Below are 54,685 nucleotides of genomic sequence, written 5' to 3'. Positions count from 1 at the left end.
GCCGCTCGCCGCGGCGGAGGTGACGCCGAGCCGCTGCGCCAGCTCGGTGGGGCCTACCGGCTCGTCCATGACGTGCTCGAGCACGGACAGCTCGGTATGCGTGAGGCCGGCCCGGCGGGCGAGGGCCGGCGTGGCGCGGCGGCCGGAGTCGAGGAGCCGGCGCAGGGCGTCGAGGACCGGCCCCGGCTCCCAACCGTCGACCCACTCGCTCTGCGGGCCGCGACTTCCGTCCGGCACCGGCCGCGTGCTACGTTCTGTCACGAAATATCTCACTTAGTTAGGTATCTACCTGACGACTCTGCCCACACTAGTCCCGGAGGTCAAGCCCGACATGTCCCGACTGATCGCCACGCTGACCGGTCGGCGGTCCTGGATCGTCGCCCTCGTCGGCCTGCTCCTCGGGGTCGCGCTCATCGGTGGCGTCGGCCAGGCCGAGCGCGACGCCTCGGCGCTCGACACGCTGCCGGCCGGTTTCGACAGCACCCAGGGTCAGGCGCTGCTGGACGAGCTGCCGGACGAGGGCAGCAAGGCGGCGATCGTGCTCTTCACCGCCGAGGAGGGCATCGAGGAGTCGCTGCCCGACCTCGCGACGTTGCTGGAGGACGTCGCGCCCGAGGGGACGCAGGCCCCCTCCGGGGGCGCGGGGCAGCCCGAGGGCGGGTCCGGCGGTCAGGCACCCGAGGGCGCGGAGGGCGAGGCCGGCGGTCAGGCACCCGAGGGCGCGGAGGGCGAGGCCGGCGACCAGCCCGGCGGGGAGGCGGGTGCCGAGAGCGGCCCGCCGCCAGGCCTGACCGGCGAGTTCCCGGTCATCCCCGCCGAGGACGGCACGGCGGCGATCAGCGTGCTCGACCTCGACGCACCCACCGCCACCGAGACGGCCGAGGTCGTCTCCACGCTCCGGGCGGACCTCGCCGACGGCGTGCCCGAGGGGGTGACCGCCCAGGTCACCGGCCCAGCCGCGATCGAGGCCGACCTGGCCTCGGTCTTCGACGGCGCCAACGTGACGCTCCTCGCCGTGACCGCCGGCGTGGTCGCCCTGCTGCTCATCGTAACCTACCGCAGCCCGATCCTCTGGGTCGTCCCGCTGCTGGTCGTGGGGGTCGCGGACCAGGCCGCAGCCAGCGCCGCCACCCACGTGCTGAAGGCGGTCGGCATCCCCTGGGACGAGTCGACCATCGGCATCCTCTCGGTGCTCGTCTTCGGCGCCGGCACCAACTACGCGCTGCTGCTCATCAGCCGCTACCGCGACGAGCTGCGCACCCACTCCTCGCGGCACGAGGCGATGGCGCTGGCGCTGCGGCGGGCGTCCGAGGCGATCCTCGCCAGCGCCAGCACCGTCGTCGTCGGCGTGCTGTGCCTGCTGCTCTCGGCCTTCCCGTCCACCCGCGGCCTCGGGCTCGCCTGCGCCGTCGGGGTGCTCGTCGCGATGGCCTTCGTCCTGCTCGTGCTACCCGGTGCGCTGGTCCTCTTCGGTCGCTGGATCTTCTGGCCGCAGGTGCCGCGCGAGGGCCAGGCGGTGCTCGCGGACTCCCGGTCGCTGTGGCGACGCATCGGCGACGCGGTCGCCGCCGCGCCGGCGGCATACATCGCCGGGACGCTCGTGCTCTTGGCGGCGATGGCCTTCGGGCTCACCCAGCTGCGCAGCGGGCTGGCGCCGGAGGACCAGTTCCTCGAGACCCCGGAGGCGATCACCGCCGCCGAGCGGCTCGGCGAGTCCTTCCCCGCCGGCACCTCCGACCCGCTCGTCGTCGTCACCCGGGGCGACCAGGCGCAGGTCGACGAGCTGGCCACCGCGGTCGAGGACGTCGACGGCGTCACCCAGGTCACCCCGGTCGCCCCCGCGGACGGCATCGGCCAGGTGCAGGTCGTCCTCGAGGCCGAGCCGGGCAGCGACGAGGCGCAGGCGGCGGTCGGCGAGGTCCGCGCCGCGGTCGAGGGGTATGCCGACACCCACGTGACCGGCGGCGACGCCACCGCGCTCGACGAGGAGGAGGGCAACGTGCGGGACCGTCTGGTGGTCATGCCGTTGGTCCTGGCGCTGGTGCTGCTCACCCTCGTCGGGCTGCTGCGCTCGGTGCTCGCGCCGGTCATCCTCGTGACCTCGGTCGTGGCGACGTTCTGCGCTGCCCTGGGTGTCTCGTGGTGGCTGTTCACCGGCGTCCTCGGCTTCGGTGCCATCGATGCCGGTATGCCGTTGCTGGCCTTCCTCTTCCTCGTCGCGCTGGGCGTGGACTACAACATCTTCCTCATCACCCGCACGCTGGAGGAGGCGGGCGAGCACGGCACCCGCGACGGGGTGCTGCGGGCGCTGGGCGCGACCGGTGGCGTCATCACCAGCGCCGGCATCCTGCTCGCCGCGGTCTTCGCGGTGCTCGGGGTGCTGCCCCTCGTCGTGCTCGCGCAGATCGGTGTGGTCATCTGCATCGGCGTGCTGCTCGACACCCTGGTGGTGCGCACGGTCCTGGTGCCGGCGATCGTGCGGGTGCTCGGCGAGCGGTTCTGGTGGCCGCGGCGGGTCGACCACGCTGGCCGGCACCGGGAGGGCGAGCCCGAGCCCGCGACGGTCTGAGCGGTCGCGCTCAGGGGCGGCCGGTGAAGAGCTGGTCGACCGGCGCGTGGTCGTCGGTGAGCACCTCGGCCCCCTCCGCCAGCTCGTCGACCCGCTCCGGGGTGAGCGCGCGCATACCTCCGCCGTGCTCGGCCGTCGCCGCCTCGACCGCCGCCGGGTCGATCGGGGCGTCCGAGGCGAGCACGACGAAGTTGCCGCCCGGTTCCGGGCGGTCGTCGTGGGTGAGGACGGCGACGTGCTCGAAGAGCGTGCGCAGGGTGACGACCTCGGCGGCCAGGAAGTCCAGGCCCTCGTAATCGATGATGTTGAGCGCGACGAGCCCGTCCGGCCGCAGCACGCGGTCGACATCGGCGAAGGTCTCGGCCGTCGCGAGGTGCCACGGCGCGGCGACCCCGCCGAAGGCGTCGCCGACATAGACGTCGTAGCTGTCGGTCTCGAGCCCGGCGACCGCGACCCGGCCGTCCTGGACGTCGACGGTGAGGCGATCGGAGTCCGGCAGCGGCAGCCGCTCGCGCACCAGCTCGACGACGCCCGGGTCGATCTCGACGACCGAGTTGGCCCCGGCCTCGCGGTAGGCCACCTGGTAGCGCGGCAGCGTCATCGCGCCGCCGCCGACGTGCAGCACGTCGAGCCGCTCGTCCGCGGGCGCCCAGGTGTCGAGCGCGCCCGCGAGCGTGCGGACATACGCGAACTCGAGGTATGCCGGGTCGTCCAGGTCGACGTAGCTGTGCCGCAGCGTGTCGAGCACCAGGGTGCGGCCGCCCTCGCGGTCGGGATCGGCGACGACCGAGGCGCAGTGGTAGCGGGTCTCGACCTGGCACGGGTCCGGCGCGATGAGCCCCAGCCCGGCGCCGGCGATCGCGACCGTGAGCGCGCCAGCTGTGCCGACGCCGGGCTCGACCCCGCCGCGCCGGGCGGTGACGACGAGAGCGAAGCCGGCGGCCATGAGCACCAGACCGGTGGCCAGCAGGATGACGCTCGTGCGCAGCAGCGCGACGAGGACGAATCCGGTGACGAAGGTGGCCGCGATCGCACCGAGGGTGCCGATGGCGGAGAGGCGGCCGACGACCGAGCCGGTCTCGGTGAGCGCGCCGAGCTGCAGCTTCACCACCATCGGCGGGATCGCCGAGAGCACCGCGGCGGGGGCGAAGACGGTGACCGCCGCGAGCAGGATGGCCATGCTCGCCGACTGCTCGGGCGGGGTGAAGGCGGTGACCCAGCGGATCGCGGGGCTGATCGTCAGCGTCAGCGCGCCGCCGAGGACGAGCAGCGGGCCGATGAGACCGCGCGGCGAGGTGCGGTCGGCGGTGGCCCCGCCGGCCCAGGCGCGAAGGCGATCGCCGCCAGCGCCAGGCCGATGACCGCGGTGTTGGTCTCCAGGGTGACGCCGACGTAGGGCGCGATGAGCCGCAGCGCCGTGATCTCCAGGACCAGGACGGCCGCCGAGGACCCGAAGGTGACGACGGCCGCGACCCACGGGGCCAGGGCGGCGGGGGTGGCGCCGCTCGGGGTGTCGGCTCGGGGGGTGGCGCGCGGGGTGGCGTCCCCGCGGGGGTCCTGCGGTTGGGGTCGGGGACTCACCCGGTCGAGCCTACGGGCCGGTCGGGCAGGGCCGGCGACTCGCCGGTCGCGACCGGCTCAGTCGTTCAGGTGAACGCCTGAGCCGTTCTCGTCGGGCGCGTCGCCGGGACGGGCCTGTTCGAGAGCGGCGCGGTGCCAGGTATGCAGCTGCCCGACCTCGTCCTGGGTGGGCATCTGACCCTCGAAGATCGTCCGGCTGCTCGCGCCACGGATGACGAGGCGCTCGGGGTTCCCCGGGGCGGGCCGAATCTCGGTGACGTCGGTCCACGCGACGTGCCCGCTGCCGTGGAAGAGGCTCCGGTGCAGGCCATCTGCACTGGCGCTGATGTCGTCCACCCCACGGAGCAGCGCCACCAGGAGCGCCACCGTCAACAGGCCCACGACCACGGCCAGGAGGCGCCACCGGGCAGAGTGGTCCGTCCATCCGAGTGCCTGGGGGATCCACATGAGGCCTTGCAGCGCCAGAACGGCGACGAAGAGCCAGTGCTGGGTGCGGGGAGCGCGGATGCGGACCGACGGCATACCTGAGTCTGTCACCGTATGACGCACACCGCCGCCGGACCGGGCAGTCGCGTCAACCGAGCACGCCGGCGGCGGCGTGGTGGCGGCCGATGGGCAGCACCATGGGCTTGCCGGAGACCGGGTCAGGGACGACCTGGCTGCGCAGGCCGAAGACCTGCTCGACCGTCGGCGCGGTGAGCACCTCCTCGGGGGTGCCGCCGGCCAGCAGCCGCCCGCCGCACATGGCGACGAGGTGGTCGGCATACCGGGCGGCGAGGTTGAGGTCGTGCAGCACCATGACGATCGTCGTGCCGCGGGTGCGGTTGAGGTCGGTGAGCAGGTCGAGGACCTCGATCTGGTGGCAGATGTCGAGGTAGGTCGTGGGCTCGTCCAGGAGCAGGATGTCGGTCTGCTGGGCCAGCGCCATGGCGATCCAGACGCGCTGGCGCTGCCCGCCGGAGAGCTCGTCGACGGCGCGGTCCACGAGGTCGGTGGTGCCGGTGAGCTCCAGGGCCTCCTCGACCGCCTGCTCGTCGGCGGCCGACCAGCGTGTGAGCATCCGCTGGTGCGGGCTGCGGCCTCGCGCGACGAGGTCGGCGACGGCGATGCCCTCCGGCGCGATGGGGCTCTGCGGCAGCAACCCCATGATGCGCGCGACCGCCTTGGTCGGCTGGGTGTGCACCGCCTTGCCGTCGAGCACCACCTGACCCTCGCTCGGCGCGAGCAGCCGGGACAGTGCGCGCAGCAGCGTCGACTTGCCGCACGCGTTGGCGCCGACGATCGTCGTGATCTGCCCCGGCGGGACGGTGAGGTCCAGTCCGTCGACGACGGTGCGGTCGCCGTAGCCGAGGTGGACGTGCTCGGCGACGAGCGTGTGCGAGGCGGTCATAGCGAACCTCCGGCGCGGTTGGTGCGGACGAGCAGGTAGACGAGGTAGGGCGCCCCGAGGACGCCGGTGATGACCCCGACGGGGTAGCGGGTGCCGAAGAGGTGCTGCCCGGCGAGGTCGGCGGCCAGCACGAGCAGCGCACCGGTGAGCGCGGCGGGCACCATGAGCGAGCCACCGGCCCCCACGATGCGGGCGGCGATCGGTCCGGCGAGGAAGGCCACGAAGGCGATGGGGCCGGCCGCTGCGGTCGCGAAGGCGATGAGGGCCACGGCGGCGACGATGACGGTGAGCCGGGTCCGCTCCACCCGCACGCCCAGCGCGCTGGCGGTGTCGTCGCCGTGCTGCAGCAGGTCGAGCTGCCGCGACTGGGCGAGCAAGGCGGGCATGAGGACCGCGGACGCCACGACGAGCGGCAGCACGACCCCCCAGGTCGCGCCGTTGAGGCTGCCGGTCAGCCAGCGCATCGCGACCTGCAGGTCCCACGCCGCGGCGCGGACGATGACGTAGGCGACGACCGAGTCCAGCATCGCGGCGATGCCGATGCCGATGAGGATGAGCCGGGTCCCGAGCACCCCATCGCGGTAGGCGAGCAGGTAGATGACCAGGGCCGTCACGAGGGCGGCCACGATAGCCAGCACGGAGACGAGGGCCTCGTCCACGCGGAGCACGACGATCCCGATCACCGCCGCGGCGCTGGCCCCCGCGCTGATCCCGATGATGTCCGGCGAGGCCAGCGGGTTGCGCAGCATGGTCTGGAAGGTGACGCCGGCCATACCCAGGGCGGCCCCGGCCACCAGACCCAGCACGGCGCGCGGCAGCCGCAGCGTCCCGACGGTGAAGGTCGCGCCTGGCACGTCCTGGCCCAGGACCACCCGCCAGACCTCGCCGGGCCCGTAGAACGTCTGGCCCACCATCAGGCTGACGGCGAAGAGCGCGACGACGAGCAGCCCGAGCAGGCCGACGGCGCGGCGCCGGCTCGCGGCACGGCGGCGGCGACCCAGCCGCAGCGCGGACGGGGCCGGACGGGCGTCGGTGGCGTCACCGGTGCGCGTGCTCACAGCGCCCTCGCCCGCATCCGCCGCACGATGATGATGAAGACCGGCGCTCCGATGAGCGCGGTGATGATGCCGACGTCGACCTCCGCGGGTCGGGCGACGACGCGGCCGACCACGTCGGCCAGGGTGAGCAGCACCGCGCCCACGAGCATCGACAGCGGCAGCAGCCACCGGTGGTCGGTCCCGACGACGAGCCGGCAGGCGTGCGGCACGACGAGCCCGACGAAGCCGATGGGCCCGGCGACCGCGGTCGCGGCGCCGCAGAGCGTGACCGCGCCGACGGCGGCGAGCGCCCGGGTCAGCGCCACCCGCTCGCCGAGGCCGGCTGCCAGGTCGTCGCCGAGCGCCAGCGAGTTGAGGCCACGCGCCACGGCGGCGGACATGAGCGTGCCTGCGGCGAGGAAGGGCAGCGCCGTGAGGATCTTCTCCGGCGTCGCGCCGCCGACGCCGCCGATCTGCCAGAACCGGAAGGAGTCCATCACCTGGATGCGCGGCAGCAGGATGGCGCTCACCAGGGAGGAGAACGCCGCGGACATGGCCGCCCCGGCCAGCGCCAGCTTGAGCGGGGTGGCGCCGCCGCGGCCCATCGAGCCGATGGCGTAGACGACAGCAGCAGCGACCGCGGCCCCGACGATGGCCACCCAGATGTAGCCGCCGGAGGTGCTGAGGCCGAAGAAGGCGATGCCGACGACCACCGCGAGCGAGGCGCCAGAGGTGACCCCGAGGATGCCGGGGTCGGCGAGCGGGTTGCGGGTGACGCCCTGCATCACCGCGCCGGCCAGCCCGAGGGCAGCGCCCACCAGCATCGCCAGGAAGGTGCGCGGCACGCGCTGGGCGACCGCCGCTTGGGAGATGTTGTCCTGCGCTCCGCCGAGGGCGGCGATGAGATCGGCATACCCGATCTCGCGGGCGCGAAGGTGACCGACAGGACGCCGGCGAGCACCAGGCGCCTAGCGCACGAGCAGCGTCGTGGCGCGGTATGCCCTCGTGTCACCCCGCCGCCGCGCTGCGCGTGCAGGCGCGTCCGGCGGGGCGGAGGTGAGGGTGTCCGTCACCGGCTCTTCTCGGCGGCGGCGGAGACCAGGTCGAGGAAGTCGGTCAGGCCCCACTCGATGGCGAGCGGCGAGGGGTTGGCAGCCGCGGCGAGCGGGGTGTCGTTCTCCAGCATGACGACGGCACCGTCGGCGACGGCCGGGATCTCCGAGACCAGCGCGTTGTCCTGCAGCTCGGTGAGCAGGGCGTCGTCGCCGTAGGTGACGAGCACGTCGACGTCCGCGAGCAGGTCGGCGTTCTCGGCACTGACCGTCTCGTAGAACGTCTCGCTCTCCGCGGAGCGCTCGCTGACCAGCTCGGGCGTGGTCATCCCGATCTCCTCGAAGAAGAGAGCGCGCGGGTCGTGCGTGGTGTAGAAGCCGACCTGGCTGAGGTCGTCGGTGCTGTGCGAGCTGAACATCGCGCTCTTGCCCTCGAGCGCCGGGTAGTCGGCGACGGTGTCCGAGACGTAGCCTTCGATCTCCTCGACCAGCGCATCGCCCTCCTCGGCGAGGCCCAGGGCCTGGCTGTTGAGCTCGACCATCTGCTGCCAGGTGGTGCCCCACGCCAGCTCGGGGTAGGCGACGACCGGTGCGATCTGGCTGAGCGTGTCGTACTCCTCCTGCGTCAGGCCGGAGTAGGCGGCGAGGATGACGTCGGGCTCGGTGTCGGCGACCGCCTCGAAGTCGATGCCGTCGGTCTCGTCGAAGAGCACCGGGGTCTCGGCGTCGAGCTCGGTGAGCGCGTCCTCGACCCACGGCAGGACGCCGTCCTTGTCGTCGTCGCCCCAGGTGGCCTCGCTCATGCCGACCGGCACGACGCCGAGGGCGAGCGGGACCTCGTGGTTGGCCCAGGCGACGCTCGCCACGCGCTCGGGCTGCTCCTCGATGGTGGTCTCGCCGAAGGCGTGCTCGATGGTGACCGGGAAGGCGCCCGACGCCGCGTCGGCGGAGGTCTCCGAGTCCGTCCCGTCGCCGGCGGCGGTGTCGGCGTCGTCGCCGCAGGCGCTGAGGACCAGGGCTGCGGACAGGGCCGTGGCGGTCCCCAGGACGCGAAGCGTATGCATGATGCTCCTTAGTGAAGTTAGGTAAGGCGCACCTAATGTATATCCTGTCCCTGGATGTGTCCGAAGGTACCCGGACCGCCGCGCACTGGAGCCCACCGCGAGGAGAACGACATGGCGAGGAACGAGACGCAGGCCGCACGCCGCAAGCCGGCGCACGCCCGCCCGCTGCGGCTGCAGGTCCGCGGCGCCCACCGACCGACGCCGACCTTCGCCCGGATCACGCTCGGGGGGGCGGAGCTGGCCGACTTCGGGCCGATGGGCGACGACCAGTGGTTCCGCCTCTTCCTGCCCACCGGTGGCAGCGAGTCGCTCCGTCACGTGCCGGACAAGCTGACGACCGCCTCGTATGCCCGCTACATGCTCATCCCGGCGGCGCAGCGCCCGGTCATCCGCAACTACACGGTCCGCGCCTACCGCCCGCACGGCGAGCTGGGCGAGGGCCCTGAGATCGACGTCGACTTCGTCGTCCACGGCACCGAAGAGGCCGGGGACGCCGGGCCGGCCTCGCTGTGGGCGCAGTCCTGCTCGGTCGGCGACGAGGTCGCGATCATCGACGAGGGCGCGATCTTCAACCCGCCGCCGGGCTCGGCGCTGCTGCTCGCGGCCGACGAGTCCGCGCTGCCGGCCTTGGCGGGCATCCTGCGGCACGCGCCGCGCGACGCCGTCGGCACCGCGGTCGTCGAGGTGCCGGACGCCGCGGACCGGCAGGTGCTCGACGAGCCGATCGGCGTCGAGGTGCGCTGGGTGGTGCGCGCGGCCGGCGACCGTCCCGGCGCCGCCGCGCAGGCGGAGATGGCGCGCGTGCCCGTGCCCGACGGTGACGTGTATGCCTGGGTCGCCGGCGAGTCCGACCTCGCCACCGCGCTGCGCCGGCACTGGGTGCGCGCGGGCATACCCAAGACGCGGATCAGCTTCTGCGGCTACTGGAAGGCCGGCACGAGCCACTGAGGCCCGGGTCGGCGGCCCCTACCGCAGACCGCTGCGGGCCAGCCCCGCGACGAAGAACCGCTGCGCCACCACGAAGAGCGCCAGGATGGGCAGCATCGACAGCAGCGCCCCGGCCATGAGGGTCGGGTAGTCCGTGGCGTACTGACCCTGCAGGAAGGCCAGGCCGACCGGCAGCGTGTAGAGCTCCGGGTCGCGCAGCGCCACGAGCGGCCAGGCGAACTCGTTCCAGCGGTACATGAACGTCATGACGACGAGCACCGCCACCAGCGGCCGGGCCAGCGGGAGGATGACCCGGGTGAAGACCTGCCACTGGTTCGCGCCGTCCAGCCGTGCTGCCTCGAGCAGCTCGTCCGGGATGGACATGAGGTACTGCCGCGCGAGGAAGATGCCGAAGGCTCCGCCGACCGCGGGATGATGACGGCCCAGTAGGAGTTGACCCAGCCGAGCTGGGCCACGAGCTCGAACTGCGGGATGAGCAGCACCTGGACGGGGATCATCAGGGTGGCGACGATCGCCATGAGGACCACGGCCCGGCCCGGGAAGCGCCGCTTGGCCAGGACGTAGCCGGCCAGCAGGTCCACGACCACCGTCAGCACCACGGCGACCACCGCGATCGCCAGCGAGTTCACCGCCCACGTCGTCACGGGGTAGTTCGCGACCGCCTCACGCACGGTGGTGAGGCCCAGCTCGCCGAGGTCCGGGAGGCCACCGCCGACGAGGCTGCCCGGCGGCGAGAGCGCCGTCAGCGTCATCCACACCAGGGGGAAGAGCCAGACCAGGGAGATGATCGTCAGGGCCAGGAAGCGCCAGCGACGCGCGGACCGTGCCGCGCGCTCACGCGGGTTGGTGCCCGCCGTCGTGGTGCTCATACCGACTCCTCCGCATCGCGCTGGGCCCGCCACCACAGGATCGTGGCGGCCAGGATGACGACGAAGACGACCACGCCCAGCGCCGTGCCGTAGCCGAGCTGGCGCGCCTCGAAGCCCTCGGCGTAGGCATACGTGACGAGCAGCTCGGTCGCCCGCCCCGGACCCCCACCGGTCATCACCCACACCAGGTCGAAGACCTGGAAGGTCTCGATGACGAGGATGACGGTGAGGAAGAAGGTCGTCGGCTGGATCTGCGGGATGGTCACGTGCCGCAGCCGTTGCCACCAGCCCGCCCCGTCCAGCGCGGCCGCCTCGTGCAGGTGGTGGTCGACGTTCTGCAGCGCACCGAGGTAGATGATCGCGGCGAGACCGACGCGCGACCAGGTGAGCATGAGCAGGACCACGAGCATCGCGGGGCCCCCGCCGGACTGCCAGGAGACCGGCCCGAGACCGACGACGCCCAGCAGGTCGTTCACGACGCCGACGTTCTCGTCGAAGATGAAGCGGCCGGCCATCGCGACGACCACCCCGGAGATGACGACCGGCGCCAGCACGATGCTGCGGAAGACCGCCCGCCCGCGCACCTCGCCCTGGAGCAGCATGGCGATCCCGAGCCCGAGGACGAGGGCCAGCGGCACCGAGACGACAGCCAGCAGCACGGTGTTGAAGGAGGCGCGCCAGAAGGCGTCGTCGCCGAGCATCTGGCGGTAGTTGCCCAGGCCCACCCACTCCGCGTCACCGACCCCGCTGTCGGCGGTGAAGGAGGTGATGATCGCGCTGACGAGCGGGCCGAAGAGGAAGACGCCGAAGAGCACCAGGGCGGGCAGCAGCAGGGCGTAGGACGTCAGGTGGTCGCGGGTGCGCGTGGTCATCGGCGCACCTCCCCGGCGACGGCGCGCAGGAGATCTCGCGCGACGTCCTCGTCGGATCTGGCCCCCGCGAGGAAGGCGAGCTCGAGCTGGTCCACGAGGGTGCTGTTGACCGCATTGAACTGCGGAATCGTGACCTGCTGCACGAGCCGGGGCTGCACGACCTCGATCTGGTCGACGAACTGCCGCATCGCGTCCGGGTATGCCGGGAAGTCGAGGGAGCCCACGTCCACGTCGCCTCGGGTGGGCAGCACCCCGGTCGCGCCGGCGAAGTCCGCCTGCTGCTGCGTGCCCATGCAGTAGGCGGCGAAGGCGGTGGCGGCCTCGGCCCGGGGACCGTCGACCACGGCCAGGGCGCTGCCGCCCAGGTCGGCGCTCGCCCGGTCCTGGCGGGGCAGGGGCGTCGCGACCCAGTCGAAGGGGACGTCCAGCGCCGGGAGCGAGAAGCTGCCGACGAAGGCCATCGCCACCGTCTCGGCACCGAAGAGCTGGTCGGTGTACTGGCTGCTCTTCGGCAGGGCCGAGCTCGGGGTGAGGCCGTCGCGGAAGAAAGAGCGGGTGACCGACAGGGCGGCGACCACCGCCGCCGGGTCGTCGGTGACGTCGTCGAGGCTCTCCGCGAGGAGTCGCCCGCCGGCCTGGTCGACCCAGTTGAGCCAGCGGTAGGCCCCGGCCTGCTGCCAGTTGACCGCGAGCGCCGTGCGGCCGCCGGTGGCCTCGTCGGCGATCCGGCGCGCGACGTCCAGCAGCTCCTCCCAGGTCCAGGCCTCGTCGACGTCGGTCGGGATGGAGCGGACCCCGGCCGCCTCGGCCGCGGCCGTGTTGACCAGGACCATCGAGGTGTCGGTGTGGTGCGGCATACCGAAGGTGCCCTCGTCGTCGGTGACGGCGGCCCAGAACTGCTCGGCGACCACCGCCTCCAGCTCCGCCGCGACTCCGGGGTCGACACTCGCGAGGACGCCCTGGCTGCGGTAGAGGCCGATGTCGTTGTAGGTCACGCGGAACAGGTCCGGCGGCGAGCCGGTGCGCAGGGCGGTGTCGACCGTGGTCAGCGCCTGCGAGAAGGGCACGATCTGCAGCTGCACGTCGACGCCGGTGTCGTCGCGGAAGCCCTGGATGAGGGAGCGGAAGGCCGCCTCCTCCTCCGGTCCGGCCCAGAGCGTGAGCTGGAGGACGTCGGTCGGCCGGTTCGCGCCGGTGTCCTGCAGCGTGAAGCCCTGGCAGCCCGACAGGCATGCGGCGGCCGCACCCAGCAGGGCGGTCCTGCGTGTCACTCGCAGGTCTCGTCCCCCCGGTGCGGTGGTGACCCCGGTCATTCGCGGATGGGAGCCGCGAGGTGACCGTCGGTCTCGTGTGTGGTCATGTGCTGCTCCTTCGGTCAGGAGCGGGGCAGCGTCACGATATGCCCAGGTCACGGACGCGGCAACGCGAAGCGTCGAGAGTGGCCGGGCCTCTCAGAGGATGAAGCGGAAGAGCGGGCTGTCCGGCTGGATGGGCTCGATCTGCAGCGAGCTGGCGTCCATGCGCCGGAGCAACGGCTGCAGGTCCTCGCGGGCACCGAGCTCGATGCCGACGAGGGCCGGGCCGGTCTCGCGGTTGTTGCGCTTGACGTACTCGAACAGCGCGATGTCGTCGTCCGGCCCGAGCACCTCGTCGAGGAACTGGCGCAACATGCCCGGCTCCTGCGGGAAGTCGACGAGGAAGTAGTGCTTGAGGCCCTCGTGGATGAGCGAGCGCTCCATGACCTCGGGGTAGCGCAGCAGGTCGTTGTTGCCGCCCGAGACGACCACGACGACGTCGAGCCCGGTCAGGTCGCCGACCGCGTCCAGCGCTGCCGCCGCCAGGGCCCCGGCGGGCTCGGCGATGATGCCGTCGCTCTGGTAGAGCCGGATCATCTCGGTGCAGATGCGGCCCTCGGGAACCGCGACGAGCTCGGGGGTATGCCGTCGCACCACGTCGAAGGTGTGCGCGCCGACCTTCTGCACGGCCGCCCCGTCGACGAAGCGGTCGATCTCGGGCAGCGCCACCGGTTCCCCGGCGTGGGTGGCGGCCATCATGCTGGCGGCGCCGGCGGGCTCGGCGGCCACGACCCGCACCTGCGGCGCGTGCTCGCCGAACCAGGTGAGGCACCCGGCGAGCAGCCCCCCGCCCCCGCAGGGCACGACGACGACGTCCGGCGGGCCGGGCAGGTCCTCGCTGATCTCCCGGGCGATGGTGCCCTGACCGGCGATGGTGTGCGGGTGGTCGAAGGCCGGCACCAGGGTCGCCCCGGTCCGCTCGGCGTCGGCCACCGCCGCGGCGGCCGCCTCGTCGTAGGTCCGGCCCACCACGACGACCTCGACCCAGTCGCCGCCGATGGTGGCGACCCGGTCGCGCTTCTGCCGCGGGGTGTTGGCGGGCAGATAGATCCGCGCGTTGACGCCGAGGGTCGCGCAGGCATACGCGACACCCTGAGCGTGGTTGCCGGCGCTCGCGCAGACCACCCCCGCCCAGATCTGCTCGCTGTCGAGCTGGGCGATGAGGTTGGCCGCGCCACGGCCCTTGTAGGACCGCACCGGCTGCAGGTCCTCCCGCTTCACCCAGACCCGCGCACCGGTCTCCTCGGAGAGGCGGGTGGTGCGCTCCAGCGGCGTCCGGTGCACCCGGCCGGCGATCCGCTGCGCCGCGGCGTCGACGTCGGCGGCGGTGGGCAGCGAGGGGGAGTGGACCGGCATACCCCGATCGTAGGGGTGACGCCGGGTCAGGCCGAACCGCTCAGGCGATGAGTGCGACGATCGACACGGCGATGAGCATCGTGAACAGCCCGGCGAAGACCGCCAGCAGCCCGCCCCAGCCGGACCGGCACCCCCCGGCGAGCACGAAGGAGGACTCGTCGTGCGGGTCGACGAGCACGTCGACGTCGAAGGGGAAGCGCCGCATCGTGCCGTGCGACATCCCGAGCTGCGAGGTGGTGCGGTGCACGGTGCCACGCGCGTCGGTGCGCTCGATCCGCCAGTGCTGGACCGCGTGGTCGGCAGCTCCGCGCCATTCGTAGCCGACGACGGTGGCCCGCTCCCGTCGCCACCGGCTGGCGCGGGAGGCCTGCCGGGCGACGCTGCGTCCGCCGAGGAGGATGAGCGAGATGCCGACCACGGCGCCGACGATGCCGATGATCGCGGCGATCGGAGGACCCTCCACGACGTCCCCGGTCAGCCGAACATGATCGCGGCTTCGTCCCACTGGTCGCGCGGGACGGTCTTGAGCGCGCTCGTGGCGTCACGGAGGTTGACACCGACGATGTCGATCCCCTGCAGGGCCACCATCGTCCCCCACTTCTTGGCGCTCACGGCGTCGATCGCGGCGGTGCCGAAGCGGGTGGCGAGCACCCGGTCGTAGGAGCTCGGGACGCCGCCGCGCTGCAGGTGCCCCAGCGTGGTGTTGCGGGTCTCGATGCCGGTGCGCTCCTCGACGAGCCGGGTGACGGCCTCGCCGATCCCGCCGAGCAGCGGGCGCCCGAAGCCGTCGACCCGGTCGCTGGCGACCTGGTCCGCCCCGGCGAAGGTGAAGCCCTCGGCGACGACGATCGTCGGCGCGCGGCCACGGTCCATGGCGTTCTGCACCCACTCGCACAGCTGCTCCGGCGCCACCGGCACCTCGGGGATGAGGATGGCGTGGGCGCCGCTGGCGATGCCCGCGTGCAGCGCGATCCACCCGACGTGCCGCCCCATGACCTCGACGATCATGCACCGGGAGTGCGCCTCGCCGGTGGTCCGGAGCCGGTCGATCGACTCGGTGGCGATCGACACGGCGGTGTCGAAGCCGAAGGTGCGGTCGGTGGCCGACAGGTCGTTGTCGATGGTCTTGGGCACGCCGACGATGTTGATGCCCTCGTCGTGGAACATCCGGGCGACGGTCAGCGTCCCCTCGCCGCCGATCGCCACGAGCGCATCGATCTCGTGCTTGTCCATCACCTCCTTGACCCGGTCGGTGCCGCCGGTGCGGATCGGGCTGATCCGGGAGGTGCCGAGGATGGTGCCGCCGACCTTGGACAGCCCGCGGACCTTCTTGCGGGGCAGCGGGATGATGTCGTCCTCGACGAGGCCGCGGAAGCCGTCCTTGATCCCGACGAACTCGTGCTCGTAGATCCGGTCGCCCTTGAGCACGACGCCGCGGATGACGGCGTTGAGGCCGGGGCAGTCTCCGCCTGAGGTCAGCAGGCCGATCTTCATCATGTGTCCTTCACGACAGGGCGGGTGATGCGCGTGGGCGCCAGCCACCCCAGGGACGGTGACCGGCGCCGATGCGCTCCCAGGGTATGACGTCACGTCACCTCGGTTCCACTTCCGCCCAGCGGCCGCCGGCCGCCGACCGGCGGCACCGACGTTGTGGCATCGTGTGCGCCATGTCGACCGCCGCCGCCGCGCCCTCCTCGCACACCTCCTCACTCGTCCTCGCCGACCGGCTGGTGCCGCGTCGTGGCGTGCTCACCGACGTCGCGCTGGTCGCGGGCGGCGTCGTCGTGGTCTCGCTGCTCGCGCTGGTGCAGTTCCGCATCGGGCCGGTGCCGATCACCGGCCAGACGCTGGGTGTGATGCTCGTCGGCTCCGCACTCGGTATGCGCCGGGGCGCCGCCACGCTGGTGACCTACCTGCTGGTCGGGCTCGCCGGAGCGCCGGTCTTCGCCGGCGGTGGTGGGCCGGCCTACGTCACCGCGCCCTCGTTCGGCTACCTCATCGGCTTCGTCGCCGCTGCGGCCATCGCGGGCTGGGCCGCCGAACGGGCCTGGGACCGGCACGTCGGGCTGGCCATGGTCGGCTTCCTGCTCGCGACCGCCGCGCCCTTCCTCGTCGGTGTGCCCTACATGGCGGCGCTCCTGCAGCTGAGCGACCCGGCCGCGATCGCCGCGATCGGCGTGACGCCGTTCATCGTGCCGGGGATCATCAAGGCCGGCGTCGCCGCCGCGATCTTCCCGGCGGCCTGGGCGGTCGTGCGCCGCCTCGACGCCGACCGCTGAGCGCGGGTCCGCGCGTCGGTCGGGCCAGGCGTCCGGCTCCTCCTCACCGCGGGGGTCAGCGGTCCTCGGCCTCCTCGAGGGCGGTCCGGGCGGCGTCCCGCCGGGCACGCGCCTCGGTGAGCTGTTCGTCGGCCTGCTCCTGCGCCTCCCGCGCCCGCTCCACCGACTGCTGCGCCTTCGCGGCGTGCTGCTCCGCCTGCGCCAGCAGGCGGCGGGCCTGGTCCACCCCGGCCTCGGCCACCCGCACCTTGTCCTGCGCCGAGGTCGCCGCCTCTGCCTCGGCCCTGCGCCGCTCACGCGCCGCCTCCACCTCGCTCTCCGCCGTCTGCAACGCCGACCGCAAGGCCTCCAGGTCCGTGTCCTCGGCGGTCGAGTCCTCGCCCTGCGGAGCCGAGCCCCCGCCGGCCGGAGCAGACCCGTCGCCGCCCGCAGCCGGTCCGTCGCCGCCCGACGCAGACCCGTCGCCGCCCGCAGCCGGTCCGTCGCCGTCCGACGCAGACCCCACCTCCGTATCGATGGTCTCGCGGATGTCCTCCTCAGCCGTCTGCCCGCCACCGTCGATGCGGGTGAGCACCACCCCGGTGCTGGTGCGCGCCACGGCGTCGGCCACGTCGACCTCGCCGAACCCGCTGTAGGACAGCGCACGGGTCAACGTGCCGCCGAGCACGAGCTCGGTCGCCTCTGCGTCCGCCAGGGCCGCGACGGCCGTGTCCCGCACCTCGCTCTCGACGGCTCCCGTCAGGGGTGCTGCGGCGTGCTCGCGGGCGGCCGTGACCCAGGCCCGCAGGAGCTCGTCCCGCTCGCCGCGCAGCCCCGTGAGCCCGGCAGCGTCCATGGCCGACTGCGCGTGCCGCAGCCGCGCGCCGACGTCCCGGAGCGCCTCGACCACCGGGTCCTGGGCGCGCACGAGCGCGTTGACGGCGGCAGCCGAGACGCTCGGCTTGCGCAGGCCGGCGACCTCCTTCGCCGTGTCCTTGCGGCCCTCGGAGCGCAGCCGCGCGACCCACTCCTTGCGGGTGGCGACGAAGTCGGCGGGGGCGACGGCATACACGGCGGAGACCGCCGCGCGCAGCGCCTCCTCGTCAGCCTCCTCCGCCATGCACGGCAGGCTAGCCCTCCTGTCGCGCGGACCTGCGCGGCGCCGAGAGGGCCTGGCGGTGAGCGTATGTCCGACGCGCCGCGCGGACGGGACTGCCGTCGTGCGGCTGGCACACTGGCGCGGGTGACGCCCGCTCCCTACCTCGCCCTCGTGCTCGGGGTCGCCATCCTCTGCCAGCTCGTGGCCTACCGCCTGCGGGTGCCCTCGATCCTGCTGCTCCTGATCGCCGGCTTCGGCCTGGGTCAGTGGGTCTCGCCGGAGAGCGTGCTCGGGCGCGACCTGCTCTTCGCTGGCGTCAACCTGGCCGTCGGCATCATCCTCTTCGAGGGCTCGCTCTCGCTGCGCTTCCGTGAGCTGCGGGGCCTCAGCAGCGCTGTCCTGCGGCTCTGCTCGGTCACCGTCCTGCTCGCCTGGGGGCTCGCCGCCGCGGCCGGCGTCGTGGCCGGCGTGGACTGGCAGCTCTCGCTGCTCGTCGGTGCGGTGCTCGTGGTCACCGGCCCCACCGTCATCGCCCCGATCATCCGGCAGCTGCGCCCCACCCGCCGGGTCTCCTCGATGCTGCGGTGGGAGGGCATCGTCGTCGACCCGATCGGCGCGATCCTGGCCGTCCTCGTCTTCCAGGCGCTCATCGTCGGCGGTCCGGACGGGGCGCTCACGACGGCCGCCCTGACGCTGGGACGCACGCTGCTCATCTCCACCGTCCTCACGCTCGTCTTCGGGGTCCTGCTGGAGGGGGCGATGCGCCGCCACCTCATCCCCGACTTCCTCGAGGGCGTGGCCTTCCTCGCGGTGGCCGTGGGATCCCTGGTCATCTCCAACGAGCTGCAGGCCGAGAGCGGGCTGCTCACCGTGACGATGCTCGGCATCTACCTCGCGAACCGGCCCGGGCTGCGGCTGGAGCACGTGCGGGAGTTCAAGGAGCACCTGCAGGTGCTCATCGTCGGTGCCCTCTTCGTGCTGCTCGCCGGGCGGGTCAGCCCCGGCGAGGTCGTCGCCATCGCCCCCACGGCGGCCCTCTTCGTGCTGCTGCTCGTGCTGGTCGTCCGCCCGGCGTCGGTGGCTCTCGGGCTGCTGGGCACCGAGGCGACCCGCGAGGAGCGGACCCTGCTCGCCTTCATGGCGCCGCGCGGCATCGTCGCCGCAGCGGTGACGAGCATCTTCGCGCTGGAGATCGAGCACGCGGCCGACGAGGCCAGGCACGCCGCCGCGCTCGGCGGCGACACCCCGCAGGAGACGCTGGCGCTGGAGGCCTCGGCGCAGCGCCTGGAGCAGCTGGTGCTCGAGTCCTCCGGGCTGGTGCCGCTGGTCTTCGTGACCATCGTGGTGACCGTGGCCCTCTACGGCCTCGGTGTCGGGCGGCTCGCCGAACGGCTCGGCCTGGCGACCACCTCGCCGCACGGCGTGCTCTTCGCCGGGGCTCCGGTGTGGGCCCGCCAGGCGGCCGGCGTGCTCGGCGAGCTCAAGGTGCCGACGTTGCTCGTCTCGCTGGCCCCCAGCGAGGTCGCGCAGGCGCGGATGTCCGGGCTCAAGGTCGAGCGCACGCACATCCTGTCGGAGTATGCCGTCGAGGACATGGAGCTCGCCGGCATCGGCTCGCTGGTCGCGGCCACCCACGACGACGACACCAACTCCACCGCCGCGCGCGAGTTCGGGCACGCGCTGGGGCAGGCCAACACCTACCAGCTGCGCCGGCAGGGGGAGCCGCTCCCGCGCAGGTCGCAACCCAAGGAGCGGGAGGTCGACCAGGACGAGCAGCGGATGACCGAGTCCCGAGCCAAGCAGCAGACCGCCAGCAAGCTCACCGCCCGGGTCGCCTTCTCCCCGCCGATGTCCGCCCCGGAGCTGGACGCCGCGACCCGCGAGGGCATGCAGGTGCGGCGCACCAAGCTCACCGACCAGCACACCCTGGACGACTTCCGCGCCCGGGAGCCCGACGCGGTCCTGATGTTCCTCGTCGTCGACGGCGTCGCCACCGTGGTCACGCCGCGGACGCACCTGCCGCAGGAGGGCGCGACGCTGGTCGCCCTGGTGCGTGGCGGGTGAGGCATCCGCGACACGCCGCCTGATCGCCACGGGATCCGCACCGGCCCGACGCTATGGTGCTGGTGCGCTGGATGTGACGAATGTGGTTCACGTGATCACGTCGGACAGACCGGCGCGCACGAGGACCGCGACCACTGCTCGGTCGCCCGGGAAAGGATCGACGATGAGCACCACGACCCTGCGGACGCTGACCATCGCCGCCGGTGCGGGCTTCGCGCTGGCGCTCGCCACCCCGGCCGTGGCGGTCGACGAGGACGACCTGGAGGCTACGCCGACGTCAGCTGCGACGTCATGGCGATGCCCGGGACGCGACCGCCACCTACATCGACGAGGCCGTCCACGGGCCCTACCTCGACGGCGACAACGAATGGGTCGCCCTGACCCTGACCTCCGACGAGGGCGAGGTCGCGGTCGAGGACCCGGAGTACGGCGAGACCTACGGCAGCGAGGGTGGCGCGATCATCCGCGAGATCACCCTGTGCCAGGGCGCGGCCGCCGAGGCCGCCGCTGACGCCGAGGAGACCCCTGCGGAGGACGAAGCCGGCGACGACGCAGGTGACGACGCCGACGGTTCCGACGACGACTCCGCCACTGGCGAGGACGAGGCCGACGACGAGACGGCCGGCCCGGCCGTCGAGACCGCAGGCCCGCTCCAAGAGGCCGGGATGTCGCCGCTGCTCGTCGGCGGTGCGGTGCTGGCACTCGTCGGCGCCGGGGCGGCCGCCGTGGGCGTCCGTCGCCGGGGCAGCCAGCAGGGCTGACCCCCGCAGGACTGCCCCGTGAACGCGCGTCTGCTGCTGCCCACCGGGCTGCTGGTCGGGACGCTCGGGGTGAGCGCTCTCGCGGTGCAGGCCGTCGGGGCGATCCAGGGCACCGACGGTCGCCCGGTCCACGCCGAGGGCGAGGGGGCACCGACCTGGGTCACCGTCCCCGGCGCCGGCCTCGAGCACGAACCCATCGCCCCGGAGGGCCTCACCCCGCAGGGCACGATCAACCCGGACCAGGGCAAGGCGATCTGGTATGCCGGGTCCGACCGGGTGGTGCCCGGTCAGGTGGGGACGGCGGTGATCGCGGCGCACGTCAGCTACTACGACGAGCCGGACGTCTTCTACGACCTCGCCGAGGTCGAGGACGGCGAGATCGTCACCGTCGGCTACGGGCACGGGGGGACGAGGGACTTCGTCGTCACCTCCACCCAGCAAGTCTCCAAGGAGGGCCTCCAGCGCAGCGACGCGGTGTGGGGCGACCAGGAGGAGGTCGCCCGGATCGCCCTCATCACCTGCGACCCGTCTCTCGGGCAGCGCAGCGACGGCGGCCAGAAGGCCAACTTCGTCGCGATCGCCGAGGCGGTCGACGGCTGACCTGCTCGTCGACGATCCCCCGGCGGCGGGCGTAGATATCCCAGGGGTCTAGCTTGTCAAGCTGCGGCGGGGTGGCGGTGGGCCCAGGCGGTGTGTTCGTCGTAGGGGGTGCGGTGTTTGAGGCAGCCGTGCAGGATGCCGATCCATCGGTTGCCCAGGGCGCGTAAGGCTTCGTGGTGCTCGTAGTCCGCGGCGCGGCGTTCGTCATAGTAGGCGCGGGCGCCGGGGCTGGTGCTCAGGGAGCAGAAGGCCCACTGGTCGATCGCGTCGTACAGGCGTTTGTTGCGGATGTAACGGGCCAGCACGATCTTCTTCTTGCCTGACGCCTTGGTGATGGGTGAGGTGCCTGCGTAGTTCCTGCGAGACTTGGCGTCAGCGAAGCGTTCGGGGTCGTCCCCGAGCTCGCCGAGCACCCGGGCGCCGAGGATGTCACTCAGGCCTGGCAGCGAGAGGTAGATGTCGGCGTCCGGGTGCTGCTCAAAAGACTGGTTCAGCTGGGTCTCGAGGTCCTCGATCTGGGTGTTGAACGCGGCCAGCAGCCCGACCAGGGCCTTGGTGCTCGCGGCGTAGGACTGCACGACCGGGAGTGGGGCGGCCAGCTGCTCGGTGCACAGGGCGTGCTGGATCCGCTCGGCGGTGGCCTCCAGGTAGCGGCGGCGTCCACCAGCGCGCAGCGCGGCGGTGATCTGGGACAGGGTCAACCGGGCCCCGGTCTCCGGGTCGGGTGCTCGGCCCAGGACGGTCAGGGCGTCCCGGTCATCGAGATCCTCGAACGCGACCAGCGCGGCGGGGTAGTACTCGCGCAGGGCGCTGCGCAGCCGGTTGGTCTCCCGGGCCCGGGACCAGATGAGGTTCTGGTGCGCCCGGGCGAGGACCTTGACACCCTCCACCTGCGCGCTGTCCCCGGCGACCAGGCGGTGGTTGTGCGCGTCGGTGCGGACCAGGTCGGCCAGCATCTTGGCGTCGCCGGCGTCGGACTTGGCCCCACCGACATGGTGCCGGTCCCGGTACCGCGCGGTCGCCCTGGGATTGATCGCGTGGACCAGGTACCCGGCCGCGACCAACGCGTTGACCCACAGGCCCCGGTCGGTCTCGATCCCGACGCGCACCTGCGTGGGGTCCTCGGCATGGGTACCGAGCAGGGCGTGGAAGGCCCTGATGCCCTCGATGCCCTCGCCGAGCCGCTTGGCCGCGAGCTTCTCGCCCGCCTGGTCCATCACGTAGACGTCGTGGTGGTCCTCTGCCCAGTCGTTGCCGACGAAGATCACTCTCACCGCCTCCTTGCTGTTGTCGGTCCTGTCATCTCGCGTGAGCCGAGACCGCCCCGGTAGCGACCTAATGGATCAGTGCTCACCCACAAGCCGCGGGGCACGACATCCCAGTAGCACTCAACGGGCGACCTACCCGCCGGCCGGGACACGATCTACGCATAGAGGTTCCTTGACGACCTCGGGCTGAGAACGGTGCTCACCGGCCGACGGCTCGGCCACCAGCCTCCCACCCCAGTCCTTCCGGAGGGGTGACTGCACTCCCATTAGGCTGGAGGCCTCCCCACCGTCGTGCTCCTCCGATCAGAGGTTCTCCTTGTCGACCCCGCACACCCCCGTCCGCCCCGGCACCGCCACCGACGGCGCGCCCGACCCCGCCGCCGGGCCGCGCCATACCCTCGCCTTCGCGGCGCTGATCCTGGGTGGTGTCGGCATCGGGGTCGCCGAGTTCGTCACCATGGGCGTGCTGCCGCAGATCGCCACCGGGCTGGACGTGAGCATCCCGACCGCGGGGTATGCCATCTCCGCCTACGCCCTCGGGGTCGTCGTCGGGGCGCCGGTCGCCGCGGTGGGCGCGGCCCGGGCGCCGCGCCGGGCCCTGCTCGTGGGGTTCATGCTGCTCTTCGCGCTCGCGAACGCCGCGGCCGCGCTGGCCCCGTCGCTCGGCACGCTCGTGGTCGCACGCTTCGTGGCCGGGCTGCCGCATGCCGGCTTCTTCGGACTCGCCTCGCTCGTGGCCGTCTCCCTGGCTGTCCCCGGCCGCGGTGGGCGCGCCGTGGGCACGGTCATGCTGGGCATCCCCATCGCGCTGCTCCTGGGGGTGCCGCTCGGCACCTGGGCCGGGCAGGTCTTCGGGTGGCGGGTGAGCTACTGGGCCGTCGCGGTCATCGGTCTGCTCGCGGCGCTGCTGGTGCGGGTCTGGGTCCCGCGGACGCCACGGGACCGCACGCAGTCGCGGCGGGCCGAGCTGCGGGCCTTCACCAGCACGCAGTTCTGGCTGACCCTGGCGATCGGCGCCATCGGCTTCGGTGGCATGTTCGCCACGTACTCCTACATCGCCCCCACGGTCACCGAGGTCACCGGGCTGGACGAGGGGTGGGTCCCGGTCTTCCTCCTCGTCTACGGCGTGGTGTCGGTCCTCGGCACCTGGCTCGGCGGCCGGCTGGGGGACTGGTCGGTGCTGCGCACCCTGGTCCTCACCGGCGCCGGCTCCGCCCTCTCGCTGCTCGTCTTCTTCTGGAGCTCCGGCGCGACGGTCCCGGCGCTGCTCACCGTGGCGGCCATCGGGCTGACCAGCTCGGCGTGGGTGGTGGGGCTGCAGCTGCGCCTCATGCACGTCGCGGGCTCCGCGCGCACCCTGGGTGCCGCGATGAACCACGCCTCGCTCAACGTCGCGAACGCCCTCGGCGCCTGGGTCGGCGGGCTGGTCATCGCGGCGGGCTACGGCTACCGCGCCCCGGCGCTCGTCGGTGCGGCGCTCTCGCTCGGCGGGCTCGCCGTCCTCGGCGTCTCGCTGCTCGTCCACCGCCGGGACGTCGGACCCCGCGCCCGGGCTGCGGCACGCGGCTGAGCCCCGGACCTGCCAGACTGGCGCCGACCCGACATATTCCGTGGGAGGGACCGCTCGTATGCCTGATCAGACCACCACCCTGCTCATCCTCGGCGCCTCCGGCGACCTGACCCGCCGGTTGCTGCTCCCCGGTCTCGGCACCCTGCTGCGCGAGGAGCCGGGGCGGACCGTGCGGGTGATGGGGGCGGACCGGGTCGAGCTGAGCCAGGAGGACTGGCAGGCCAAGGTCCGCGACAGCCTCGCCGAGGCCGAGGTGCCGCAGGAGGTGGCCGAGCGGGTCGTCGCCGACTCGACCTATCACCGCACCGACCTGCTCGAGAAGGACCAGCTCAGCGCACTGCTGGAGCAGACCGGCTTTCCGCTGGCGCTCTACTTCGCGCTGCCGCCCGCGGTCACGGTCAAGGTCTGCGTGCTCCTGGAGGAGCTGCGGGTGCCGGAGGGGACCCGGCTCGCGCTGGAGAAGCCCTTCGGCGACAGCCTGGAGTCCGCGCAGGAGCTCAACCGGCAGCTGCTGCGGGTGGTGCCCGAGGGCAGCATCTTCCGGATCGACCACTTCCTCGGCGTCAGCACCATCCTCAACCTCATCGGCCTGCGCTTCGCCAACCGCCTGCTGCAGCCGATCTGGACCGCCGAGCACATCGAGCGGGTCGAGATCTGCTACGACGAGACCCTGGCGCTGGAGGGCCGCGCCGGCTACTACGACCACGCCGGTGCGCTCATGGACATGATCCAGAGCCACTTGCTGGAGATCCTGGCCTTCTTCGCCATGGAGGCCCCGGCGACCATGCAGCCGGAGGAGATCCGCGGGCTCAAGGCGCAGGCGCTGCGGGCCGTCCAGCCGTGGGGGCACGACCCGGCGGCCGCCTCCCGCCGGGCGCGCTACACCGCCGGTGAGGTCGAGGGCACCCAGGTCCCGGACTACGCCTCCGAGGAGGGCGTCGACCCCGAGCGCGAGACCGAGACCCTGGCCCAGCTCACCGTGCAGCTCGACAACGCCCGCTGGAGCGGGGTGCCCTTCGTGCTGCGCTCGGGCAAGGCGCTCCGGGACAAGGCGAAGCGGGTCGTGGTCGTCTTCCGCGAGCCCGCGCACACCCCGACGGGCCTGAGCCCGGCACCCGGCCCGGACCGGCTGATGCTGGAGCTCAAGCCCGGCAGCGTCGCGCTGGAGCTGTCGATGAACGCCGAGGGCGACCCCTTCGACCTGGAGCAGAAGGAGCTCGCCGCCGAGCTCGGCAAGTCCCGGATGCTGCCCTACGGCGAGATCCTCGGCGCCATCCTCGACGGCAACCCGCTGCTGACGATCCGCGGCGACGAGGCCGAGGAGCTGTGGCGGATCGTCGAACCCGTCTACGCCGCCTGGCGGGCGGGCGAGGTGCCGCTGGAGGAGTATGCCGCGGGCTCGGACGGCCCCGGCGGCTGGTGATCCTGCCCACGCCGACACCCCCACCGAGCGTCGCGAATGGTTGCTTCTGACCCCACCGAGCGTCGCGAACCACGCTGGTGTCCAGCAGGTACCTCACAGGTGTGCCGAGCGAGCCGTCAGCCCCAGCCGCTCAGGCTCGAACCGGCTGTCGGTGCCCTCGTCCGTGCTCAGCAGATCGACGATCGTGACAGGCTCGTCGCGCAGCGCTCGGGTCAGCGCGTCGCGTGCCTCTGCCTCCGCCGACCGATGGTTCTGCTCGGCACGCTTGCGCAGCGCCGCCTTGGTCCCCGCGGGAAGGCCGCGGATCAAGATCTGCTCCATCACGACCACCTCCGATATCGCGTGAATGAGAGCATCACCGAGGAAACCCCAGGCCGCGATGTCTCCTGCCGAGCGCGCTCGAACCGCATGCCCGGGCGTCAGGCCCATCCCGCTCAGGCGGGCTGCTCGGCCGCCTCGTCGCGCCGCTCGGGCCCGCTCTCCTCATCCTCGCGCCGACCCACCCGGGCGACCCGGGCAGCCCCGCGGCCCACCAGCTCGTAGAGCACCGGCACGAGGATGAGCGTGAGGGCCGTCGAGGAGATGAGGCCCCCGATGACCACGATGGCCAGCGGCTGGGAGATGAAGGCCCCGCCCCCGGTGATCGCGAAGGCCATCGGGGTGAGCGCCAGGATCGTCGCCGCCGCCGTCATGACGATCGGCCGGAACCGGTGCCGAGCGCCCTCCACGACCGCGTCGGTGCGTTCCAGACCGCGGGCGCGGTACTGGTTGACGAGGTCGATGAGCACGATCGCGTTGGTCACGACGATGCCGATGAGCATGAGCAGCCCGACCATGGAGGCGATATCCAGCGGGGTGTCGGTGAGCAGCAGCAGCCCGATCGAGCCGGTCGCCGCGAAGGGCACCGACACGAGCAGGATGAGCGGTTGGACCAGCGAGTTGAAGGTCGCCACCATGACGAGGTAGACGATCGCGATCGCGGCCACGAGCGCCAGGCCGAGGGCGGCGAAGGCCTCCTCCTGGTCGGCGCTGACCCCGCCGAGGGAGACCTGCACGCCCTCGGGCGTCTCCAGGTTGTCGATCCGCTGCTGCAGGTCGGCCGTGAGCGCACCGAGGTCGTCGGCCGTGGAGCGGCCGCTCACCGTCGCGGCGCGCAGCCCGTCGATGCGGGTGATGCTCACCGCCTCCTCGACCGTCTCCAGCTCGGCCACGTCGCCGAGCCTCACGGCTCCACCGTCGGCCCCGCTGCCGACCTCCAGCTCGCGCAGCGTGTCGAGGTCGTCGACCTGGCCGTCGCTGACCACGACGTCGACCTGGCTGGCGTCGATCTCGACCTGCCCGACGGTCGCCCCGTCGGTCGCGGCCTGGATGACCTGCCCGAGCTGGGCCTCGGCGATCCCGGCCTCCGCCGCGGCCGCACGGTCGACCCGCACCTGCAGCGCGGGCACGGTCTCGGTGAGGTTGTTGCTCACGTCCAGCGCGCCGGCGTCGGACATGAGCGCCGTCACCTCGTCGGCGGTCTCCCGGAGGTCCTCGACGTCCTGACCCTGCACCTGCACCTCCAGCCCGGCGGCGGACGGCCCGCCCTGCTGGCCGACCTGAGCCGTGAAGGTGGCTCCCTCGGGCAGCTCGACCGCGGTGGTCAGCTCGTCGCCGAAGGCCTCGCCCTCCGCTCCCTCCTCGAGCGTCACCGCGAAGGTCGCGCTGTTGGCCCCGCTGCCGAGGAAGACCGCCTCGATGCCGCCGGGGCTCCCCGCGGTCACCTGCGAGGTCACGACCTCGTCCTGCTCGGCCAGCCACTCCTCCACCTGCGCCGCTTTCGCGTCGGTGTCCTCCAGCGTGGTCCCGGTCGGCATCGTGAGGGTCGCCTGCAGCGTGTTCTCGCCCGTGCTCCCGATGAAGTCGGTCTTGAGCAGGGTCGCGGCATACCCCGTGCCGCCGAGCAGCGTGACGGCGAGCAGCACGGTGAGCCAGGGCCGCCCCAGCGCGGCGCGCAGGACCGGGAGGTAGGCGCGCTGGAGCCGGTCGGGGGAGTCGTCCTCCTCGGTCTGCGGTGCCTCCGGCTCGTGCTTGCCGCCCTCGGTGCGGCGTCCGAGGAACCAGAAGCCGAGGACGGGGATGATCGTCAGCGCCACGAGCAGCGAGGCCAGCATGGCCAGCGCCACGGTGACCGCGAAGGGGCGGAACAGCTCACCCACCTGCCCGCCGACGAAGCCCAGCGGCAGGAAGACCGCCACGGTGGCGACCGTCGCCGAGGTGATCGCGCCGGCGACCTCGCGCGTGGCCTCGACCACGGCCGTGCGCCGGTCGTCGCCACGGCCGATGTGCCGCTTGATGTTCTCGATGACGACGATGGAGTCGTCCACGACGCGTCCGACCGAGATGGTCAGCGCGCCGAGGGTGAGGATGTTGAGGGTGTAGCCCGCGGCCTGCAGCCCGACCAGGGCGATGAGCAGCGACAGCGGGATCGACACCGCGGTGACGAGCGTGAGCCGCACCGAGAGCAGGAAGACGAGCACGACGAGGATCGCGAAGCCGAGGCCGAGCAGCCCCTCGGTCGCGAGGTCCTCGATGGAGTCCTCGATGAAGGGCGCGCCGTCGTAGATCGTCACCAGCTCGCCCCCACCGAGCGCGGTGCTGATCTCGTCCTGCAACGCCTCGAGCTCGTGGCTGATCTCGACGGCGTTGCGTCGGGCGTTTTCGTGATCGCGAGGCCGACGCTCGGCTCGCCGTTGGTCCGGGTGTATGCCGTCGCCTCCCGCTCCTCCAGCGTCACGGTGGCCACGTCGCGCAGCCGGGGGATCTCGACCTCGCCGGCCTGCTCGGCGGCGGCTGCCGCCTGCTCGGCCGCTGCGGCCGACGCGGCCGCCTGGGCCGCGAGCTCAGGGTCCTGCGGTGAGGCGGCCGCCGCCTCAGCAGCGTCGTCCGCGGCCTGCTGCGCCTCGTCCGCCTGCTGCTGCGTCTGCGCGGCGGCCTGCTGGGCCGCGGCCGCCTCCTGGCCGAGCATCGGCAGCAGCCCGATCTGCTCGGCCGAGGTCAGCCGGGAGCCGACCTGGACCGGCAGCTCGGTCTCGCCGTCGAGCACCGACCCGCCGGGCAGGACCACCCCGTTGGCCTGCAGCACCTGGGTGACGGTCGAGAGGGTCACGCCCTGCTCCTGCGCCGCCTCCTCGTCGAGGTCGACCGAGACCACCCGGTCGGCGACACCGGAGAGGGTCACCGAGCGCACGCCGTCGATGTCCTCGATGTCGGGGATGACGACCCGCTCCAGCCGGTCGACGAGGTCGCGGGCGTCGTCGCCGCCGCTGGCGGCGAGCTGGATGATCGGGAAGTCGTCGATGTTGCCCGCGAAGATCTGCGGCGTGGCCGAGTCCGGCAAGTCGGGCAGGCTGAGCACGGCCCGCTGCAGGTCCGTCTGCGCCGCGCCGATCTCGGTGCCGTAGTCCAGCTCGACGATCACGGTCGAGAAGCCGTCGGTGCTGGTGGAGGTGACCTCGACGACGTCGTTGAGCCCTTGGGCGGCGGTCTCCACCGGTTCGGTCACCTGCTCCTCGATCACCGACGTGCTCGAGCCCGGTGTGGAGGTGGCCACGACGAGGACGGGGAACTGCAGCGAGGGGAAGAGCTCACGGGGCAGGCTGCCCGCGGACCACAGCCCGGCCAGGATGCTGAAGACGGTGGCCAGGGCCACCAGCGCCCGGTTGCGGACGCTGAACAGGGTGAGGCGCGACATAGGATGTCTAGCCTAAGGCGAACCATTACCCTTGGCCGAATCGACAGGGAGCATCGCTCGGTATGACGTCCACGCCCGACCCGGGAGAGCGCACGGCGCTGCTGGGCCGCCTCACGGAGGCGGAGACCGAGCTGCACGCGCTCGCGATCCGCTGGCTCGAGCCGCTGCCGCTGCCGGCCGACCTCACGCTGCGCCAGCTGCAGGTGCTCACACTGGTCCGGCATACCCCGGGCATCACCGGGCAGGACCTGGCCGGCCACCTCGGTGTCTCCACCGCGACCACGAGCGGCCTGGTCGACCGGGTCGTCGGCAAGGCCTGGGTGGAGCGAGAGCACGACCCCGCCGACCGGCGCCGGGTGCTGCTGCGGCTCACCGCCGAGGGGGAGGAGCTGCTGGCCGGTCTCGAGGTGCCGACCCGGCTGGGCAGGCAGCTGGTGCTGGACCGGCTCACTGACGCCGAGCTGGCGGACCTGGCCCGGCTCGTGCAGCGGATGCGGGACGTCGCTGTCGCGATCGAGGCCGAGCGCCGCTGAGACGTTCTTGCGCTCCTCGTGCGCCACCGGGCCACCCTGGCGCCGTGCGCGAGCGGGGCACCCGGCCTCGGCGGCACCCCCGTGACGAGGAGCAGGACGATGTGGTCGACGACACGAGTGACGGTCCGCGCCATCGCGACCGTGATGCTGCTGGGCGGCACCCCGCTGATGGCGACGGCGGGCCCGCCGCAGGAGGTCGAGCAGGACCTCGAGTTCCTCTACGGCGACGTCGACGAGGACGTGCTGCTCTTCGCCGGCAGGTCCCCGGTGCGCAACGCGGCTGACGCGGGGGTGACCAACGTCGAGTTCCTGGAGGGCTACCTGGAGGACGTGCCGCTCCCGGACGCCAGCGTCGACGTCGTCATCTCCAACTGCGTGATCAACCTCGCGGCCGACAAGCGGGTCGCGCTCGCCGAGGCCTTCCGCGTGCTCCGACCCGGCGGGCGGCTGGCGATCAGCGACGTCGTCGCACTGGCCCCGTGGACCGACGAGCTGCGTGCGGACGTGGAGAGCTGGACCGGCTGCATCGCGGGCGCGCTGCTCGAGAGCGATGACCGGCGCGTCCTGGGCGACGTCGGCTTCCACGACGTCCAGATCGAGCGCACCCACCAGGTGCACGACCTCGCGGCGGCAGCCGTGGTGCGGGCGACCCGACCGGCCTGAGGAGCGTGCGCTCTCCTGGTCGCTGTGGTCGTCCGGTCGCGCCGGATCGCTGAGAACGGCTGTCTCAGATGCCGCGGGGACGCTCCGGCGGCACGGGGAAGCTGGCGCGGACGTGGCCCTCGGCCTCGTCCTGAGCGCTGCCGAGCGAGCCCGGACCGCTGGTGATCTTGATGATGTGGACCGCGGCCACGACGAGCAGCGCGGCGATCAGACCGGCGGCGACCAGAGACTGGGTGAAGGTCCACCACAGCAAGAGCACCACGCCGACCACGGCATACGGGATCAGGGGGAAAGACTTCATCGTCATCAACCACCTTCCTCGATGGGTGCATCACCCTACCGAGGACGGCGCCGAGACGCAGCGTGGCGCCCGACGCCGGCGCCGTCAGCGGGTGCCCTCACCGAGCCCGAGCCGGGCCAGCAGATGGCTCACGTCCGGGTCGGCGCCGCGGAACTCCCGGTAGGTCGAGAGGGCCTCGCGGGACCCGCCGGGCCCCAGCAGCTCCCGTCGGAAGACCTCGCCGGCGGCCCGGGTCATCCCCCCGGGGTGGTCATCGTCGCCCTGCTCGCGGAACCAGGCGACCGTGTCGGCGTCCATGACCTCCGACCAGAGGTAGGAGTAGTAACCGGCGGAGTAAGCCCCGCCGAAGATGTGGTGGAAGTAGGAGCTGCGGTAGCGCGGCGGGACGAGCGGGAAGGCGACTCCCGACCGCTCCAGGGCGGCCGCCTCGAAGGCCTCGACGCCGGAGCCGTCCGCGGGCAGCTCGGTGAGCGGCGTCTGGTGCCAGGCCTGGTCCAGGATCATCGCCTTGAGCAGCTCCAGCGTGTGGTAGCCGGTCTCGGTGCGGCTCGCGGCGAGCTGCTCGACCCACGCGGCGGGGACGGGCTCCCCGGTCTCGTGGTGCCGGGCATACCGCTGCAGGAGCGCCGGCTCCCAGGCCCAGATCTCGTTGACCTGGCTCGGGAACTCGACGAAGTCGCGCGGGACCGAGGTGCCCGAGCGGGAGGGGTAGCGCACGTCGGAGAGCAGCCCGTGCAGGTCGTGCCCGAACTCGTGGAAGAGCGTGATGACGTTGGTCCACGTCATGAGGCTCGGGGAGCCCGGCGCGGGCGGCGGCAGGTTGCAGGTGTTGGTGACGACCGGCAGGTCGCCGAGCAGGTGGGACTGGTCGACGATGCTCGTCATCCACGCCCCGCCCTTCTTGGTCGGCCGGGTGTAGGGGTCGAGGACGACCAGCCCGAGCGTCGTGCCGTCCTCCTCCCGCACCTCGAAGACCCGAGCGTCCTTGGTGTAGCCGACCAGGTCCTCGCGCTCGTGGAAGGTGATGCCGTAGAGCGCGGTGGCGGCGGCGAAGACCCCCTCGGTGAGCACCTGCTCGAACTCGAGGTAGGGCGTGAGCCGGGCCGTGTCGAAGGCGTCGCCGGAGTCGCGCGCGGCGAGGAACTGCCAGTCCCAGGCCTCCAGCGTCGCGTCCGGGTCGAGGGTGCGCAGCTGCTCGGCGAGCGCGTCGGCCTCGCGCTCCGCGAGCTCCACGACCCCCGGCGCGAGCCGTGCCAGCAGGTCGTTGACGGCCGCCGTGGTGCGGGCGCAGCCGACCTGGTGGACGTAGGACGCGTGGTGCTCGTAGCCGAGCAGGGTGGCGCGCTCGGCCCGCAGCCGCGCGATCCGCACCAGGATGTCGCGGGTGTCGTGCTCGCCCTCACTCAGGCCCCGCTCGACGGAGGCGCGGAAGACCCGCTCGCGCAGGCTGCGGTCCTCCAGCGAGTCCAGGACGGGCTGCCCGGTCGTGTTGGTGAGCGTGACGAGCCAGCCGTCGAGCCCCGCGGCCTGGGCCGCCTCGCGCAACCCGGCTGTCTCGTCCGCGCCGAGCCCGGCGAGCTGGGCCTCGTCGGTCACGTGCACGGCGGCGGCCGCGCGGCCGGTGACCAGCAACCGGTCGAACTCGGTGGACAGCGTCGCCAGCTCAGCGTTGAGCTCGCGCAGCCGCGCCTGGCCGGGCTCGTCGAGGGTGATGCCGCCACGCTCGTAGCCCCGCAGCCGCTCGTCGAGCACGAACTCGTCCTGCTCGTCGAGCTCGACCTCCCCGGCGTCGGCGCGCTCGCGCAGCGCCCGGAGCCGGGCATACAGGTCGGGGTCGAGCATGATCGTGTCCGAGTGAGCCGCCAGACGGGGGGCGAACTCGGCCATGATCGCGTCGCGCTCGGGGTTGGTGTCGGCGGACCGGGCGACCCAGAAGGCGGACATCGTGCGGTCCAGGGTGGCGCCGCTGGTCTCCCAGGCGTGCAGGACGTTGGCCACCGTGGCCGGCTCGGGGTCGGCGGCGAGCAGGCGTAGCGCGTCCAGCTGCTCGGCCATCCCCACCTCGATCGCCTCGCGCACGTGCGCATCGGTCATCGTCGCGTAGTCGGGCAGGGAGAACGGCAGCGTGGACGGGGCGAGCAGCGGGTTGGTCATGGCGCTCATCACAGCACAGCGCCGGTATGCCGGTCGTCGCCGGCCCGTGGGCCCACTCTCACGCAGAAGGTGTGCCTCTGCGGTGATGCGTCACGACATCGGCAGCACTGCTGCGGAGGAGTCGCGGTCTCAGGCTGGCGCGAGCCCCGGCAGCACCGTGACCCCCTGCGCCACCGCGGCCTCCCGCAGCCGACCGTCCAGCGAGGCGAGGGGGAGCCCGGTCGCCATCGCCGTGAGCAGATAGCAGGCGTCATAGGCCGTGAGGCCGGACGTGCGGGCCTGGGCGAGCAGCTCCGGCATGCCTGGGTCGTGCTCGCTCACCTCGATCGGCAGCTGGGCGAGCAGGGCGACCAGGTGGGTGGCGTGCGCCGCTGTGATGCGCCCGCGCCGCTCCGCCCCCGCGAGGGCGTTGGCGATCTCCAGGTCCCACAGCGGCGGGACGACGGCACCGTCGGTGCGCACGGTCGCCAGCAGGGAGTCGCTCTGCGGCGTCCACTCGTCCTCGAAGCACCACGACAGCGCTGCCGACGCGTCGAGGACGACGCCGCTCAACGTCGCCCCTCGGCCACGGCCTCGGCAGCGGGCAGCCCGAGGGTGTGCCCGGCGCGGGCTGCGGCGAAGGCGGACTCCAGGTCGGCTGAGGCGGGGGCGGCGCCGCGCACCCCGACGAGCCGGGCGACCGGACGCCCGTGCCGGGTGATGGTGACGGTGGCACCCTGCTCCACCTCGTCGAGGAGTCGAGGCAGGTGGGTCTTGGCGTCGTAGGCGCCCACGTGCTGCTCAGGCAGATCGGACTAGTCTCCGACCAGCCGACACGACGAGGGATCCCGGACGGGGGAGGCACCCGCTCGACCCGCCCGCCTACGCTGGCGGCCATGAGCGACGAGACCACCAAGGACGCCACAGGGAACGGTTCGACCGGCACGGAGACGACGGACCGGCCCGAGCCGCGCGACGTCCTGGTCGAGACGCGGCACACGATCGGCACCGCCGACGGCGACCTGACGTATACCGCCCGCACCGGACGCATCGTCATCCGCGAGGAGGAGGTCAAGGACGACATCTTTCAGGGCTGGACGCCGCGCGGCGAGCTGGCGGTCACGGCCTACACCGTCACCGACGAGGACGGGGAGCCCGACGTCGCCCGCCCGATCACCTTCGTCTTCAACGGCGGCCCCGGGTCGAGCTCGGTGTGGCTGCACCTGGGCGTGCTCGGTCCGCGCATCGCGGTCGCGGGCGAGCCGAACGAGCCGACCCCGCCGCCGTACGCCCTCGCGGACAACCCCGAGACGCTGCTGCGCGCCTCCGACCTGGTCTTCATCGACCCCATGTCGACCGGGTGGTCGCGCGCGGTCGAGGAGGCAAGGCCAAGGACTTCCACGGCTGGAAGAAGGACGTCGAGCAGGTCGCCGAGCTCATCCGTCTCTGGTGCACCCGCGAGGATCGCTGGATGAGCCCGAAGTTCCTGGCCGGGGAGTCCTACGGCACCACCCGGGCGGTGTCGGTGGCCGAGCACCTCTTCACGACCTTCGGTATGCAGCTCAACGGGTTGGTCCTCATCTCCAGCGTGCTCGACTTCGGCACCCAGGACTTCCGGTTCCTGCGCTTCGACGAGGCGTGCCTGTCCTACCTCCCGACGTATGCCGCGATCGCGCACTACCACGGCAAGCACGCGGGTCGGGAGCTCGCCGAGGTGCTCGGTGAGGCCGAGGAGCTGGCGGCGGGGGCATACCGCTGGGCGCTGGCGCGGGGCAACCGGCTTACCGACGACGAGCGTGCCGAGGTCGCCGCGCAGGTGGCGCGCCTGACCGGGCTGTCGCAGGACTACGTCGAGCGCTGCGACCTGCGCCCCGAGCACTGGCGCTTCTGCACCGAGCTGCTGCGCGACCGGGGCGAGACGGTCGGCCGGATCGACGGCCGGATCCGGGGTGTCCTGCACTCCGGGATCGCCGAGGGCATGGACGCCGACCCAAGCATCGACACGATCATGGGCCCGTACGCCGCCGCGATCCACCACTACCTGCGGGCCGAGCTGCGCTCCGAGCTGGACCTGCCCTACGCCGTCTTCTCGGACGCGATCGAGCACTGGTCCTACAAGGAGTTCGAGGGCAGGCCGATCAACGTCGTCGACAAGCTGGAGCGGGTCATGCGCGCCAACCCGCACCTGCGGGTCCGCTTCGAGTACGGCTACTACGACCTCGCGACGCCGTATGCCGCCGCCGAGGACACGGTCGCGCACCTGCGCCTGCCGGACGCGGCGCTGGACCGGATCGAGCACGCGTGGTTCGAGACCGGGCACATGCCCTACGTCGGCGAGAGCTCGCGGGTCGAGGAGGCCGAGGGCATCACCGACTTCGTCCGGCGCGCGGCGACCGTCGGCAGCTAGGTTGAGGCCATGAAGGGTCGTGTGCTCGGTGTCGTGGCGATGATCCCGGTGGTGCTGCTGGCCCTGGTCGGCGGCCTTGCCCTGCTCACCGACTGGCGCCCCTCGCTCAACCCCTTCACCGAGGAGGAGATCGACCGGACCGGGCCCTCGGTGCTGCAGTCGCTTACCGAGATCAGCGACTTCCACGCGGCCAGCGCCTACTACGAGACCGTCGTCGACCTGGAGCGGGACACCCGCTTCGTGCCCGGCTGGATCAGCGGAGAGCGGGTGCTCTACGTCGGCAAGGGCACGGTCGACGCGGTGGTCGACTTCAGCGCGCTCGACGATCGCCGGGTGCAGGTCGACGAGGAGAGCGGCGCGGTCCGGGTGCGGCTTCCGGAGCCGAGCGTCGGCGACCCCGTGCTGGACCTCGAGGAGAGCTACGTCGTGAGCGTCGACCGGGGGATCACCAACCGCTTCCGGGGCTCGGACCTGGAGCAGGAGGCGCAGCGGGTCGCGGTGGCGCAGATGAGCGAGGCGGCCGAGGGGACGGGGCCGCTGGTCGAGCTCGCCGAGAGCAACACGGTCGCCATGCTCGAGGGGCTGCTGGAGGCCCTGGGGCACGAGGACGTGAGCGTCACCTTCGCCGGCTGACAAGCCGATGGTCCCGTGGAAGTCGGGAAGGGTGCCGACTCCCACGGGACCGTGATCGAGGCGTCAGGCCTCGGGCAGCGGCTCGACCTCGTAGGTCGCGGCCGGCAGTTCGTCGTCGCGCTCGTCGGCCTTGACCGCGGCCACGCCGGCGACGATGAGGCGCCGCCGAGGAGCTGCACGGGTGCCGGCATCTCCCCGAGCACCAGCCAGGCGAAGAGCACGGCGAACATCACCTCGGCCAGCCCCACGAAGGAGGCGACCTTGGCGCCGAGCATGCGGGCGGCGATGATCCCGGTGAGGTATGCCCCGGCCGCGGCGACCAGGCCGAGCCAGGCCACCGGCAGCCACCACGGCGCGGTGGCGCCGGCGAGGGTCACGCTCTGCGTGCTGACGCTCATGGGCAGGACGCCGATGAGGCCGGCCAGCCCGAGGACGGCCGCGCCGATCGCCATGCCGAGCGCGGCGAAGGCGGTCGGCGGCAGGCCGCTGGAGTCGTCGGAGCCGACGATGAAGAAGCCGGCGAGGCCGACAGCGGCGACCAGGCCCCACATGACCCCGACGGTGCTCAGCTGCACGTCGCCGAGGACGTCGAGCACGAGCAGCAGGCCGATGACCGCGAGGCTGACGCCCCCGATGGTCAGCGCGCGGGGCCGCTGGCCGTGGCGGGCCCAGAGCCAGCCGACGACGAGGATCGGGCCGAGGTACTCCAGCATGAGGGCCACGCCGACGGAGAGCCGCTCGACGGCGAGGAAGTAGAACAGCTGGGCGGTGGCGACGGCCAGCAGGCCGAAGAGCCCGGTGTGGATCCAGGTGACCGGGCGTCGCAGCAGGTGCCACCGGCCGCGCATCGCGATCGCGGCAGGGCCGGCGAGGATGAGCGCGCCGAGCCCGACGCGGACGGCGACGGCGGCGCCCGAGGACCAGCCGGTGAGCAGCAGGCTCTTGCCGACGGTGCCGGAGGTGCCGAACATCGCGGCCGAGACCAGGGCGACGGCCAGCCCGAGCAGCACGGTGCGCAGGCCGCTGCGACCGCTCGTCGGTCGGGCGGTGGTCACGTCGTGGGTGCGGGTGGTGGTCATGGGGCTGGCCCCCCTTCTGCAGTTGGCGTCATGGGTGTCGATGGGTGACACTCATGACGATACCGATGCCCACCATCAGGAGTCAAGGTGCTTTTCACTCATGACACAGAGGTGGCGCTACAGGGCGCGGCCGGGCTGGTCAACACCCGCAGCGGGGCCGGCAGCGGCAGCGACCACCTGCCCTCCGAGCAGGCCGTGCGCGCGCGGGCGGAGGGGCTCGACACCCTCACCAGCGCCGCCGAGCTGCAGGACTTCGCCTCGACGTGGGGCTGGTCGGGGCGGCCGCCCACGGACCGGGCCGGGGTCGAGCGGGTCCGCGCCCTGCGTCCGCGGCTGGCCCAGCTCTGGGACCTCGACGAGCCGGGGGTGGTCGACCTCGTCAACACGCTGCTCGCCCAGGAGCGGGCGGTCCCGCAGCTGGTCGACCACGACGGGTGGGGCTGGCACCTGCACGGCGTCCCCGACGACGCCCCTTTCGCCACCCGCATGGCGGTCGAGGCGGCGATGGCGATGATCGACGTCGTGCGCGCCGACGAGCTGCAGCGGCTGCGCCGGTGCGGCGCCGACGACTGCGACGGGGTCCTGGTCGACCTCTCCCGCAACCGGTCCAAGCGCTTCTGCAGCACCACCTGCGGCAACCGGGTCGCCGCCGCGGCCTATCGTGAGCGGCAGAGCGGCGAGGACTGACGCCGACCGCGCAGACGGCATACCGGAGGACGACCATGACCCCCCACGACGGCGAGGCGCTCGCCCCCGGCACCCGCGCCGTGTCCCTCGGGCGGCCGGCCCGAGAGCCCGGCGCCCCGGTCAACGTGCCGGTGACCTTCACCTCGACGTATGCCGCGGACGGCGCGGTCGACTACGCCCGTGACGGCAACCCGACGTGGGAGGCCCTGGAGGAGGTGCTCGGGTCGCTGGAGGGGGGCGACGCGTTGGTCTTCGCCTCCGGGATGGGTGCCATCGCGGCGACCATGTCGCTGGTCCCAGTCGGTGGCGTGGTCGTCGCGCCGACGCACGTCTACAACGGCACGACCGGCCAGCTGGCCGACCGCGAGGTCGCCGGCGCGCTCACCCAGCGGCGGGTCGACCCCGAGGACGTCGCGGCGATCGTCGACGCCTGCGAGGGGGCGGACGTGCTGCACCTGGAGTCGCCGTCCAACCCGATGATGGAGGTCACCGATGTGGCGGCGGTCGTGCGCGGGCTGGTCGAGCGGTACGGCGAGGACCGGCCCGTCGTGGTGTGCGACAACACCTTCGCGACGCCGCTGGCGCAGCAGCCGCTGACCTGGGGTGCCGACGTGGTGGTGCACTCGGCGACGAAGTATCTCGCCGGCCACTCGGACGCGCTCTTCGGCGCCCTGGTCGTCTCGGGGGAGCGGCCCGACCTGCTGCAGCGGCTGCACACGCACCGCACGCTCTACGGCGCGATCCCGGGGCCGATGGAGACCTTCCTCGTGCTGCGCGGGGTGCGGACGCTGCACCTGCGGCTGGAGCGCGCCGAGGCCAACGCGCGCGAGCTCGTCGCACGGCTGGAGGAGCACCCGGTCGTGCAGCGGGTGCGCTACCCCGGCTTCGGCGGCATGGTGTCGATCGAGGTCGCCGGGGGCGTCGAGCGGGCCGAGGCGATCTGTGCCGCGACCCGGCTGTGGGTGCACTCGACCAGCCTCGGCGGGGTGGAGAGCCAGATCGAGCGTCGCCGCCGCCACGCGCTGGAGGTCGAGACGGTCCCCGAGACGCTGCTCCGCCTCTCGGTCGGCGTCGAGGACGTCGAGGACCTCTGGGCCGACCTCGCCCGGGCCCTCGACGCCACCCGCTGACCGCTCACCGGCCGGGGGGCCGGTCGGGCGTCGCTCAGGTGCGGGTGTAGCCGTAGAGGTCCGTCATGCGCTCGTTGACCCAGATCTCCTTGCGGCCGTCGGGGTCGGCGATCTGGACCGTGCGGCTGTAGGTCTCGTCGATGAGCACGGCCTCGATCCCCGCCTCGGTGAGCAGCGCCAGCGCCTCCTCGACGTCACCGTCCCACTCGAAGGCCAGCTCGACCGCCGGTGACTCGTCCCGGTGCGCGGCGACAAGGCCGCCGCCCTCGCAGCGCAGGTCGGTCCAGATGCGATCGTCCGCCACCGTGCGCGGGCGCGCACCGATGCCCTCGAGCACCCCGGTGATCATCGCCGTGTCCGGGCCGTACCAGATCGGCAGGGCCGCCAGCCTCCGGTCGCTCACGCCGCCCTCGCGTTCCACCGGGGTGGGCGAGTCGAGGGTGAAGCTGGTCCCGTCGGGCGCCTCGACCATGCCCGCCTCGCCGTGGTCCGGGTGGCCGAGCGTGATCGGCACGCCGGCCGCTGCGGCCGCGGCCACCGCCTCGGGGACGGGCGTCGTCGTCGAGAGGGCGAGGGCGCACACCCCGGCCGGCTGTTGCTCGCTCGCGGCGTGGAGCGCGACGCGGCCCGAGCCGACGGCATACACCAGCCAGCCGGGGCGCTCGTAGACGAGGTGCCCGCCGAGGGTCTCCAGGAGCCGCTGCCAGGCGGGGAGGTCCGAGGTGAAGCGGATGGGCTGGGCGGTGAGGTCGGTGATCACTTCTGCTCTCCTTCGTTCGAGACGAGGTAGGCCCGGAGCGCCTTCTCGACGAGCGCGGACAGGCTGATCGCCTCGTCGATGCCGCGGTGCTTGATCTCGGTGATGAGGTCCCGAGGGAGGTAGACGTTGAACTGCGCCTTGTCGGTCATATGTAGGATGCTAGCAAACTAGCCTGGTGGCGAGAGCTGCTTCTGAGCAGAGGTCCAGGTCGGCCGTCCCTAGGATGAGCGGCATGAGCTTCTTCGTCGTGCACTACACCTACTCCGACGACACCGCGGCGCGCGACCAGCACCGGCCGGCGCACCGTGAGTTCCTGGGCGGGCTGGCGGCCGAGGGCACCGCCCTGCTCAGCGGTCCCTACGCCAGCATCGAGGAGGCGCCCGACGCCGCGCTGCTCATCCTGCGGGCCGAGAGCGCGGCCGACCTGGCCGAGCTGCTGCGGGAGGACCCGTTCCAGCAGCTGGGGCTGGTCGAGCAGGTGGCGATCCGGGAGTGGACGCCGGTGCTGGGGGCGTGGTTCGACGGGGCGCTCGCGGGCGAGGTGTAGCTTCGGCGGCATGGTCGAGCAGGGGGAGTCCACGGAGGCGGTGCGGGCGCCGGGGTCGATGATCGGGTCGGTGATCGGCCTGGTCGGTGGCACGGTCTTCGTGCTCGTCAACCGCGGGGAGCTGCCGCAGGCCTGGTCGACCGCAGCGCTGGTCGCCTGGGTGGTGCTGCTCCTCGGGGCTGCGTGGGCCGTCTTCGTGCGCCGCGGCGGCGCCCGTCAGACCTCCGCTCCGCACCGTCGCGCCGGCCTGGTCTACGGCCTCTCCGTGCTGGGGATGCTCGCGTTCTTCGTCGCCGGCAGCGCCGTGCTGCGCGCCGCAGACGTCCCCGAGCTCGGCCCGGCGCTCATCGCCCTCGGTGTCGGCCTGCACTTCATCCCGTTCGCCCGTGCCTTCGGCGTGCCCTTCTTCACCGGCCTCGGTGGGGCCGTGTCGGTCGTGGGCGGGCTCGGGCTCGCGCTCGGCCTGGTATGGGCGCCCGTGGCCGCTCCGGCGGCGGCCGTCCTGGCCGGCCTGCTCATGGTTGCGCTCATCGGCGCCGCTGCGACCAGGCGCTGAACCCGACCCCCGGCCATCCGGCCGACGCGCCGGCCGGAGACGGCTCAGCCATGCACGTGCGTACCTGAGCCGGTGACGACGGGCGTGTCCTCGCGACGGATCGCCCCGCCTCACCCCTGCGCGCTGACGTAGGTCCCGGCGGAGCCGTCGACGAGCGCGGCGACCTCCTCCAGGCTGCCGATCGAGGCTGCCGCGCCCGCGCCGGCGACCTCGACGAAGCGGCATACCGCCTCGACCTTGGGACCCATCGACCCGGCCGGGAGGTCGAGCGCCCGCAGCTGCTCGGGGGTGGTGCGTCGGATCTCCCGCGCGTCGTCCGTGCCGAAGCCCTGCATCACGGCCGGCACGTCGGTGAGCACGAGCAGCCGGTCCGCGCCGAGGCGGTGCGCGAGGAGCGCGGCGGACAGGTCCTTGTCGATGACCGCCTCGACCCCGCGCAGGTCGCCGGTGCCCGTCCGCACGACGGGCACGCCGCCACCGCCGGCGCAGACGACGATGACCGACTCGTCGAGCAGGTGGTCGATGAGCCTGGTCTCGATGATCTCGCGCGGCCGGGGCGAGGGGACGACGCGGCGCCAGTGCTCGCCGTCGGCCTTCACCTGCCATCCGTGCTTCTCGGCCAGCTCATGCGCCGTCGCCTCGTCGTAGACCTCCCCGACGAACTTCGTCGGGTCGGAGAAGGCCGGGTCGTCGGCGTCGACGAGGGTCTGGTTGAGGACGGCGGCGAACTGCCGGTAGGGCCGCTCGTTGCCGATCGCCTGCAGGATCCAGTAGCCGATGAGCCCCTGCGTCATCGCCCCCAGCGCGTCGAACGGGTAGGGCTGGCTCAGCCGCGCGTCGTCCGCGCTCTCCATCGCCAGGATCCCGACCTGCGGCCCGTTGCCGTGGGTGATGACGACCTGGTGGTCGTCGGTCAGCGGCGCCAGCGCCGCCATCGCCCGCCGGATGTTGGCGACCTGCGCCGCGGCGTCGGGCACCTGCCCGCGCTCGAGCAGCGCGTTCCCGCCGAGGGCGACGACGATCCTCATGCCCAGACGGTATGCCCTCCCGCTGCTCGGGGCCGGGAGGCGTCTTCCGCCAGGCCGCTCGAGCGGTTAAGGTAAGGGTGACCTAAGCCATGCCGACCACGAGGTGAGCTGCCGTGACCGCACCCTTGTCCGAAGCGCTGCGCGACGCCACCGCGACGGCGCACTCCGAGGCCGAGCGCTCGGCCTTCGTCACGGACCTGGTCGAGGGCCGCGCCTGCGCGGCGGCCTTCACCGCGCTCGCGACCCAGCACCTGCTGATCTACCGGGCGCTGGAGGACGTGCTGCACACCCACTACGCCGGCCACCCGCTGCTGGCGCCCGTGGCCGACCGTCGTCTCGACCGCGTGCCCGCCCTGCGCCACGACCTTGAGGTCCTGGTCGGCCCGGACCACGAGGTGCGCCTGGCCGACGGGCGACTGCCGATCTGCGTCGCGACCTCCGCCTACGCGACCACCCTGCGGGACCGGCATACCCCGGAGATGGTCCTGGCCAACCACTACGTGCGCTACCTCGGTGACCTCTCGGGCGGGCAGATCGTGGCGCGGCTGGTGCACCGCCACTACGGGGTGCCGACCGACGGGCTGACGTTCTACTCCTTCGCCGGGATCGACAAGCCCAAGGTCTACAAGGACGGCTACCGCGCCCGGCTGGACCAGATTCCTCTGACCGCGGTGCAGCGGGAGGCGGTCCTCGAGGCCGCGGTGCAGAGCTTCGCGGCGAACGAGGCGGTCTTCGCCGACCTGGCCGCGGCGCGGACCCCGTTGCACTCGGCGGCGGGGGTCGGCGGCTGAGCATGCCCGACCTCGAGTCCTACCCCTTCGTCGGTGCCCTGGCCTTTCTCTTCCTCGTGGCCCTGCTGCGTGGTCAGGTGACGTATGCGCTCGCGCGGCTCGTGACCGAGCAGGCGCTGCGGCACACCCGTCCGCGCGGTGGCACGGCGGCGTCGGTGCACCGGTGGCTGGACGGCGAGGCCGTGGGTCGCGGGCGGGCGGTGGTGCAGCGCTGGGGCCTGGTGGCGGTCTCCTTGTGCTACCTCACCGTCGGGCTGCAGACACTGGTGCTCGCAGGTGCGGGCACGATCCGTATGCCCTGGGCACGGTTCACCCTGGCGCAGCTGCCGGGCGCCCTGGCCTGGGCGGCGATCTACGCGACCATCGGCTTCGCGGTGTGGGCCGCCGTGATCGGGGCGGCGGTCAGCGGTCACCCGCTGCTCGCCGGGCTCGTGGCCCTGGTGGCCCTCGCAGGTGTGGTCACCGGGCACCGGCTGGTGCGCCGCCGCCGACGAGCGGCGGGAGAGACCCTCAACGCTGCAGAGCGGCCTGCTGCTCCTGCTCGATGATCTCGAGCATCCGCTCGGCCGGGTAGGCGCCCTGCAGGACCTGGGTGTTGATGAGGAAGGTCGGGGTCGAGGACACGCCCACGGAGCGGGCCTCCGCCGAGTCCGCCTCGACAGCGGCCAGCAGTTCCTCGTCCTCCAGGTCGGCCTCGAACTGCTCCAGGTCGGCGACGCCCACCTCCTCGGCGATCTCGAGGAGCTCGTCGCGGCCGTACTCGCCGTGGCCCTCGGTCGACAACGCGAAGACCGCTTCCTGGAACTCCTCGCGCCGATCCTGCTCCGCGGCGGCCCGGGCGGCGACCGCGGCGAGCCGCGAGGTCTCCTCGAAGATGACGAAGTCGCGGAACTCGATGCGCAGCGTGCCGTCCTCGACCAGCGGCAGCAGCTCGGGCCGGATCTCGAGGTGGAAGCGGGCGCAGTAGGGGCAGCGGTAATCGGCGTACTCGATCATCACGACGGGGGCATCGACATCGCCGACCGCCATCGGGTCGTCCGGATCGCGGCGCTGCAGGTCCAGCAGCAGCTGCTCGACCTCCGGCGAGGGGCTCTGCTGGGTGGCGCCGGGGTCGGCCGCCCCAGCGCCTGTCCCCCCTTCCGAGCTCGCGTCGCCGTCCTGGGTGGCGTTGCGGTCGGCCTCGCCGGTGGCCCCGCCGCTCTCGGTGCCCTCCCCTGCGGTGCCGTCCTCGTCCCCGGCGGCGCCCTCGCCTTCCGCTCCGCCCTCGGGGACCGCGCTCTGCGTGGCGGTCGCTTCGGCCGGACCGGACGCGTCCTCGCGGTCACCGAGCGCCAGCCAGGCGATGAAGGCGACGACCAGCGCGATGACCACGGCGGCCACGGCCCAGGCGATCGCGACGACGGTGCGGTCACTGCTGCGTGCTGCTGGCTCGCTCACCCCGCCAGCGTGTCACACGCGCGGGTCGGTTTGGCCGGACACCCCGCGCGTCCGCGCCGCGACCCGACCGGACAGACCCGGCGTCCGCGCCGGGCTGACACCATGGACGGGTGCGTGCCTTCATCGCCCTGCTGCCTTCCGCCCCCGTCGCCCGCGAGCTCGACGCCCTGCTCGAGCCGCGCCAGGACGCCCTGGCGCCTCGCGGCCACTGGCGCTGGACCCGGCCGGAGCACCGGCACCTCACGCTCGCCTTTCTCCCCGAGCTGGAGGAGTGGCGCGAGGAGGCCCTCGTCGAGGCCGGTGAGGAGTGGGCGGCCCGCGCCTTGCCGGTGCGGCTGACCCTGCGCGGCGCCGGTGCCTTCCCCGACCCGGCGCAGGCGCGGGTCCTCTGGGCGGCGGTGGAGCAGGCCGACCCGGGCTCGCTGCAGAGTTGGGCGCAGAGCCTGCGCGCGCTCGCCAGCCGGGCGGGTGCCGCAGTCGAGGGCACGCGGTTCGCCCCGCACGTCACCCTCGCTCGGTCGGTCGGGCGACCCCGCGCCGCCGGCCACCTCGTGCAGGCGCTGGACACGCTGCATACCTCGTCGTGGGTCGCGGACGAGGTATGCCTGGTCCGCTCCGAGCTGGGCCAGGGCCCGGGCGGCACCCCGCGGTATGCCGTCCGCCACACCTGGTCCCTGCGCTGACCGCCCACGTGCCGGGCCGCGACCCGTCCACGCAGGACTCCGCCCGCTCACGACCCCCTCTGGAAACCACCCTGGTGCACAAGCTGGTGACACCAACGTCGCTTGAGCGACGCGCGTGACGCAAGGTCCTGCACGAGGAGACGCACAAGCGTGCTCAGAGGTCCTGTGGTGCGTCAGTTCCGGGCCCTCCGTCCGGACGGCGCCCCCTGCGGCGAACGGAGGTCAGGGGGACTGGGTGACGCCGGCGCCGTCCTCGATCTCCGGCAGGTCCGCGGGCGGAAGGGTGGTGACGACGGCGTCGTCCGGCGGGGTGACCTCGACGGTGGTCGGGTCGGCCTCGGACTCGTCGATGATCTGCTCCACCGGCTGCACCTCGACGTCCAGGTCGGGCGAGCAGGTGCGGCCCTCGGGCGGCTGCGGCTGGATCGTCCGCCCGTTGATGAGGCTGACGTCGTCGAACTGCGGGCGCCCGGACACCAGGTTGCGGTAGCTGTAGCGGGTCAGGCTGCTGATCGCGCAGTCCTCGCCAAAGGTGAGGATGTCGAAGCTGTAGGGGTTGCCCAGGAGCTCGCCGGCGGTCTCGGGGTCCTCCTCGGCCGCTTCCTGCGCCTCCTCGGTCAGCGGCGGCAGCCGGAACTGGTTGACCAGCCCGCCACCGGTGAACGACCCCACCTCCAGGTGCTGCCCGGTGAGGTCGCGCCGGTGCATGTGCCCGTTGATCACCACGGCGCCGGCCCCGACCCGGTCCGCGGCATACGGCTGGTGGGTCAGCACGACGTCGCTCGGCGCCAGCCCGTCGGTCGCCTCCCGGAAGCGCTCGGCGAGGGCGCTCTGGTCGGCCCCGTAGTCGTCGCTGCGCTGGTTGAAGTAGCGGCTGTCGTTGAAGCCAGTGATCGTCACGCCGTGCACCGTGGCCTGCTGCAGGTCGCCCTCGCTTGGCTCGAGGAGCACGACGTTGGGGACCTGCGCCATCCGTTCGAGCACGCCCTCGTCGCGGGCGAAGGCGCCGTCATGGTTGCCGCGGACGTAGAGGTAGGGCACGCCGAGGCTCTCGATGCCCTCGTAGATCCCGGTGAGGTCGCCCTCGTCGGCCCGCCCGAAGTTGAGCAGGTCCCCGGCGTCGATGACGGCGTCGATGTCCTGGGTCTGCACGATCTCGCGCATGAGGGGGTACTGGTTCATCCCGTGGATGTCGCTCACGAGCAGGAAGCGCGCCGCGGCCGGCGCCTCGACCGCGTCCGGGCTGAACTCCTCCCGCATCGCGGAGGAGAGCGCGAGCAGGTTGGTGACGTAGACCGCGCCCTGGTCGGCCTTGCGGTCGAGCCCGGCGAGGATGTCGGTGTTCTGCTCGACGAGCGAGAGCAGGCTGGTGGTGCGGAACTCGGCGACCCGGTCGGTCCGATAGGTCAGGTATGCCGCGCCTCCCGGCACGAGCATCGCCAGCACCGTCGCGACGCCTGAGGCGACCACCGCGTGCAGGTAGCGGTCGCGGGTCGGGTGGGCCGAGGCATACGCGAGCATGACCAGGACCGTGGTCGCGAGCGCCCCGGCCGCGAACTTCCAGGCGAGCTGGGCGACACCGGCGTCGATCGCCTCCCGCAGCTCCTCCGGGCCGGGCTCGAGGTCGGAGGTGCGCAGCTGGCCCCGCCGGAGCAGGTCGGTGACCTCGTCGCGGACCTGGACCTGACCCTCCAGCCCGGGCGCCGGCAGCACGGCGCGGGCGAAGGACACCTCCATGTCGCCCACCACCGTCGGCAGTCGCACCGTCGAGTCCAGCCGCGGCTCCACCGAGATGTCCGCGGCGAAGTAGCGCGTCTGCGTGTGCACCGGCCACAGCTGCGTCGCCACGATGCCACCGGTGAAGGCGAGCACGAGCAGCAGGACCACGACGCCGGTGCGTCGCAGCCCCGTGGTGACTGTCGCGATGCGCTCACGGTTGCCCATCGGCGTCGAGCCTAACGAGCACCCCACGCGCAGCCGTGCGGGGTAACGTCGGCGGGCATGGCAGAGCACGCGGACGTGGTCGTGGTCGGGGCGGGGCTGGCAGGGCTGGTCGCCACCGCCGAGCTGGTCGCCCGCGGGCGCCGGGTGGTCCTGGTCGACCAGGAGTCCACCGCGCACCTCGGCGGGCAGGCGTGGTGGAGCTTCGGCGGGCTCTTCCTCGTGGACAGCCCGGAGCAGCGGCGGATGCGCATCCACGACTCGGTCGAGCTCGCGTGGCAGGACTGGTGCGGCAGCGCAGGGTGGGACCGGCTCGGTGACGTCGACGACCCCGGCGAGGACGACTGGGGGCGGCGCTGGGCCCGGGCCTACGTCGAGTGGGCGGCGGGGGAGAAGCGCGCCTGGCTGCGGGAGCGGGGCGTGCGCCTCTTCCCGGTCGTCGGGTGGGCCGAGCGGGGCGACGGCACCGCCACCGGTCACGGCAACTCCGTGCCGCGCTTCCACCTGACGTGGGGCACCGGGCCGGGGCTGGTCGAGCCGTTCGAGCGGGTCGTGCGGGACGGGGTCGCGGCCGGGCTGGTCCGGCTGCGCGGACGTCACCGGGTGACCGGGCTGGTCAGCACCGACGGGGCGGTGACCGGGGTGCGCTGCGACGTGCTCGCGGAGGACCCGGTGGAGCGGGGTATGCCCACCTCCCGCGAGGTCGTCGGCGAGGCGGAGCTCGTGGCGGGCGCGGTCGTGGTCACCTCCGGCGGGATCGGGGCGAACCACGACCTGGTCAGGCGGTTCTGGCCGGAGCGGCTCGGGCCGGCGCCGCGGGAGGTGGTGACCGGTGTCCCGGCCTACGTCGACGGCTCGATGCTCGACCCGCTCGAGGGGGCTGGTGCGCGGCTGGTCAACCGGGACCGGATGTGGCACTACGTCGAGGGCATACCCCACCACTCGCCGGTGTGGCCCGGGCACGGCATACGGATCCTGCCGGGCCCGAGCAGCCTGTGGCTGGACGCGACCGGCCGGCGGCTCCCGGCGCCCTACCTGCCCGGTTTCGACACCCTCGGCACCCTCGCGCACCTGCGCAGGACGGCACCGGACCACGACCACAGTTGGTTCGTGGCGAGCCGGACCGTGCTCGGCAAGGAGTATGCGCTCTCCGGGTCGGAGCAGAACCCCGACCTCACCGGGCGCTCGGTGCGGCAGGTGCTGGGCAGGGTGACGACCGACGTGCCGGCCACGGTGCAGGCCTTCGTCGACCACGGCGCCGACGTCGTCGAGGCGAGCACCGTGGAGGAGCTCGTCGCGCGCATGAACGCGCTGACCGGCGAAGACCTGCTCGACCCGGCGGACGTCCGGGCGCTGGTCGAGGCGCGCGACCGCGAGCTCGCCAACGGCTACGGCAAGGACGTGCAGGTGGCGCTGGTGCGGGCGGCACGGGCCTCGCTGGGCGACAAGCTCATCCGGACCGCAGCGCCGCACCGCTTCCTGGACCCGAGGCACGGGCCGCTGGTCGCCGTGCGGCTGCGCGTCCTGACCCGCAAGACCCTTGGCGGGGTGCAGACCGACCTCGACTCCCGCGCGCTCGACGACCGCGGCGACCCGATCCCCGGCCTGTATGCCGCCGGCGAGGTCGCCGGCTTCGGCGGCGGCGGGGTGCACGGCTACCGGTCGCTGGAGGGCACCTTCCTTGGCGGGTGCCTCTTCACCGGGCGCGCGGCGGGCCGGGCGGCCGCGGCATGAGCCGATGACGGCCTGGGGCGCGACCCTGTCGGCCGGGAGCGGCACGATGCCCCACACGCCGACCGAGTGCTTCCGGCGCAGCCCCCTGGATCCGCGCGAGATGGCGCGCGGCTCCTACGACCTCGGTCCACGGGGGACGCTGTCGCTGGCTCTGGAGGACCGGGCGGGAGCTCGTGGCCGGTGGGACTGCCAGGAGGTGGCCTGCGGCGAGGCGGAGCAGCGGCACCCGCTGCCGTTCCCGTATGCCGTGATGCCGCTACGCCTCGACGGCGTCGACGTCGGGTGCGAGCGGCAGCCCGTGGAGCCGCGCTCGCGCTCGCCGCTCCGGGCGCGTGAGCAGCTCGTGGCCACGGCTGGAGAAGACGCCTGGACGTATACCGTGCGTGGACCGCGCGTGCCGCGCCCCGACCAGGAGGTGACCCGGGGGACGCACCGTGCCGGGCTGGCGCGTGCCGACGGGACCGTCCTGACCGAGCACCGTCTCCCTCCGCTGCTCGACAGCTTCGGCTCCGGGACCCCGGACTCGCTGGAGGTGGCCTGGGTCGAGGGGGTTACGGTCGCAGAGCTCGTGATCAGCCTGATGTGGACGACCGACGGGCTCTACCGCGGAGTCGCGCCTGCGGGGCTGCGGACGGCGAACCTCGACTTCTGGTGAGGCGCGTCGACGCCGTTCATGGCCGGTGCCGCGGCGTCTCCCGGTCCTCGTGCAGCAGTAACTGGCGCAGCGCCCCTCGCAGGCGCTCCGGCTCGCGGGTGGGGACCACCACCGGCCCCTGTCCGTCAACCACCATGCCGACGCTCTTCATACCCAGCGGCACGGCATACCCGCCTCCGACCGTCTGGCCGCGGACCTGGTCCTCACCTGGGCCACTTACGCTCCACGGGTCGATCGTGCTCAGCGGGATCCGGTCCCGACCGACGCGGAACTCCCGGTCGGTGATCCGCAGCTGCCCGTAGAGGTTGATGCTGAACAGCGTCAAGGCGGTGATGCCGGCCAACGTGACGAGCAGGGCGAGCATGATCGGCGCGTTCCGCGGGTCTTGACGCCACATCCAGCCAGCCAGGGTGACCGTGACGACGGCAAGGATGACCCAGGCCACGGCCGGGATCGGGCGATGGCGGTAGTGGACCCGGTCATCCATGTCGCCATCGTAGGTGTGGTTGGCTGCACCCGTGGACTTCGCGACCCTGCGCCGCAAGGCGAGCACGGCCGCGCTGCTCGGCTTCCGGGTGACGCCGGGGCCGCTGAAGCGGGCCGTGGTCCGCACCGTCGCCCCGAGCTACACCGTCGGAGCGGTGTGCGTCCTGGAGCACGACGGGGAGTTCCTCGTCCTGTGGCAGCCGCACCGGCGCGGCTGGAGCCTGCCCGGCGGCCTCCTGGGCCGTGCGGAGGAGCCGGCGGACGCGGTGCGGCGGGAGGTCGCCGAGGAGGTCGGGCTCGACGTCGACCCCGGTGACCCGGTCACGGTGCGGGTCGACCCGGTGGAGCAGGGGGTCGACGTGGTCTTCCGGGTGCGTCTGGACCAGCGGCCCGACCTGGCGCTCGCGACCGAGGCGCGCAAGGCCCGGTGGACCAGCCGGGCCGAGCTCGGGCCGGCCGACCGGGACACCCGAGGCATCCTGGACGTGCTGGCCCGGGCCGCGGACGCGCCACGCCCGGGGCGGCTGCTCGACCTGCCGCGCTAGGGCACGGCTGTCACAGTGGTGGCTATGCGACGACCTCTTACTCTTCTCGCGCTGGTCGGCGCGCTGACGCTGGGGGCCTGCGGTGGCGGGGACGACGGAGGCGCCCGGGAGGGAGCGGCTGGCACGCAGGCAGGTGCCACCTCGGCGGCGCCCGAGCCCGACGACGGGGAGGCGCCCGACGGGGGAGAGGGCGAGGGCGGCGAGGAGTCGTCGGCCGAGGTGGCGCCCACGACCGAGGAACCCGCCGAGCTGCCGCGCGGCGGCCGGGAGATCTTCCCGGACTTCCGCCTCGTGGGGTATGTCGGACATCCCGACTCCCCGGCGATGGGCCGGCTGGGCATCGGCGACCCCGACGAGCGCGCGGCGGAGATCGAGACCGAGCTGGCCCGCTTCGCCGGCGACCGGGAGATCTTGCCGGTGCTGGAGCTCGTGGTCTCGATCGCGCACCCGGTGCCCGGTGCCGACGGCAGCTTCCGCACGCAGGTCACCGACCAGATGATCGAGGACCACCTCGACCTGGCCCGCCGGCACGACGCGATGCTGCTGCTCAACATCCAGACCGGCGCGGTCCCCTTCCCGGACGAGGTGCGCGACTTCGAGGAGTGGCTGGTCGACCCGGACGTGGGGGTGGCCCTCGACCCGGAGTGGGCGGTGTCGCCCGGGCAGGTCCCCGGCGAGGTCTACGGCAGCACGACCGGCGCCGAGCTGGACGAGGTCGCGGCATACCTCGCCGGGCTGGTGGAGGAGCACGACCTGCCGGAGAAGGCGATGGTCTACCACCAGGTCCACGCGAGCGTCGTGCAGGACGAGGCGGCGCTGACCGAGCACGACGGTGTCGCGGCGATCAAGTCGGTGGACGGCATCGGGCACCCGCAGGACAAGGTCTCCACCTACGACCTGGTCAACGAGTCCACCCCGGAGCACGTGCACGGCGGCTTCAAGCTCTTCCTCGAGGAGGACGTCGAGTTCGGCCCGCTCATGACGCCCGAGGAGGTGGCCGAGCTCGACCCCGAGGTGGAGTACCTCATGGTCGAGTGAGTCGCCTGTCGTGGGACAAGCACCTCATCGAGAACGTCGTTTCAGCATGGCGACGCTCAGGATGATGCCGGGAGTCGCGAGCAACGTCATGAAAAGAGTCCGCATCACGATCCTTCTGGGTCCTGGCGCCAGGTGGTCTGTCCAGTAGTACCCAGCAGCACCAGCAGCGAACGCTACTGCCGCCAGCACTCCAACGGTCCAGTTGGACATCTCCAGTTCCTCCGTCGACAGTTGTCACTCTTATTCCCTGCAGTGACTGTACCAAGTTTAATTCGGGTACAGTCGCAGATGCGGCCTATTGGTGGGGCATCGAGCATTGTCACTCAGCCAAACTGAAGCAGCAATGGTAGCGGCCACCTTGCCCACATCGGTTGAACTGCACGTAGAATCCAATGTCATTCCATCCAGCCGATACGCTAGGGCCGAGTTCGGAGCCGCCTTCGCCAGGCCCTTCGCTGACCAAGTTCTCTGCCGGCGCTGCGAGTTGGGGCTCAAGTTGACGCAGTACGGATGGATCAACAGGGCGAAACGTGGGAGATCCCGATTCTGACTGGGTGATACCGAGATCTGCACGCGAGATGTCGGTAAAGTTCTTGGTTGGGTTGGCTGATTCCCAGTCCTTTTTCAAGGTCTCGAATGAACTCTCTACCTCCCTGTACGAGGGGGCGGCAGGTGACGCCGAGCCCATGCTGGGGGCAGTTCGATCATGTCTGCCTTCTTGAGAAGGCGAAGCCGTCTCCGGGTGCGTGCTCGAGGATGACGTGGAGTTTGGGCCCGCTCATCTCATGACGCAGGAGGCCACCGCCGGGGCGCAGCGCCCCTCCGCACCTGAGCCAGGGCAGGTCCGACGGCGCCCGGGGTGAGGTGGATGAGGGAGTACCACGCCAGGATGCCGTCATACCGGGCATCGGGGGCAGGGTCGTCGGTGCCATCCACCTCGAAGGAGATCCGCGCTGAGGTCGAGACCGTCGACGAAGGCGGCGTACTCCGCCGCTCGAGCGCCGTAGGCCCCGGGTGTGCTCGATGCCACGCTCACGGCGCGACGGTGAGCAGGATCTTGCCGATGTGCTCGCTGGCCTCCATCTCGCGGTGCGCGGCCGCGGCGTCCTCCAGCGGGTGTCGCGACTGGATGAGGGGCCGGACCCGACCGTCCTCGATCCAGGGCCACACGTGCTCGCGCACCTGCCGCACGATTTCCGCCTTGTTGCCCAAGGACCGGGAGCGCAGCGAGGTCGCCATGACCGTCGCCCGCTTCATCAGCAGGGACCCGAGGTCCAGCTCGCCGGTGCGGCCGCCGAGGAGCCCAACGACGACCAGTCTGCCGTCGTGCGCGAGCGCGCGGACGTTGTCGGTGAGGTACTTCGCGCCCACCACGTCGAGGATGACGTCGGCGCCGCCGCCCCGGGTCGCCTCCCGCAGCTCCTCCACGAAGTCCTGCTCGCGGTAGTTGATGAGCACCTCCGCCCCCAGCTCGCGGCAGGCGGCCAGCTTGTCCGCCGATCCGGCGGTGACTGCCACCCGGGCGCCGAGCGCCTTCGCGACCTGGATCGCCATGGTGCCGATGCCGCTGGAGCCGCCGTGGAGCAGCGCGGTCTCGCCCTCGCCCAGCCCGGCCTCCATGACCAGGTTGCTCCAGACGGTGCACGCCACCTCGGGCAGCGCAGCGGCGTCCGCCACGGGTATGCCGTCGGGCACGGGAAGCAGCTGGCCGACCGGGACGGCGACGGTCTCGGCATACCCTCCGCCGGCGAGGAGCGCGCACACCTCCTCACCGATCGACCACCCCGAGTCCTCGGTCCCCTCGCCGAGCGCTCTGATCCGGCCGCTGACCTCCAGCCCGGGGAGCTCGGAGGCACCGGGCGGCGGGGGATAGACCCCCTTGCGCTGCTGCACGTCGGCGCGGTTCACCCCCGCGGCGACGACGTCGACGAGGACCTCGCCGGCGCTCGCGGCAGGGGCGGGCACGTCGGCGGGGACGAGGGCGTCGGCCTCACCGGGCTCGGGGATCGTGATGGCTCGCATGCTGCTCACCCTAGGAGGCTTCAGCTCACAGCGCTGACCTGACGTCCGTCTGAGCGAAGTCACCCCCCTTGAACAGCAGCGGGGCATCTCGGCTCTGTGCGGCGGCGTAGGCGAAGCAGTCACCCAGGTTGAGGGATGCTGGGTGGCGCCCCTTGCCGAAGCGGCGCCAGGCGTCGACGGCGATCGACGCCTGTGCAGCGTCGAGCGGTGCGATGTCGACCCCGAGCCGGTCCAGCAGCAGTCTCAGATCCTGGGTCGCCTCCCGGCCTTGCCGGGTCTCCACGACGATGCCGACCTCGACGGATGTCGCGGCACTCATCAGGAGGTCCCCGGCGGCCCGCTGCATGACTCGGAGGAGGGTTTCGGCGTCGGGCTCGCCGAAGATGACGGCGGCGACCGCCGACGTGTCCAGAACGATCGTCACCCGGGCAGCCCCGCCTCGTCGTAACCGACGATGTCCTCCGGCGTCCGCGCGTCGATCACGGGACGCGACGTCCTCTGTCGATGATCCCCTCGAGCTCGTCCGTGCCCTTCTCGGCCCGGGCAAGAGCGGTGACCCGGGCCAGGCGCTCCTCGATCGCGCGCCTCGCGGCCACGGTGATGGACTCGCCCGTGGCGTCGGCGAGCTCCCGAGCCAATCGGTCCGTCTCGGCATCCTTGATGTTCAGCGCCATGGGTCCACCATACGAGGAAGAAAGGAGGACAGCGAGGCAGATCAGGTGGGAGCCTGGGCCAACCGGAGGGCGCTACCCGATGACGATGCCCGCGATCGCGGCGCTCATGAGGTTGGCCAGCGTCGCGGCGAGGATGGCGCGGATCCCGAGCTCGGCGATCTCGCGGCGCCGGTCCTTGACCAGCGAGCCGAGGCCGCCGAGCAGGATGCCGAGTGATCCCAGGTTGGCGAAGCCGGTCAGCGCGAAGGTCACGATGGCCGCGGTCTTGGGGCTGAGCTGGTCGATGATCGGCGCGAAGTTGGAGAACGCGACGAACTCGTTGACGATGACCTTCTGCCCGACGAAGCTACCGGCGGTGGTCGCCTCGCCCCACGGCACGCCGATGACCGTCATGAGGGGGGCGAAGGCATACCCGAGTATCTGCTCGAAGGTGAGGTCCGGCTGGCCGAACCAGCCGCCGACCGTGCCGATGAGCAGGTTGACCAGCGCGATGAGCGAGATGAAGGCGAGCAGCATCGCGCCGATGTTGAGCGCGAGCTTGAGCCCGTCTGCGGCGCCCGAGGCGGCGGCGTCGATGACGTTGCGGTACTCCATCCCCTCCAGGTCGTCCTCGTCGTTCGGTATGCCGTCGCCGTCCTTGTCGCCCTCGGGGTCCGCCGGCTCGTCGCTCACCAGCCGGTCCTGCCGCTCAGCCGCCTCCGGGATCTCCTCCGGCAGGACGAGCTTCGCCATCATCAGCGCCCCCGGGGCCGCCATGAAGGACGCTGCGATGAGGTATTCCAGCGGCGCGCCGAGCAGCGAGTAGCCCACGAGGACCGAGCCCGCGACCGTGGAGAGCCCGCCGACCATGACGGCGAACAGGCCCGATCGGGTGAGCCCCTTGAGGTAGGGGCGGATGACCAGCGGCGCCTCGGTCTGGCCGACGAAGATGTTGGCGGCGGCGTTGACCGACTCGGCCTTGCGGGTCCCGAGCGCCGCGCCCAGGCTGCGCCGAGCTTCTCCACGACGAACTGCAGGATCTTGAAGTGGTAGAGCACCGCCGTCAGTGAGGCGAAGAAGATGATGACCGGCAGCACCTGGAAGGCGAAGACGACCCCGGCGTCCTCCCCCTGGGGCAGCACCGGCCCGAAGACGAACTGGATGCCGGCGTTGGAGGAGTTGATGACCGCCTGCACGCCCTGCGAGACCTGCTCCAGCGCCCGCTGCCCCCAGGACCAGTAGAGGACGAGGATCCCGAAGAGCACCTGGATGCCCAGGGCCGCGAGCACGGTGCGCCAGCGCACGGCGCGGCGGTTGGTCGAGAGCAGCAGCGCGAGCGCGATGAGCGCCGCCATGCCGCCGATTCCCCAGAGC

The 54,685-nt window shown here is 72.6% G+C and carries 56 protein-coding genes and 3 pseudogenes (2 of these 59 only partly in view); 24 read left to right on the top strand and 35 right to left on the bottom strand.

Features of this window, described 5'->3' with window-relative positions; all coding sequences use genetic code 11:
* Window positions 1–237, bottom strand: the 5' portion of a protein-coding gene (locus BJF80_RS09685; RefSeq protein WP_083673586.1) for a MarR family winged helix-turn-helix transcriptional regulator. It extends 231 nt beyond the left edge of the window; the window shows 237 of its 468 coding nt (coding positions 1–237); the start codon lies at window positions 235–237; its stop codon lies off the left edge, out of view.
* 94 nt (window positions 238–331) lie between these two features.
* Between BJF80_RS09685 and BJF80_RS09680 the strand changes: the two genes are divergently transcribed.
* Window positions 332–2,569: an MMPL family transporter gene (locus tag BJF80_RS09680; protein ID WP_075813193.1), complete on the top strand. Its 2,238-nt coding sequence runs from the start codon at window positions 332–334 to the stop codon at window positions 2,567–2,569.
* 10 nt (window positions 2,570–2,579) lie between these two features.
* Here BJF80_RS09680 and BJF80_RS09675 read toward each other — a convergent pair whose 3' ends face one another.
* The 7 genes and pseudogenes from BJF80_RS09675 to BJF80_RS09650 form a co-directional block, all read right to left on the bottom strand.
* Window positions 2,580–3,839, bottom strand: a complete 1,260-nt coding sequence (locus BJF80_RS09675; RefSeq protein ID WP_237767558.1) for a fused MFS/spermidine synthase — start codon at window positions 3,837–3,839, stop codon at window positions 2,580–2,582.
* Window positions 3,815–4,150, bottom strand: coding sequence for a hypothetical protein (locus BJF80_RS20095; RefSeq protein WP_143554065.1), 336 nt, complete (start codon window positions 4,148–4,150; stop codon window positions 3,815–3,817). Before BJF80_RS20095 ends, BJF80_RS09675 begins: the two co-directional genes overlap by 25 nt.
* Window positions 4,151–4,207: 57 nt before the next feature.
* Window positions 4,208–4,672, bottom strand: a complete 465-nt coding sequence (locus BJF80_RS09670; protein WP_075813191.1) for a hypothetical protein — start codon at window positions 4,670–4,672, stop codon at window positions 4,208–4,210.
* Window positions 4,673–4,724: 52 nt separating this feature from the next.
* Window positions 4,725–5,540, bottom strand: coding sequence for an ABC transporter ATP-binding protein (locus BJF80_RS09665; RefSeq protein WP_083673585.1), 816 nt, complete (start codon window positions 5,538–5,540; stop codon window positions 4,725–4,727).
* Window positions 5,537–6,598: a FecCD family ABC transporter permease gene (locus tag BJF80_RS20090; protein WP_075813189.1), complete on the bottom strand. Its 1,062-nt coding sequence runs from the start codon at window positions 6,596–6,598 to the stop codon at window positions 5,537–5,539. Before BJF80_RS20090 ends, BJF80_RS09665 begins: the two co-directional genes overlap by 4 nt.
* Window positions 6,595–7,506: pseudogene (locus BJF80_RS09655) on the bottom strand (FecCD family ABC transporter permease); the annotation flags it as partial. The gene BJF80_RS20090 and the pseudogene BJF80_RS09655, both read right to left, overlap by 4 nt.
* A 140-nt stretch (window positions 7,507–7,646) precedes the next feature.
* On the bottom strand, window positions 7,647–8,693 hold the full coding sequence (locus BJF80_RS09650) for an iron-siderophore ABC transporter substrate-binding protein (RefSeq protein WP_075813187.1): 1,047 nt from the start codon (window positions 8,691–8,693) through the stop codon (window positions 7,647–7,649).
* A gap of 111 nt (window positions 8,694–8,804) precedes the next feature.
* Here BJF80_RS09650 and BJF80_RS09645 point away from each other — a divergent pair, with 111 nt between their 5' ends.
* A complete protein-coding gene (locus BJF80_RS09645) occupies window positions 8,805–9,641 on the top strand; it encodes a siderophore-interacting protein (protein WP_075813185.1) in 837 nt (278 codons plus the stop codon).
* Window positions 9,642–9,659: 18 nt separating this feature from the next.
* Here the strand turns inward: BJF80_RS09645 and BJF80_RS17765 are convergent, their stop codons facing one another.
* The 7 genes from BJF80_RS17765 to BJF80_RS09615 all read right to left on the bottom strand — a co-directional run bounded on the left by BJF80_RS17765 (window position 9,660) and on the right by BJF80_RS09615 (window position 15,587).
* Window positions 9,660–9,986, bottom strand: coding sequence for a carbohydrate ABC transporter permease (locus tag BJF80_RS17765; RefSeq protein WP_237767556.1), 327 nt, complete (start codon window positions 9,984–9,986; stop codon window positions 9,660–9,662).
* Window positions 9,884–10,510, bottom strand: coding sequence for an ABC transporter permease family protein (locus BJF80_RS20085; RefSeq protein ID WP_237767527.1), 627 nt, complete (start codon window positions 10,508–10,510; stop codon window positions 9,884–9,886). The genes BJF80_RS17765 and BJF80_RS20085 overlap by 103 nt, the downstream gene beginning before the upstream one ends.
* Window positions 10,507–11,382 carry a carbohydrate ABC transporter permease gene (locus BJF80_RS09635; protein WP_075813183.1) on the bottom strand — a complete coding sequence of 292 codons (876 nt, stop codon included), beginning with the start codon at window positions 11,380–11,382 and terminating at the stop codon, window positions 10,507–10,509. The genes BJF80_RS20085 and BJF80_RS09635 overlap by 4 nt, the downstream gene beginning before the upstream one ends.
* Window positions 11,379–12,653, bottom strand: a complete 1,275-nt coding sequence (locus BJF80_RS09630) for an extracellular solute-binding protein (RefSeq protein ID WP_158068367.1) — start codon at window positions 12,651–12,653, stop codon at window positions 11,379–11,381. The genes BJF80_RS09635 and BJF80_RS09630 overlap by 4 nt, the downstream gene beginning before the upstream one ends.
* Window positions 12,654–12,833: 180 nt before the next feature.
* The gene (ilvA, locus tag BJF80_RS09625; protein WP_075813179.1) at window positions 12,834–14,093 is read right to left on the bottom strand and encodes a threonine ammonia-lyase IlvA; all 1,260 of its coding nucleotides are present in this window, start codon (window positions 14,091–14,093) and stop codon (window positions 12,834–12,836) included.
* Between the two features lie 40 nt (window positions 14,094–14,133).
* Window positions 14,134–14,556, bottom strand: coding sequence for a hypothetical protein (locus BJF80_RS09620; RefSeq protein WP_075813177.1), 423 nt, complete (start codon window positions 14,554–14,556; stop codon window positions 14,134–14,136).
* A gap of 11 nt (window positions 14,557–14,567) precedes the next feature.
* Window positions 14,568–15,587 (bottom strand): 6-phosphofructokinase, encoded by a 1,020-nt coding sequence (locus BJF80_RS09615; protein ID WP_075813556.1) that lies wholly within the window; start codon window positions 15,585–15,587, stop codon window positions 14,568–14,570.
* 173 nt (window positions 15,588–15,760) lie between these two features.
* Here BJF80_RS09615 and BJF80_RS09610 point away from each other — a divergent pair, with 173 nt between their 5' ends.
* Complete coding sequence (locus tag BJF80_RS09610) at window positions 15,761–16,372, top strand: biotin transporter BioY (protein ID WP_075813175.1); 612 nt, start codon at window positions 15,761–15,763, stop codon at window positions 16,370–16,372.
* Window positions 16,373–16,427: 55 nt separating this feature from the next.
* Here the strand turns inward: BJF80_RS09610 and BJF80_RS09605 are convergent, their stop codons facing one another.
* The gene (locus BJF80_RS09605) at window positions 16,428–17,471 is read right to left on the bottom strand and encodes a hypothetical protein (protein WP_075813173.1); all 1,044 of its coding nucleotides are present in this window, start codon (window positions 17,469–17,471) and stop codon (window positions 16,428–16,430) included.
* Window positions 17,472–17,594: 123 nt separating this feature from the next.
* Between BJF80_RS09605 and BJF80_RS09600 the strand changes: the two genes are divergently transcribed.
* The 3 genes from BJF80_RS09600 (at window position 17,595) to BJF80_RS09590 (ending at window position 20,875) form a co-directional block, all read left to right on the top strand.
* Complete coding sequence (locus BJF80_RS09600; RefSeq protein ID WP_075813171.1) at window positions 17,595–19,514, top strand: cation:proton antiporter; 1,920 nt, start codon at window positions 17,595–17,597, stop codon at window positions 19,512–19,514.
* A 203-nt stretch (window positions 19,515–19,717) separates the two neighbouring features.
* Window positions 19,718–20,275: a hypothetical protein gene (locus BJF80_RS09595; RefSeq protein WP_075813169.1), complete on the top strand. Its 558-nt coding sequence runs from the start codon at window positions 19,718–19,720 to the stop codon at window positions 20,273–20,275.
* Between the two features lie 18 nt (window positions 20,276–20,293).
* Window positions 20,294–20,875, top strand: a complete 582-nt coding sequence (locus tag BJF80_RS09590) for a class F sortase (protein WP_075813167.1) — start codon at window positions 20,294–20,296, stop codon at window positions 20,873–20,875.
* A gap of 56 nt (window positions 20,876–20,931) precedes the next feature.
* Here BJF80_RS09590 and BJF80_RS09585 read toward each other — a convergent pair whose 3' ends face one another.
* Complete coding sequence (locus tag BJF80_RS09585) at window positions 20,932–22,143, bottom strand: IS110 family RNA-guided transposase (RefSeq protein ID WP_075813165.1); 1,212 nt, start codon at window positions 22,141–22,143, stop codon at window positions 20,932–20,934.
* Between the two features lie 316 nt (window positions 22,144–22,459).
* On the opposite strand from BJF80_RS09585, the gene BJF80_RS09580 reads away from it, so the two are divergent.
* A complete protein-coding gene (locus BJF80_RS09580; RefSeq protein ID WP_075813163.1) occupies window positions 22,460–23,713 on the top strand; it encodes an MFS transporter in 1,254 nt (417 codons plus the stop codon).
* A 58-nt stretch (window positions 23,714–23,771) separates the two neighbouring features.
* Window positions 23,772–25,136 (top strand): glucose-6-phosphate dehydrogenase, encoded by a 1,365-nt coding sequence (locus tag BJF80_RS09575; protein ID WP_075813161.1) that lies wholly within the window; start codon window positions 23,772–23,774, stop codon window positions 25,134–25,136.
* A 93-nt stretch (window positions 25,137–25,229) separates the two neighbouring features.
* Here BJF80_RS09575 and BJF80_RS09570 read toward each other — a convergent pair whose 3' ends face one another.
* Genes BJF80_RS09570 through BJF80_RS18415 form a run of 3 tightly spaced genes read right to left on the bottom strand, consistent with a single transcriptional unit; the run spans window position 25,230 to window position 28,869 of the window.
* Entirely contained in the window at window positions 25,230–25,565 is a 336-nt protein-coding gene (locus tag BJF80_RS09570; protein ID WP_202817180.1) for a FitA-like ribbon-helix-helix domain-containing protein, read from the bottom strand.
* 5 nt (window positions 25,566–25,570) lie between these two features.
* Entirely contained in the window at window positions 25,571–27,790 is a 2,220-nt protein-coding gene (locus tag BJF80_RS09565) for an efflux RND transporter permease subunit (protein WP_187344358.1), read from the bottom strand.
* A complete protein-coding gene (locus tag BJF80_RS18415; protein ID WP_143554063.1) occupies window positions 27,745–28,869 on the bottom strand; it encodes an efflux RND transporter permease subunit in 1,125 nt (374 codons plus the stop codon). Before BJF80_RS18415 ends, BJF80_RS09565 begins: the two co-directional genes overlap by 46 nt.
* Window positions 28,870–28,931: 62 nt before the next feature.
* Here BJF80_RS18415 and BJF80_RS09560 point away from each other — a divergent pair, with 62 nt between their 5' ends.
* Window positions 28,932–29,402 (top strand): MarR family winged helix-turn-helix transcriptional regulator, encoded by a 471-nt coding sequence (locus BJF80_RS09560; protein WP_022925808.1) that lies wholly within the window; start codon window positions 28,932–28,934, stop codon window positions 29,400–29,402.
* Window positions 29,403–29,501: 99 nt separating this feature from the next.
* Window positions 29,502–30,065, top strand: coding sequence for a methyltransferase domain-containing protein (locus BJF80_RS09555; RefSeq protein ID WP_083673581.1), 564 nt, complete (start codon window positions 29,502–29,504; stop codon window positions 30,063–30,065).
* Window positions 30,066–30,129: 64 nt separating this feature from the next.
* Here BJF80_RS09555 and BJF80_RS09550 read toward each other — a convergent pair whose 3' ends face one another.
* The 4 genes from BJF80_RS09550 to BJF80_RS09535 all read right to left on the bottom strand — a co-directional run bounded on the left by BJF80_RS09550 (window position 30,130) and on the right by BJF80_RS09535 (window position 33,293).
* Window positions 30,130–30,366, bottom strand: a complete 237-nt coding sequence (locus BJF80_RS09550) for a hypothetical protein (protein WP_143554062.1) — start codon at window positions 30,364–30,366, stop codon at window positions 30,130–30,132.
* 84 nt (window positions 30,367–30,450) lie between these two features.
* Window positions 30,451–32,529, bottom strand: a complete 2,079-nt coding sequence (locus tag BJF80_RS09545; protein ID WP_075813155.1) for a M3 family metallopeptidase — start codon at window positions 32,527–32,529, stop codon at window positions 30,451–30,453.
* 120 nt (window positions 32,530–32,649) lie between these two features.
* Window positions 32,650–33,072: a type II toxin-antitoxin system VapC family toxin gene (locus BJF80_RS09540; RefSeq protein ID WP_075813153.1), complete on the bottom strand. Its 423-nt coding sequence runs from the start codon at window positions 33,070–33,072 to the stop codon at window positions 32,650–32,652.
* Window positions 33,069–33,293: a type II toxin-antitoxin system Phd/YefM family antitoxin gene (locus BJF80_RS09535; RefSeq protein WP_237767526.1), complete on the bottom strand. Its 225-nt coding sequence runs from the start codon at window positions 33,291–33,293 to the stop codon at window positions 33,069–33,071. Before BJF80_RS09535 ends, BJF80_RS09540 begins: the two co-directional genes overlap by 4 nt.
* 102 nt (window positions 33,294–33,395) lie before the next feature.
* Here BJF80_RS09535 and BJF80_RS20080 point away from each other — a divergent pair, with 102 nt between their 5' ends.
* Genes BJF80_RS20080 through BJF80_RS09525 form a run of 3 tightly spaced genes read left to right on the top strand, consistent with a single transcriptional unit; the run spans window position 33,396 to window position 35,539 of the window.
* A complete protein-coding gene (locus BJF80_RS20080) occupies window positions 33,396–33,974 on the top strand; it encodes a hypothetical protein (RefSeq protein WP_237767525.1) in 579 nt (192 codons plus the stop codon).
* On the top strand, window positions 33,971–34,906 hold the full coding sequence (locus BJF80_RS20075; protein WP_237767524.1) for a hypothetical protein: 936 nt from the start codon (window positions 33,971–33,973) through the stop codon (window positions 34,904–34,906). Before BJF80_RS20080 ends, BJF80_RS20075 begins: the two co-directional genes overlap by 4 nt.
* 9 nt (window positions 34,907–34,915) lie before the next feature.
* Entirely contained in the window at window positions 34,916–35,539 is a 624-nt protein-coding gene (locus BJF80_RS09525; RefSeq protein ID WP_075813149.1) for a DUF4230 domain-containing protein, read from the top strand.
* A 221-nt stretch (window positions 35,540–35,760) separates the two neighbouring features.
* On the opposite strand, the pseudogene BJF80_RS09520 reads toward BJF80_RS09525, so the two are convergent.
* A pseudogene (locus BJF80_RS09520) lies at window positions 35,761–36,510 on the bottom strand (EamA family transporter); the annotation flags it as partial.
* Window positions 36,511–36,729: 219 nt separating this feature from the next.
* Here BJF80_RS09520 and BJF80_RS09515 point away from each other — a divergent pair.
* Window positions 36,730–37,305 carry a CGNR zinc finger domain-containing protein gene (locus tag BJF80_RS09515; protein ID WP_237767523.1) on the top strand — a complete coding sequence of 192 codons (576 nt, stop codon included), beginning with the start codon at window positions 36,730–36,732 and terminating at the stop codon, window positions 37,303–37,305.
* Window positions 37,306–37,340: 35 nt separating this feature from the next.
* Window positions 37,341–38,435, top strand: a complete 1,095-nt coding sequence (locus BJF80_RS09510) for a trans-sulfuration enzyme family protein (RefSeq protein ID WP_075813145.1) — start codon at window positions 37,341–37,343, stop codon at window positions 38,433–38,435.
* Window positions 38,436–38,469: 34 nt separating this feature from the next.
* On the opposite strand, the gene BJF80_RS09505 is transcribed toward BJF80_RS09510, so the two are convergent.
* Both BJF80_RS09505 and BJF80_RS09500 read right to left on the bottom strand, forming a co-directional pair.
* Complete coding sequence (locus tag BJF80_RS09505; protein WP_075813143.1) at window positions 38,470–39,195, bottom strand: hypothetical protein; 726 nt, start codon at window positions 39,193–39,195, stop codon at window positions 38,470–38,472.
* Window positions 39,192–39,344: a CopG family transcriptional regulator gene (locus BJF80_RS09500; RefSeq protein WP_075813141.1), complete on the bottom strand. Its 153-nt coding sequence runs from the start codon at window positions 39,342–39,344 to the stop codon at window positions 39,192–39,194. Before BJF80_RS09500 ends, BJF80_RS09505 begins: the two co-directional genes overlap by 4 nt.
* A gap of 83 nt (window positions 39,345–39,427) precedes the next feature.
* Here BJF80_RS09500 and BJF80_RS09495 point away from each other — a divergent pair, with 83 nt between their 5' ends.
* A complete protein-coding gene (locus BJF80_RS09495) occupies window positions 39,428–39,742 on the top strand; it encodes a YciI family protein (RefSeq protein WP_075813139.1) in 315 nt (104 codons plus the stop codon).
* Between the two features lie 10 nt (window positions 39,743–39,752).
* Complete coding sequence (locus BJF80_RS09490; RefSeq protein ID WP_083673580.1) at window positions 39,753–40,298, top strand: hypothetical protein; 546 nt, start codon at window positions 39,753–39,755, stop codon at window positions 40,296–40,298.
* A 110-nt stretch (window positions 40,299–40,408) separates the two neighbouring features.
* Here the strand turns inward: BJF80_RS09490 and BJF80_RS09485 are convergent, their stop codons facing one another.
* On the bottom strand, window positions 40,409–41,326 hold the full coding sequence (locus BJF80_RS09485; RefSeq protein ID WP_075813137.1) for a carbamate kinase: 918 nt from the start codon (window positions 41,324–41,326) through the stop codon (window positions 40,409–40,411).
* Window positions 41,327–41,439: 113 nt separating this feature from the next.
* Between BJF80_RS09485 and BJF80_RS09480 the strand changes: the two genes are divergently transcribed.
* Complete coding sequence (locus tag BJF80_RS09480; protein WP_075813135.1) at window positions 41,440–42,117, top strand: biliverdin-producing heme oxygenase; 678 nt, start codon at window positions 41,440–41,442, stop codon at window positions 42,115–42,117.
* 2 nt (window positions 42,118–42,119) lie between these two features.
* Window positions 42,120–42,665 carry a DedA family protein gene (locus BJF80_RS09475; protein WP_075813133.1) on the top strand — a complete coding sequence of 182 codons (546 nt, stop codon included), beginning with the start codon at window positions 42,120–42,122 and terminating at the stop codon, window positions 42,663–42,665.
* Here the strand turns inward: BJF80_RS09475 and BJF80_RS09470 are convergent.
* Window positions 42,628–43,554 (bottom strand): DsbA family protein, encoded by a 927-nt coding sequence (locus BJF80_RS09470; protein ID WP_075813131.1) that lies wholly within the window; start codon window positions 43,552–43,554, stop codon window positions 42,628–42,630. The two genes, BJF80_RS09475 and BJF80_RS09470, sit on opposite strands and share 38 nt — an antisense overlap.
* A gap of 110 nt (window positions 43,555–43,664) precedes the next feature.
* Here BJF80_RS09470 and thpR point away from each other — a divergent pair, with 110 nt between their 5' ends.
* Complete coding sequence (gene thpR, locus BJF80_RS09465) at window positions 43,665–44,237, top strand: RNA 2',3'-cyclic phosphodiesterase (protein WP_075813129.1); 573 nt, start codon at window positions 43,665–43,667, stop codon at window positions 44,235–44,237.
* Window positions 44,238–44,459: 222 nt separating this feature from the next.
* Here thpR and BJF80_RS09460 read toward each other — a convergent pair whose 3' ends face one another.
* A complete protein-coding gene (locus BJF80_RS09460) occupies window positions 44,460–46,181 on the bottom strand; it encodes a metallophosphoesterase family protein (RefSeq protein WP_143554061.1) in 1,722 nt (573 codons plus the stop codon).
* A 57-nt stretch (window positions 46,182–46,238) separates the two neighbouring features.
* On the opposite strand from BJF80_RS09460, the gene BJF80_RS09455 reads away from it, so the two are divergent.
* Both BJF80_RS09455 and BJF80_RS09450 read left to right on the top strand, forming a co-directional pair.
* Window positions 46,239–47,912 (top strand): FAD-binding dehydrogenase, encoded by a 1,674-nt coding sequence (locus BJF80_RS09455; protein ID WP_075813125.1) that lies wholly within the window; start codon window positions 46,239–46,241, stop codon window positions 47,910–47,912.
* A gap of 4 nt (window positions 47,913–47,916) precedes the next feature.
* A complete protein-coding gene (locus tag BJF80_RS09450; protein WP_075813123.1) occupies window positions 47,917–48,567 on the top strand; it encodes a hypothetical protein in 651 nt (216 codons plus the stop codon).
* 16 nt (window positions 48,568–48,583) lie between these two features.
* Here the strand turns inward: BJF80_RS09450 and BJF80_RS09445 are convergent, their stop codons facing one another.
* The gene (locus tag BJF80_RS09445) at window positions 48,584–49,054 is read right to left on the bottom strand and encodes a DUF3093 family protein (protein WP_075813121.1); all 471 of its coding nucleotides are present in this window, start codon (window positions 49,052–49,054) and stop codon (window positions 48,584–48,586) included.
* A gap of 31 nt (window positions 49,055–49,085) precedes the next feature.
* On the opposite strand from BJF80_RS09445, the gene BJF80_RS09440 reads away from it, so the two are divergent.
* Together BJF80_RS09440 and BJF80_RS09435 are read left to right on the top strand one after the other, a co-directional pair.
* Window positions 49,086–49,598 carry an NUDIX domain-containing protein gene (locus BJF80_RS09440; RefSeq protein ID WP_075813119.1) on the top strand — a complete coding sequence of 171 codons (513 nt, stop codon included), beginning with the start codon at window positions 49,086–49,088 and terminating at the stop codon, window positions 49,596–49,598.
* 24 nt (window positions 49,599–49,622) lie between these two features.
* Window positions 49,623–50,636, top strand: coding sequence for a hypothetical protein (locus tag BJF80_RS09435; protein ID WP_075813117.1), 1,014 nt, complete (start codon window positions 49,623–49,625; stop codon window positions 50,634–50,636).
* A 1,032-nt stretch (window positions 50,637–51,668) separates the two neighbouring features.
* On the opposite strand, the gene BJF80_RS09430 is transcribed toward BJF80_RS09435, so the two are convergent.
* From BJF80_RS09430 to BJF80_RS21580, 4 genes and pseudogenes are all read right to left on the bottom strand, one after another.
* Entirely contained in the window at window positions 51,669–52,658 is a 990-nt protein-coding gene (locus tag BJF80_RS09430; RefSeq protein ID WP_075813552.1) for an NAD(P)H-quinone oxidoreductase, read from the bottom strand.
* Between the two features lie 25 nt (window positions 52,659–52,683).
* Entirely contained in the window at window positions 52,684–53,082 is a 399-nt protein-coding gene (locus BJF80_RS09425; RefSeq protein WP_083673578.1) for a type II toxin-antitoxin system VapC family toxin, read from the bottom strand.
* Between the two features lie 55 nt (window positions 53,083–53,137).
* Window positions 53,138–53,332, bottom strand: a complete 195-nt coding sequence (locus BJF80_RS09420) for a type II toxin-antitoxin system VapB family antitoxin (RefSeq protein ID WP_237767522.1) — start codon at window positions 53,330–53,332, stop codon at window positions 53,138–53,140.
* Between the two features lie 72 nt (window positions 53,333–53,404).
* Window positions 53,405–54,685: pseudogene (locus tag BJF80_RS21580) on the bottom strand (NupC/NupG family nucleoside CNT transporter); it runs 8 nt beyond the window's last position.

The sequence above is a fragment of the Serinicoccus sp. CUA-874 genome (assembly GCF_001942225.1).
In the GTDB taxonomy this organism is placed as follows: domain Bacteria; phylum Actinomycetota; class Actinomycetes; order Actinomycetales; family Dermatophilaceae; genus Ornithinicoccus; species Ornithinicoccus marinus.
The sequence above is the reverse complement of the archived record's forward strand: the minus strand, read 5'-3'. Positions and strand labels throughout refer to the sequence as shown.

Coding starts and splice junctions, on each gene's coding strand:
- BJF80_RS09650 (WP_075813187.1), bottom strand. CDS start 8,693: ATGCATACGCTTCGCGTCCTGGGGACCGCCACGGCCCTGTCCGCAGCC.
- BJF80_RS09510 (WP_075813145.1), top strand. CDS start 37,341: ATGACCCCCCACGACGGCGAGGCGCTCGCCCCCGGCACCCGCGCCGTG.
- BJF80_RS09680 (WP_075813193.1), top strand. CDS start 332: ATGTCCCGACTGATCGCCACGCTGACCGGTCGGCGGTCCTGGATCGTC.
- BJF80_RS09615 (WP_075813556.1), bottom strand. CDS start 15,587: ATGAAGATCGGCCTGCTGACCTCAGGCGGAGACTGCCCCGGCCTCAAC.
- BJF80_RS09435 (WP_075813117.1), top strand. CDS start 49,623: ATGCGACGACCTCTTACTCTTCTCGCGCTGGTCGGCGCGCTGACGCTG.
- BJF80_RS09485 (WP_075813137.1), bottom strand. CDS start 41,326: ATGAGGATCGTCGTCGCCCTCGGCGGGAACGCGCTGCTCGAGCGCGGG.
- BJF80_RS09670 (WP_075813191.1), bottom strand. CDS start 4,672: ATGCCGTCGGTCCGCATCCGCGCTCCCCGCACCCAGCACTGGCTCTTC.
- BJF80_RS20080 (WP_237767525.1), top strand. CDS start 33,396: ATGAGCGACGAGACCACCAAGGACGCCACAGGGAACGGTTCGACCGGC.
- BJF80_RS09490 (WP_083673580.1), top strand. CDS start 39,753: ATGGTCGAGCAGGGGGAGTCCACGGAGGCGGTGCGGGCGCCGGGGTCG.
- BJF80_RS09575 (WP_075813161.1), top strand. CDS start 23,772: ATGCCTGATCAGACCACCACCCTGCTCATCCTCGGCGCCTCCGGCGAC.
- ilvA (WP_075813179.1), bottom strand. CDS start 14,093: ATGCCGGTCCACTCCCCCTCGCTGCCCACCGCCGCCGACGTCGACGCC.
- BJF80_RS20085 (WP_237767527.1), bottom strand. CDS start 10,510: ATGAGCACCACGACGGCGGGCACCAACCCGCGTGAGCGCGCGGCACGG.
- BJF80_RS09455 (WP_075813125.1), top strand. CDS start 46,239: ATGGCAGAGCACGCGGACGTGGTCGTGGTCGGGGCGGGGCTGGCAGGG.
- BJF80_RS09560 (WP_022925808.1), top strand. CDS start 28,932: ATGACGTCCACGCCCGACCCGGGAGAGCGCACGGCGCTGCTGGGCCGC.
- BJF80_RS09570 (WP_202817180.1), bottom strand. CDS start 25,565: ATGGGCCTGACGCCCGGGCATGCGGTTCGAGCGCGCTCGGCAGGAGAC.
- BJF80_RS09445 (WP_075813121.1), bottom strand. CDS start 49,054: ATGGATGACCGGGTCCACTACCGCCATCGCCCGATCCCGGCCGTGGCC.
- BJF80_RS09475 (WP_075813133.1), top strand. CDS start 42,120: ATGCCCGACCTCGAGTCCTACCCCTTCGTCGGTGCCCTGGCCTTTCTC.
- BJF80_RS18415 (WP_143554063.1), bottom strand. CDS start 28,869: ATGTCGCGCCTCACCCTGTTCAGCGTCCGCAACCGGGCGCTGGTGGCC.
- BJF80_RS09645 (WP_075813185.1), top strand. CDS start 8,805: ATGGCGAGGAACGAGACGCAGGCCGCACGCCGCAAGCCGGCGCACGCC.
- BJF80_RS09665 (WP_083673585.1), bottom strand. CDS start 5,540: ATGACCGCCTCGCACACGCTCGTCGCCGAGCACGTCCACCTCGGCTAC.
- BJF80_RS09450 (WP_075813123.1), top strand. CDS start 47,917: ATGACGGCCTGGGGCGCGACCCTGTCGGCCGGGAGCGGCACGATGCCC.
- BJF80_RS09610 (WP_075813175.1), top strand. CDS start 15,761: ATGTCGACCGCCGCCGCCGCGCCCTCCTCGCACACCTCCTCACTCGTC.
- BJF80_RS09605 (WP_075813173.1), bottom strand. CDS start 17,471: ATGGCGGAGGAGGCTGACGAGGAGGCGCTGCGCGCGGCGGTCTCCGCC.
- BJF80_RS09635 (WP_075813183.1), bottom strand. CDS start 11,382: ATGACCACGCGCACCCGCGACCACCTGACGTCCTACGCCCTGCTGCTG.
- BJF80_RS09550 (WP_143554062.1), bottom strand. CDS start 30,366: ATGAAGTCTTTCCCCCTGATCCCGTATGCCGTGGTCGGCGTGGTGCTC.
- BJF80_RS09495 (WP_075813139.1), top strand. CDS start 39,428: ATGAGCTTCTTCGTCGTGCACTACACCTACTCCGACGACACCGCGGCG.
- BJF80_RS20075 (WP_237767524.1), top strand. CDS start 33,971: ATGAGCCCGAAGTTCCTGGCCGGGGAGTCCTACGGCACCACCCGGGCG.
- BJF80_RS09525 (WP_075813149.1), top strand. CDS start 34,916: ATGAAGGGTCGTGTGCTCGGTGTCGTGGCGATGATCCCGGTGGTGCTG.
- BJF80_RS09420 (WP_237767522.1), bottom strand. CDS start 53,332: ATGGCGCTGAACATCAAGGATGCCGAGACGGACCGATTGGCTCGGGAG.
- BJF80_RS09555 (WP_083673581.1), top strand. CDS start 29,502: ATGTGGTCGACGACACGAGTGACGGTCCGCGCCATCGCGACCGTGATG.
- BJF80_RS09545 (WP_075813155.1), bottom strand. CDS start 32,529: ATGAGCGCCATGACCAACCCGCTGCTCGCCCCGTCCACGCTGCCGTTC.
- BJF80_RS09430 (WP_075813552.1), bottom strand. CDS start 52,658: ATGCGAGCCATCACGATCCCCGAGCCCGGTGAGGCCGACGCCCTCGTC.
- BJF80_RS09460 (WP_143554061.1), bottom strand. CDS start 46,181: ATGGGCAACCGTGAGCGCATCGCGACAGTCACCACGGGGCTGCGACGC.
- BJF80_RS09500 (WP_075813141.1), bottom strand. CDS start 39,344: ATGACCGACAAGGCGCAGTTCAACGTCTACCTCCCTCGGGACCTCATC.